This window comes from Campylobacter concisus, assembly GCF_002913225.1.
Taxonomy (GTDB): Bacteria; Campylobacterota; Campylobacteria; order Campylobacterales; family Campylobacteraceae; genus Campylobacter_A; species Campylobacter_A concisus_J.
The window spans coordinates 57,672-100,254 of record NZ_PPAW01000013.1 but is presented as its reverse complement, the minus strand read 5'-3'; the positions used below and the strand labels follow the sequence as shown (position 1 = coordinate 100,254).

46 protein-coding genes and 4 pseudogenes (1 of these 50 running past the window's edge) are annotated in these 42,583 nt (G+C 40.8%); 22 read left to right on the top strand and 28 right to left on the bottom strand.

The window, feature by feature from the left end:
• Nucleotides 1–16 precede the first annotated feature (16 nt).
• The 3 genes and pseudogenes from CYP26_RS10415 to CYP26_RS02365 form a co-directional block, all read right to left on the bottom strand.
• Nucleotides 17–151: pseudogene (locus CYP26_RS10415) on the bottom strand (hypothetical protein); the annotation flags it as partial.
• Nucleotides 141–944 (bottom strand): DNA-methyltransferase, encoded by an 804-nt coding sequence (locus tag CYP26_RS02370; protein ID WP_258031372.1) that lies wholly within the window; start codon nucleotides 942–944, stop codon nucleotides 141–143. The gene CYP26_RS02370 and the pseudogene CYP26_RS10415, both read right to left, overlap by 11 nt.
• Nucleotides 937–1,272: pseudogene (locus CYP26_RS02365) on the bottom strand (DpnII family type II restriction endonuclease); the annotation flags it as partial. The pseudogene CYP26_RS02365 and the gene CYP26_RS02370, both read right to left, overlap by 8 nt.
• 39 nt (nucleotides 1,273–1,311) lie before the next feature.
• On the opposite strand from CYP26_RS02365, the gene CYP26_RS02360 reads away from it, so the two are divergent.
• On the top strand, nucleotides 1,312–1,608 hold the full coding sequence (locus CYP26_RS02360) for a type II restriction endonuclease (RefSeq protein ID WP_258031374.1): 297 nt from the start codon (nucleotides 1,312–1,314) through the stop codon (nucleotides 1,606–1,608).
• Here the strand turns inward: CYP26_RS02360 and CYP26_RS02355 are convergent.
• From CYP26_RS02355 to CYP26_RS02285, 15 genes are all read right to left on the bottom strand, one after another.
• Nucleotides 1,564–1,755 (bottom strand): DpnII family type II restriction endonuclease, encoded by a 192-nt coding sequence (locus CYP26_RS02355; protein WP_103630227.1) that lies wholly within the window; start codon nucleotides 1,753–1,755, stop codon nucleotides 1,564–1,566. The genes CYP26_RS02360 and CYP26_RS02355 overlap by 45 nt on opposite strands.
• Nucleotides 1,752–1,949: a DpnD/PcfM family protein gene (locus CYP26_RS02350; protein ID WP_103630226.1), complete on the bottom strand. Its 198-nt coding sequence runs from the start codon at nucleotides 1,947–1,949 to the stop codon at nucleotides 1,752–1,754. Before CYP26_RS02350 ends, CYP26_RS02355 begins: the two co-directional genes overlap by 4 nt.
• A complete protein-coding gene (locus CYP26_RS02345) occupies nucleotides 1,949–2,662 on the bottom strand; it encodes a hypothetical protein (RefSeq protein ID WP_103630225.1) in 714 nt (237 codons plus the stop codon). Before CYP26_RS02345 ends, CYP26_RS02350 begins: the two co-directional genes overlap by 1 nt.
• Nucleotides 2,659–5,919, bottom strand: a complete 3,261-nt coding sequence (carB, locus tag CYP26_RS02340) for a carbamoyl-phosphate synthase large subunit (protein WP_103630224.1) — start codon at nucleotides 5,917–5,919, stop codon at nucleotides 2,659–2,661. Before carB ends, CYP26_RS02345 begins: the two co-directional genes overlap by 4 nt.
• Nucleotides 5,919–6,674, bottom strand: coding sequence for a rod shape-determining protein MreC (mreC, locus tag CYP26_RS02335; RefSeq protein ID WP_035142556.1), 756 nt, complete (start codon nucleotides 6,672–6,674; stop codon nucleotides 5,919–5,921). Before mreC ends, carB begins: the two co-directional genes overlap by 1 nt.
• Nucleotides 6,664–7,701 (bottom strand): rod shape-determining protein, encoded by a 1,038-nt coding sequence (locus CYP26_RS02330; RefSeq protein WP_103571742.1) that lies wholly within the window; start codon nucleotides 7,699–7,701, stop codon nucleotides 6,664–6,666. The genes mreC and CYP26_RS02330 overlap by 11 nt, the downstream gene beginning before the upstream one ends.
• A 9-nt stretch (nucleotides 7,702–7,710) precedes the next feature.
• Nucleotides 7,711–8,943, bottom strand: coding sequence for an ATP-dependent Clp protease ATP-binding subunit ClpX (clpX, locus tag CYP26_RS02325; RefSeq protein WP_021088133.1), 1,233 nt, complete (start codon nucleotides 8,941–8,943; stop codon nucleotides 7,711–7,713).
• A complete protein-coding gene (lpxA, locus tag CYP26_RS02320; protein WP_103630223.1) occupies nucleotides 8,943–9,731 on the bottom strand; it encodes an acyl-ACP--UDP-N-acetylglucosamine O-acyltransferase in 789 nt (262 codons plus the stop codon). Before lpxA ends, clpX begins: the two co-directional genes overlap by 1 nt.
• A 24-nt stretch (nucleotides 9,732–9,755) precedes the next feature.
• Nucleotides 9,756–10,202 (bottom strand): 3-hydroxyacyl-ACP dehydratase FabZ, encoded by a 447-nt coding sequence (gene fabZ, locus CYP26_RS02315; protein ID WP_004317884.1) that lies wholly within the window; start codon nucleotides 10,200–10,202, stop codon nucleotides 9,756–9,758.
• A gap of 110 nt (nucleotides 10,203–10,312) precedes the next feature.
• Nucleotides 10,313–11,389: an epoxyqueuosine reductase QueH gene (locus CYP26_RS02310; protein ID WP_103630222.1), complete on the bottom strand. Its 1,077-nt coding sequence runs from the start codon at nucleotides 11,387–11,389 to the stop codon at nucleotides 10,313–10,315.
• Between the two features lie 26 nt (nucleotides 11,390–11,415).
• Nucleotides 11,416–12,165, bottom strand: a complete 750-nt coding sequence (locus CYP26_RS02305) for an ATP-binding cassette domain-containing protein (protein ID WP_103630221.1) — start codon at nucleotides 12,163–12,165, stop codon at nucleotides 11,416–11,418.
• Complete coding sequence (locus tag CYP26_RS02300; RefSeq protein WP_103630220.1) at nucleotides 12,162–12,842, bottom strand: ATP-binding cassette domain-containing protein; 681 nt, start codon at nucleotides 12,840–12,842, stop codon at nucleotides 12,162–12,164. Before CYP26_RS02300 ends, CYP26_RS02305 begins: the two co-directional genes overlap by 4 nt.
• Complete coding sequence (locus CYP26_RS02295) at nucleotides 12,839–13,639, bottom strand: ABC transporter permease (RefSeq protein WP_103630219.1); 801 nt, start codon at nucleotides 13,637–13,639, stop codon at nucleotides 12,839–12,841. Before CYP26_RS02295 ends, CYP26_RS02300 begins: the two co-directional genes overlap by 4 nt.
• Entirely contained in the window at nucleotides 13,636–14,574 is a 939-nt protein-coding gene (locus tag CYP26_RS02290; protein WP_103630218.1) for an ABC transporter permease, read from the bottom strand. Before CYP26_RS02290 ends, CYP26_RS02295 begins: the two co-directional genes overlap by 4 nt.
• 12 nt (nucleotides 14,575–14,586) lie before the next feature.
• Complete coding sequence (locus tag CYP26_RS02285; RefSeq protein ID WP_103630217.1) at nucleotides 14,587–16,119, bottom strand: ABC transporter substrate-binding protein; 1,533 nt, start codon at nucleotides 16,117–16,119, stop codon at nucleotides 14,587–14,589.
• A gap of 175 nt (nucleotides 16,120–16,294) precedes the next feature.
• Here CYP26_RS02285 and CYP26_RS02280 point away from each other — a divergent pair, with 175 nt between their 5' ends.
• Entirely contained in the window at nucleotides 16,295–19,615 is a 3,321-nt protein-coding gene (locus CYP26_RS02280; protein WP_103630233.1) for a DUF748 domain-containing protein, read from the top strand.
• On the opposite strand, the gene CYP26_RS02275 is transcribed toward CYP26_RS02280, so the two are convergent.
• Nucleotides 19,612–20,016, bottom strand: a complete 405-nt coding sequence (locus CYP26_RS02275) for a hypothetical protein (RefSeq protein WP_103630216.1) — start codon at nucleotides 20,014–20,016, stop codon at nucleotides 19,612–19,614. The two genes, CYP26_RS02280 and CYP26_RS02275, sit on opposite strands and share 4 nt — an antisense overlap.
• Nucleotides 20,017–20,129: 113 nt before the next feature.
• Here CYP26_RS02275 and CYP26_RS02270 point away from each other — a divergent pair, with 113 nt between their 5' ends.
• The 8 genes from CYP26_RS02270 to CYP26_RS02235 all read left to right on the top strand — a co-directional run bounded on the left by CYP26_RS02270 (nucleotide 20,130) and on the right by CYP26_RS02235 (nucleotide 25,430).
• On the top strand, nucleotides 20,130–20,333 hold the full coding sequence (locus tag CYP26_RS02270) for a tautomerase family protein (protein ID WP_103565840.1): 204 nt from the start codon (nucleotides 20,130–20,132) through the stop codon (nucleotides 20,331–20,333).
• A complete protein-coding gene (bcp, locus tag CYP26_RS02265) occupies nucleotides 20,330–20,827 on the top strand; it encodes a thioredoxin-dependent thiol peroxidase (RefSeq protein ID WP_103630215.1) in 498 nt (165 codons plus the stop codon). Before CYP26_RS02270 ends, bcp begins: the two co-directional genes overlap by 4 nt.
• A 9-nt stretch (nucleotides 20,828–20,836) precedes the next feature.
• On the top strand, nucleotides 20,837–21,478 hold the full coding sequence (locus CYP26_RS02260; protein WP_103630214.1) for a thiol:disulfide interchange protein DsbA/DsbL: 642 nt from the start codon (nucleotides 20,837–20,839) through the stop codon (nucleotides 21,476–21,478).
• Nucleotides 21,479–21,578: 100 nt separating this feature from the next.
• Entirely contained in the window at nucleotides 21,579–22,493 is a 915-nt protein-coding gene (locus CYP26_RS02255) for a branched-chain amino acid transaminase (protein ID WP_002939975.1), read from the top strand.
• Nucleotides 22,494–22,509: 16 nt separating this feature from the next.
• Nucleotides 22,510–23,622 carry a prohibitin family protein gene (locus CYP26_RS02250; protein WP_021088100.1) on the top strand — a complete coding sequence of 371 codons (1,113 nt, stop codon included), beginning with the start codon at nucleotides 22,510–22,512 and terminating at the stop codon, nucleotides 23,620–23,622.
• Between the two features lie 2 nt (nucleotides 23,623–23,624).
• The gene (gene hisIE, locus CYP26_RS02245; RefSeq protein ID WP_103630213.1) at nucleotides 23,625–24,359 is read left to right on the top strand and encodes a bifunctional phosphoribosyl-AMP cyclohydrolase/phosphoribosyl-ATP diphosphatase HisIE; all 735 of its coding nucleotides are present in this window, start codon (nucleotides 23,625–23,627) and stop codon (nucleotides 24,357–24,359) included.
• Entirely contained in the window at nucleotides 24,349–24,879 is a 531-nt protein-coding gene (locus tag CYP26_RS02240; RefSeq protein ID WP_103630212.1) for a DUF2393 family protein, read from the top strand. The genes hisIE and CYP26_RS02240 overlap by 11 nt, the downstream gene beginning before the upstream one ends.
• Nucleotides 24,879–25,430 carry a DUF2393 family protein gene (locus CYP26_RS02235; protein ID WP_103630211.1) on the top strand — a complete coding sequence of 184 codons (552 nt, stop codon included), beginning with the start codon at nucleotides 24,879–24,881 and terminating at the stop codon, nucleotides 25,428–25,430. Before CYP26_RS02240 ends, CYP26_RS02235 begins: the two co-directional genes overlap by 1 nt.
• 155 nt (nucleotides 25,431–25,585) lie before the next feature.
• Here CYP26_RS02235 and CYP26_RS02230 read toward each other — a convergent pair whose 3' ends face one another.
• The 3 genes and pseudogenes from CYP26_RS02230 to CYP26_RS02220 form a co-directional block, all read right to left on the bottom strand.
• Nucleotides 25,586–26,917: an acetyl-CoA carboxylase biotin carboxylase subunit gene (locus tag CYP26_RS02230; protein ID WP_004317853.1), complete on the bottom strand. Its 1,332-nt coding sequence runs from the start codon at nucleotides 26,915–26,917 to the stop codon at nucleotides 25,586–25,588.
• Nucleotides 26,917–27,369 carry an acetyl-CoA carboxylase biotin carboxyl carrier protein gene (accB, locus tag CYP26_RS02225; protein WP_087583527.1) on the bottom strand — a complete coding sequence of 151 codons (453 nt, stop codon included), beginning with the start codon at nucleotides 27,367–27,369 and terminating at the stop codon, nucleotides 26,917–26,919. The genes CYP26_RS02230 and accB overlap by 1 nt, the downstream gene beginning before the upstream one ends.
• An 85-nt stretch (nucleotides 27,370–27,454) precedes the next feature.
• Nucleotides 27,455–27,688: pseudogene (locus CYP26_RS02220) on the bottom strand (molybdate ABC transporter permease subunit); the annotation flags it as partial.
• A 100-nt stretch (nucleotides 27,689–27,788) separates the two neighbouring features.
• Here CYP26_RS02220 and CYP26_RS02215 point away from each other — a divergent pair.
• The 11 genes and pseudogenes from CYP26_RS02215 to CYP26_RS02165 form a co-directional block, all read left to right on the top strand.
• Nucleotides 27,789–28,877: a nicotinate phosphoribosyltransferase gene (locus tag CYP26_RS02215; RefSeq protein ID WP_103630210.1), complete on the top strand. Its 1,089-nt coding sequence runs from the start codon at nucleotides 27,789–27,791 to the stop codon at nucleotides 28,875–28,877.
• Between the two features lie 8 nt (nucleotides 28,878–28,885).
• On the top strand, nucleotides 28,886–29,383 hold the full coding sequence (locus CYP26_RS02210) for a chemotaxis protein (protein WP_103630209.1): 498 nt from the start codon (nucleotides 28,886–28,888) through the stop codon (nucleotides 29,381–29,383).
• Nucleotides 29,384–29,495: 112 nt separating this feature from the next.
• The gene (locus CYP26_RS02205; RefSeq protein ID WP_430747073.1) at nucleotides 29,496–30,311 is read left to right on the top strand and encodes a menaquinone biosynthesis family protein; all 816 of its coding nucleotides are present in this window, start codon (nucleotides 29,496–29,498) and stop codon (nucleotides 30,309–30,311) included.
• Nucleotides 30,308–30,577, top strand: coding sequence for a flagellar biosynthesis protein FliQ (gene fliQ, locus CYP26_RS02200; RefSeq protein WP_223154231.1), 270 nt, complete (start codon nucleotides 30,308–30,310; stop codon nucleotides 30,575–30,577). The genes CYP26_RS02205 and fliQ overlap by 4 nt, the downstream gene beginning before the upstream one ends.
• On the top strand, nucleotides 30,574–31,371 hold the full coding sequence (locus CYP26_RS02195) for a UDP-N-acetylmuramate dehydrogenase (protein ID WP_103630207.1): 798 nt from the start codon (nucleotides 30,574–30,576) through the stop codon (nucleotides 31,369–31,371). Before fliQ ends, CYP26_RS02195 begins: the two co-directional genes overlap by 4 nt.
• An 8-nt stretch (nucleotides 31,372–31,379) precedes the next feature.
• Nucleotides 31,380–31,868, top strand: coding sequence for an addiction module antitoxin (locus tag CYP26_RS02190; protein WP_103630206.1), 489 nt, complete (start codon nucleotides 31,380–31,382; stop codon nucleotides 31,866–31,868).
• 62 nt (nucleotides 31,869–31,930) lie between these two features.
• Nucleotides 31,931–33,028: a recombinase RecA gene (recA, locus tag CYP26_RS02185; protein ID WP_002940852.1), complete on the top strand. Its 1,098-nt coding sequence runs from the start codon at nucleotides 31,931–31,933 to the stop codon at nucleotides 33,026–33,028.
• Nucleotides 33,028–34,278, top strand: coding sequence for a phosphopyruvate hydratase (gene eno / locus CYP26_RS02180; protein WP_103630205.1), 1,251 nt, complete (start codon nucleotides 33,028–33,030; stop codon nucleotides 34,276–34,278). The genes recA and eno overlap by 1 nt, the downstream gene beginning before the upstream one ends.
• Before the next feature lie 104 nt (nucleotides 34,279–34,382).
• Nucleotides 34,383–34,565, top strand: a complete 183-nt coding sequence (locus tag CYP26_RS10595) for a hypothetical protein (protein WP_178140078.1) — start codon at nucleotides 34,383–34,385, stop codon at nucleotides 34,563–34,565.
• A 5-nt stretch (nucleotides 34,566–34,570) separates the two neighbouring features.
• Nucleotides 34,571–35,431 (top strand): AMIN domain-containing protein, encoded by an 861-nt coding sequence (locus tag CYP26_RS02170; protein ID WP_103630204.1) that lies wholly within the window; start codon nucleotides 34,571–34,573, stop codon nucleotides 35,429–35,431.
• A 51-nt stretch (nucleotides 35,432–35,482) separates the two neighbouring features.
• Nucleotides 35,483–35,611: pseudogene (locus CYP26_RS02165) on the top strand (integrase); the annotation flags it as partial.
• Nucleotides 35,612–35,957: 346 nt separating this feature from the next.
• Here CYP26_RS02165 and CYP26_RS02160 read toward each other — a convergent pair.
• The 4 genes from CYP26_RS02160 to CYP26_RS02145 form a co-directional block, all read right to left on the bottom strand.
• Nucleotides 35,958–37,088 carry a glycerate kinase family protein gene (locus CYP26_RS02160; RefSeq protein ID WP_103630203.1) on the bottom strand — a complete coding sequence of 377 codons (1,131 nt, stop codon included), beginning with the start codon at nucleotides 37,086–37,088 and terminating at the stop codon, nucleotides 35,958–35,960.
• Entirely contained in the window at nucleotides 37,085–38,479 is a 1,395-nt protein-coding gene (locus CYP26_RS02155; RefSeq protein ID WP_103630202.1) for a GntP family permease, read from the bottom strand. Before CYP26_RS02155 ends, CYP26_RS02160 begins: the two co-directional genes overlap by 4 nt.
• Before the next feature lie 165 nt (nucleotides 38,480–38,644).
• Entirely contained in the window at nucleotides 38,645–39,613 is a 969-nt protein-coding gene (locus tag CYP26_RS02150; RefSeq protein ID WP_103630201.1) for a phospholipase A, read from the bottom strand.
• On the bottom strand, nucleotides 39,606–40,169 hold the full coding sequence (locus CYP26_RS02145; protein WP_103630200.1) for a molybdenum cofactor guanylyltransferase: 564 nt from the start codon (nucleotides 40,167–40,169) through the stop codon (nucleotides 39,606–39,608). The genes CYP26_RS02150 and CYP26_RS02145 overlap by 8 nt, the downstream gene beginning before the upstream one ends.
• A 223-nt stretch (nucleotides 40,170–40,392) precedes the next feature.
• Between CYP26_RS02145 and CYP26_RS02140 the strand changes: the two genes are divergently transcribed.
• Complete coding sequence (locus CYP26_RS02140) at nucleotides 40,393–40,650, top strand: SemiSWEET family transporter (RefSeq protein WP_103630199.1); 258 nt, start codon at nucleotides 40,393–40,395, stop codon at nucleotides 40,648–40,650.
• A 405-nt stretch (nucleotides 40,651–41,055) separates the two neighbouring features.
• Here CYP26_RS02140 and leuC read toward each other — a convergent pair whose 3' ends face one another.
• A complete protein-coding gene (gene leuC, locus CYP26_RS02135; protein WP_103604161.1) occupies nucleotides 41,056–42,321 on the bottom strand; it encodes a 3-isopropylmalate dehydratase large subunit in 1,266 nt (421 codons plus the stop codon).
• 83 nt (nucleotides 42,322–42,404) lie between these two features.
• On the bottom strand, nucleotides 42,405–42,583 hold the 3' end of the coding sequence (locus CYP26_RS02130) for a TonB-dependent siderophore receptor (protein ID WP_103630198.1). 1,933 nt of this gene lie beyond the right edge of the window; only the last 179 of its 2,112 coding nucleotides appear in the window; its start codon lies off the right edge, out of view — the gene reads right to left on this strand; its stop codon occupies nucleotides 42,405–42,407.

Here is a 42,583-nt window from a genome sequence, read left to right as displayed (position 1 = left end):
ACTGCCACTAAATTTATTATTTCTCGCTTAGATACTCTTGCAAGCTTTTTACCTCAAGTGCTTTGCCAGTTTGAACTGTGCTTAACGACTTGGCAGCTGCAAGTGCTGCACGGATAGTTGTGAAGTATGGGATCTTAAATCTAACCAAATTTTAAGCTCTCAAGCATTTTTATATCACTAAATTTATCTCTAAATTTTATAAAATTTGCTTCTAACTCAGCCTTTCGCTTAAGCGCAATATCTATAAATTCCTGCTCTTTTTCAATACCAACAAAATCTCTATTTAGTAAATTTGCGGCTATACCAGTTGTTGCTGAGCCTGCAAATGGATCACAAATGACGCTATTTTCATTACTTGCCATCAAGATAAGCCTTATCAAAAGTGAAAGTGGCTTTTGTGTAGGATGCTTACCGCATGCTTTCTCCCAAGGAGCAATCGCAGCAAAACTCCACACATCTTTCATCTGTTTATCACAATTTAACCGCTTCATAAGCTCATAGTTGAAGATGTGCTTATGTTTCTCATCTTTTCTAGCCCAAATGATCTGCTCGGTGCTATGGGTTAGATACCTGCAGCTAAAATTTGGCGGAGGATTGGTCTTTTGCCACGTAATTATGTTTAAAATTTTATAATCAAGCTTTTGAAGTGCCCTACCGATAGAAAATATGTTGTGATATGTCCCACTTATCATTATGCTGCCATTGTCACTAAGTGATCGCTTAGCAAGTTTGAGCCATTTTAGGTTAAATTCATCGATCTCATCTATATTTGTGCCCTCATCCCACTTACCTTTATTTACGCTAACTATCTGCCCACTTTGGATGCTAAGCCCACCATTTGAAAGAAAATACGGTGGATCTGCAAAGATAAGGTCAAACTCGCCTTTAAATTTAGCTAGTTCATTAAAGCAGTCGCCATTTATGAGCTTAAAATCGTTACGCATTTTTAAGCTCATTCATAAAAAGGTGTAAATTTGCAAGGTTGTAAATTCTCACACTCTTATAGGCTTCTTGTAGCTTATTTCTGGCATCATGCCAACCCCAGCCATCAGTGATCCAGATAAATTTATACTTTGGCAAACACGATATCTTTTTGGCTATTTCGATATATGCTCTTGCTACTTCGTTTAATTTTGAGCCACCGCCACTATAAAAATTTGCTTCGATTAGATAAGTGATATTTTGTGTGCAAATCACAAAATCAAATATCTTCACATCACTACCTAAATTTAATGGAAAATTTGAGCTTGATACTTCAGCTTGAAAGCGGATATTTCCACACTTTTTAGAGAATATCGATGCTGTTTTGAGGTGCTAAATTTATTAATCGCTGTTAGAGAAAGTAGTAGAAAAGTTGTGAATTCAAGTGGCAATTTGCTTGAACTAAAGAGTTATTTTGATGAGCCAGAGAAAATTTACAACTTTTTTTTAGAGACTGGACTTGATGATATTTTCAAGGATAGAAAAATTAAAAATTTATGTGATTATGTGTTTGGTATAGAGGTTGGGCTTGACACAAACGCTAGAAAAAACCGCAGTGGAACAAATTTTGCGAATTTAATCTCAGAAAGGTTTCACTCTGAAAATATCCGTTTTCAAATCTTTTGAGCCAAGCAAGAAATTTAAAGCATTAAGTTTGATAGCGACCTCTGCAAGGTTTTTAGAACATTTTTTAAAATCACAAAAGTAGCCAAGCGTGGCATTTGTCTCTTTTAAACTTGCCATAAAATCATCAAAAGGAGTTATATTATTCATTTTTTACCTTGTTCTTCTGACTTATTTGTGGGAATGGTATTAAATTTCACCTCTGTAAAATCATCAGCTCCAAGCACGATCTCGCAATTTCTATAAGCCATTTTAGCGATCTTACACGCCTCATGCTGATCTTTTGCTTTAAGCTTTATCTTTTTACTTAAAATTTCAGTTATCTCAACTTCGAATTCGCCCATTAAATCCCCATTTTTATAAACGCTTGCTCGCTCTCTCTTTCAAGCTGCCTTGATATATCTTCATAACTAGCAAATTTCACCTTTTGAGCTATCTGTTTGTAGATACTAGCTCTTAAAACGCTTTCATACTCTCTTTGCCTCTTTTTGTCTGCGATTATAAACATCCTAGCATTAAAGTCTTGGAGTTCGTAAAATTTATTTAGTGAGTTTTTAAAGTCCGTGCTATGCTCGACTTCGTAAAATGAGTTTGGCAAATTTCTTTCATTAAACCATATTGCATCTATTGTTTTTGCTCTTTTAACGATGTCTTCGTAACTAAATTTATATATCTCGCTCAAGCTCGCAAGCTCACAAAGTTTTTTATCTGATTTATAAATTTTATTCTTATCTTGAGCTGGGATAAACGTTTGAAAATGCCTTAAATTTCCTATCTCAACAATAACACCTTGAAAATAAGAATGTGTAAATTTCTCATTTTGCTCGCTCTTGCTATCACCTGTTTTGGCTAAATTTTTATCTCTAAAATCACAAAGTCCCCAAAGTCCAGCTCTGATCTTATAGAATTCTTTATTAGTCTGCACTATCCGTCTTATACTAGCAAATGGAGTTCTGCTGCCCCAAGTGCTAACATCAGTTTTATAGTAAAGATCAAAAAGCGTTGCCATGCCACCAAGGCTAGCCAACGCTTCTACTACGCACTCTTTTTGGTTCATCTCTCGCTTAGATACTCTTGTAGGCTTTTTACTTCGAGTGCTTTGCCAGTTTGAACTGTGCTTAGCGACTTGGCAGCTGCGAGTGCTGCACGGATCGTTGTGAAGTAAGGGATCTTAAATCTAAGTACATTTTGGCGGATCTTTTTGCCGTCATCCACGCTTGATTTTGTATCGCTTGTATTTATAACAAGTGCTATGTCGCCATTTTTTAGTCTATCTTCGACGTTTGGTCTGCCCTCGCTTATTTTATAGACAAACTCAGCTTCCACGCCAGCTTCGCTTAAAATTCTATGCGTGCCACCAGTTGCGATGACACTAAAGCCAAGAGCTATGAGATCTCTTGCAAGGTCTGGCGCGTAAGTTTTATCAGCGTCAGCTAGCGTTAAAAATACCCTGCCCTTGCTTGGCAAAGTGTTGCTAGCAGCGATCTGGCTCTTTGCAAATGAGCTTGCAAAGTCGTGGCTGATACCCATGACCTCGCCCGTGCTCTTCATCTCAGGGCCAAGGATGAGATCGGCGCCGCTTAGCTTGTTAAATGGCAGCACGCACTCTTTTACGCAAACATGCGAGCTTATGCGAGGTTTTAAGATGTCGCCATCTTCGTAAACGACCTTGTAATCATCATAAAATTTAAGCGCCTCACGTAAATTTCCCTGCCACATAACTCTTGTCGCCACCTTTGCCATAGGCACGCCAGTAGCCTTGCTCACAAATGGCACGGTCCTGCTTGCGCGAGGATTTACCTCGATCATATAAAGCTCGTTTTCATAGATGGCAAACTGGATATTCATAAGGCCGACAACGCCTAAATTTAGCGCGATATCTCTGGTTTGCCTCTCCACTTTTTTTATCATTTCTGCGCTTAAACTCATCGGTGGCAATATGCAAGCTGAGTCGCCAGAGTGAATTCCAGCCTCCTCGATGTGCTCCATTATAGCACCTATATAAACCTCTTTGCCGTCACATATCGCATCCACATCGAGCTCTTTTGCATCTTGTAAAAATTTATCAAGTAGCACTGGTGAGTGGTTACTAACCTTTACCGCCTCGCTCATATACTCTTTTAGCTCGCTCTCGTTATGTACCCTTCTCATCGCCCTGCCGCCTAAGACGTAGCTTGGGCGAACAAGCACTGGATAGCCGATAGTGGCGGCCTTTTGTAAGGCTTCTTCTAGGCTAGTGGCGGTGTCATTTTTAGGCTGAAGGACGCCTATTTTATTTATAAATTCGCTAAATTTCTTTCTATCCTCGGCCACGTCGATCACTCTTGCAGTTGTTCCGATGATCTTTGCGCCGATCACACTTAGGCGCTTTGCAAATTTAAGCGGAGTTTGGCCGCCAAAATGCACGATCACGCCGTCTGGCTTTTCACGCTCGATGACGGCTCTCACGTGCTCAAAATCTATCGGCTCAAAGTATAAAATATCGCTCGTGTCGTAGTCGGTTGAGACGGTTTCTGGGTTGCAGTTATACATTATCGTCTTTACGCCAAGGTCTCTTAGGGCATAGCTTGCATGCACGCAACAGTAGTCAAACTCTATGCCCTGGCCGATCCTGTTTGGACCGCCGCCTATTATCATCACCTTTTTGGCCTCTTTTGCTAGCTCTTTTTTAGGAAATTTGGTGATATTTGTAGATGAGTAGAGATACGGCGTTAGTGCCTTAAACTCACCCGCACAAGTATCGACCTCGTTGTATTCAAGCTCGATGCCAAGCTTCTGCCTAGCAAAATAGATATCATTTTGGCTAAGCTCAAGATCGTCTTTTTCATTTATAAGCACGGCTATCATCTTATCTGAAAAACCCATGCTTTTGGCCTCTCGCAGTAGCTCCTCGTTATTTAAGATATCCATGTCGATCTTATCTTCAAATTTAACTATCTCATAAATTTGCTCTAAAAACCAAGGATCAATCTTGCTAAACTCATGCACCTCAGCCACGCTAAAGCCATCTCTAAAGGCTTGTGCTAGATATAAAATTCTTCTCTCATTTGCATTCCTGATGCCGTAAATCAAAGCGCTTTTCTCTAAACTAAGGCTATTAAATCCGCAAAGATCACGCTCTAAACTACAAAGCGCCTTTTGGATACTCTCTTTAAAGGTCCTACCAATCGCCATGACCTCGCCAACTGACTTCATCGCAGTGCCTAGATATGGGTTTGATCCTGGAAATTTCTCAAATGTAAAGCGTGGGATCTTTGTCACGATGTAGTCTATCACCGGCTCAAAGCTAGCAGGCGTGCCTGTGATGTCGTTTTTGATCTCATCTAGGCTAAAACCAACCGCAAGCAGTGTCGCAACCTTTGCGATCGGATAGCCAGTAGCCTTACTTGCTAGCGCTGAGCTTCGGCTAACTCGTGGGTTCATCTCGATAACGATCATGCGGCCAGTTTTTGGGTCTATGGCAAACTGCACGTTGCTGCCGCCCGTATCGACGCCGATCTCACGAAGTATGGCAAAGCTAGCATCACGCATAGTCTGATACTCTTTATCTGTGAGTGTAAGTGCTGGTGCGACTGTGATGCTATCGCCTGTATGAACGCCCATTGGGTCGAAATTTTCGATCGAGCAGACGATGATACAGTTGTCGTTGCGATCACGAATAACCTCCATCTCGTACTCTTTCCAGCCAAGCAAGCTCTCTTCTATCAAAATTTCATGTATCGGGCTTGCGTCAAGGCCTGTGTTGGCTAACTCTTTAAACTCGTCCATATTATAAGCCACGCCGCTTCCTGCGCCACCAAGTGTGTAGCTAGCTCTTATGATGAGCGGAAATCCTATCTCATTTGCCGCATTTAGCGCGTCGTCCATGTTATAGGCATATCTACTCTCAGGCAAGTCCATGCCGATCTTTTGCATAGTCGCTTTAAAAATTTGTCTATCTTCGCCCTTTTTTATCGCTTCTGGGTTTGCACCAAGAAATTTAACATCCTTTAAAAGGGCGCTTTCAAAGACCTCCATAGCGGCATTTAGCGCCACTTGTCCGCCCATCGTTGGCAAAATGGCGTCAATATTTTCTTTTTCAATGATCTTTAAAATGCTATCTTTTGTGATAGGCTCTATATACGTTGCGTCGGCGAAATTTGGGTCAGTCATGATGGTGGCTGGGTTTGAGTTTATAAGCACTACACGGTATCCAAGCTCTTTTAGTGTCTTGGCTGCTTGCGTGCCTGAGTAGTCAAATTCGCAGGCTTGACCGATGACGATAGGGCCTGAGCCGATTAGCAAAATGGTATTTATATCTGTTCTTTTTGGCATCATTTTTCCTTTGTTACAACGTATAGGTAGTTTGGTATGTTTAGCTTTGCATAGGGCTCAACTATCACGCTTTGATAGGAGCTCTCTTTTAAAATTTTACTCACGCGCCCTACTGGCACCCCACTAAAAAATATCCCGTCAAGCCCGCTCGTAAAGACCTCGTCGCCCTCTTTTGGGCTGAGCCATTGTGGGATAAATTTCACCATTATTTGACCTTGATTTCCATGCGCGACGCCTGGAATTTTCTCGTTTCCTATATAGACTGCAAATATACTTTTTGGGTCATTTTGCAAGTATGCTAGCGGCTTGCCATCTTTTGCGATGACGATGCCAGCGCTGCTTCCTTGATAGATGAGCCCGTAAATTTTATTTGGGTCGTATCCCTCAAACTCGCTTATCCAAATTTTATTATAATCCCCGATATGCACGTAACTAAGCCCTTTTACTAGCTTTACAGCTGGGGCGTAGGCAGTTGAGTTTTTATCTTTTAAAATTTGATTTAGCTCGTTTGCAAAAGTAGATAGAAGCGTGGCTGAACGCTCTAGCTCTTTGTTTTGCGCTCTTAGTTTTTCTATCTCGCTAGCCTGCCTAAAATATTCATTTATATAATCTTTCACGCTTTTAGCAAAATTGTCGTATGAATTTATAGCGTAGTTGCTAAATTTGATAGAGATGTTGCTTAAAATTTCGCCCTTAAACATCGAGGCGCCAGCAAGCAACGCTATAAAAACAAAAAGAACAATCTTACTCTTCATTTGTTAGCTGTTGTAAAAGTCCGATCTCTTGAAGTGCCTTGCCTGTGCCCCTAGCAACAGCAAGAAGCGGTTCGTCAGCTACAAATACTGGAAGCTTAACGATATCAGATAAGAACTTATCGAGCCCTCTAATGAGCGCTCCACCGCCAGTTAGCACGATACCAGTCTCGACGATATCGCCAGCAAGATCAGGCGGCATCATCTCAAGCACGGTTTTAAGCGCATCTGCGATCTCTTTTAGCGGCTCTCTCATAGCCTCTCTCACATCCTCACTTGTTAGCTCAACCCTGCTTAAAAGACCGCTCACTTGGTCGCGTCCTTTTACCACTACGCTTAGCTCTTTTTCAAGCTGCACAGCAGAGCCCACAGCGATCTTTATCTCCTCGCCTGTTCTCTCGCCTATTAGCAAGTTGTATTTTTCTTTTATGTAATTAACAATGCTACTATCTATCTTATCACCAGCGGTGCGGATAGATTTTGATATTACCAGACCGCCAAGTGAGACGACGCCGATCTCAGTCGTACCACCGCCGATATCAACTACAAGGTTTCCTTGTGGCTCACGAACTGGTAAATTTGCACCAATAGCCGCTGCCATAGGCTCTTCTATCAAAAATACCTCTCTAGCTCCAGCACTTAATGCGCTCTCTCTAACAGCCTTTCTTTCAACCTGAGTAAGTCCGTAAGGAACTGAGATGATAATCCTTGGACGCAAAAAACTTTTTCTCTTATGTGTCTTTTCTATAAAGTAGCGTATCATCCTCTCTGTCATGTCAAAGTCCGCGATAACACCATCTCTCATCGGTCTTATCGCCTCAATATCGCCAGGAGTTTTTCCTACCATCTCTTTTGCAGCATGGCCGACTGCTAGAATTTTTTGTTTTCCATATTTTTCACGTCTTACCGCAACAACTGATGGTTCATTTATGATTATTCCCTTATCTTTTACCAAAACCAAAGTGTTTGCCGTACCTAAATCTATACCCATATCACTTGAGAAAAAACCTATAACCTGATCTAAAAACATCTATTTCCTTTACGCTGTTAATTTATTGTGCTTTACCAAAATCGGCTTTGCCTTATCTTTTACCGTCTCTTTTGAGATCACGATATCGTAGTCTTTTAGCTCTGGTAGATCATACATTATATCTGTCATGAGCTCTTCCATTATGCTTCTAAGCCCTCTTGCTCCAGTCTTTCGCTCGATAGCAAGGCTTGCTATCTCTTCAAGCGCTTCATCATCAAATTTAAGCGTAGCGCCGTCGATCGCACAGAGTTTTTGATATTGTTTTAATATCGCATTTTTTGGCTCGGTCAAAATTTTAACCATATCCTCTTTTGTTATCTCATTTAAAGTAGCCACTACGTGAAGTCTGCCAATTAACTCTGGGATGAGGCCGTATTTTACAAGATCATCTGGCTCAAGCAGGCTTAGTAAATTTTCTTTTTCGTTTTTGCCACGTTTTTCTTGGTTAAAGCCAAGTACGTTTTTACCAACTCTGCGCTCGATGATATCAAGAAGTCCGTCAAATGCACCACCGCAAACAAATAAGATATTTGTCGTATCTATCTGGATGAAGTCTTGGTTTGGATGCTTTCTACCGCCTTTTGGTGGGATATTTACAACACTTCCTTCGATGATCTTTAAAAGCGCTTGCTGCACGCCCTCGCCTGAGACGTCCCTTGTGATGCTTCTATTTTCGCTCATTCTAGCGATCTTATCGATCTCATCGACAAATACAATGCCCTGTTCCGCCTTTTTCACGTCGCCATTTGCAGCTTGCAAGAGCCTTGTAAGGATGTTTTCAACGTCCTCGCCGACATAACCAGCCTCAGTTAAGCTTGTCGCATCGCAAATCGCAATAGGCACATCAAGAAATCTCGCCAAAGTCTGAGCCATCAACGTTTTGCCGCTTCCAGTTGGACCAACAAGCAAGATGTTTGACTTTGAAATTTCGGTGTCGTCTTTGATGTCGCTTTGTTTAAAAATTCTCTTATAGTGGTTATATACGCCGACGCTAAAGACCTTTTTAGCCCTATCTTGACCGATCACGTAGTTATCAAGTACCGCTTTTAGCTCCTTTGGTGTGAGCTTTTGATACTCTATCGCCTCATCGTTTTTACTCTCTTCTACACTCGTATCACCATGTATCATATCGTATGCTGCTGCTATACAGTACTCGCATATATAGGCGTTTCCTTCGATATCTGCTAATAATCTTCTCTCAGCAGACTCAGCCTCGCCACAAAAATTACACTTTCTAGCCATTAATCTCTTCCTTTTGCAAGCGGAATTCCTCTTGTCGTTTCTAATATAAATTTACACATTTTTTTAACATTTTCGTCACTGGTTTTTGCGATCAGCTCATTTGCTTGATCTTTTAGGCTAACGCCTTGATTAAACAAAAATTTATAAGCTCGCACGAGCTCTTCAACCTGCTCTTTGTCAAATCTACGTCTAATGCCGACTAAATTTAAGCTTCTTATATAAGCCCTGTTGCCCTCAGCTAGGCAAAATGGCACTACATCTTGACTGAGCGCGCTTGCCCCTGCGACCATGCAGCTTTCCCCAACTCTAACAAACTGATGAATAGGCGTAAGACCGCCCACAACAGCGTAGTCACCAAGCTCGACGTGGCCTGCTAGAGTTGCGTTATTTGCCAAAATGACGTTGTTACCTATAATGCAGTCGTGTGCGATGTGAGAATATGCCATGATAAAGGCATTATCGCCGATCCTTGTTATACCATCGCCCTTGTGCGTGCCTGAGTTTATCGTGCAAAACTCACGTATAGTTGCGTGCTCGCCGATGATGACGCCAGTATCGACCTCGTCTTTATAGCTGATATCTTGTGGGATATCGCCCACGATCGCGTAGCTAAATACACGAGAGTTATCGCCGATCTTCGTCTTGCCAAGCACCCTTGCGCCTTGTTTTATCGTGACGTTGTTGCCAAGGACTGCATCTTTACTTACAAATGCGTAAGCCTCGATATTTGCGTCATCTCCAATGATCGCTCCATCTTCTATAACTGCTGTTTGGTGGATATTTTTCATTATTTCTCTTTTTTAAGCAAAAGCCTATTTATCGACTATCATCGCTTTTAGTTCAGCCTCGGCGCATAGCACATCATCGACGTATGCCTTGCCCTCAAGCACCCAGATATTGCCTTTGTGCTTTAGCACGTTTAATCTATACTCTAGCCTATCTCCAGGGCGGACTGGATGGCGAAATTTAGCCCCATCTATGCTCATAAAATAGACCACTTTGTTTTCAATACCAGCTTGGTGCTCGTCACTCATACTCTTAAACGCTAGAACGCCGCCAGCTTGCGCCATACCCTCGATGATCATCACGCCAGGATAGATCGGGTGACCTGGGAAGTGCCCCTGAAATATCGGCTCGCCAATGGTTACATTTTTATAAGCGACGATGTTTTTCGCAGGCTCTAGCTCGACAACTCTATCGATAAGCAAAAATGGAAATCTATGTGGGAGAATTTTTTGAATTTCTACGACGTCTATCACGTTTTAGCCTTAGTAATGTAAATTTTGGCAGATTGTAACAAATTTATACTAAGAAAAAAATTATTAGCCTCTTTTAAAATCTCTGAAATTTAGCCTTAATAGGTCTAAATTTAGCCCTCTAAAACCAAAATTTCTTCGCTGTCGTTGTAAAAAACAGCCTTTGCGTAAATTTCGTAGCTGCCCTTTTTGACCTCGTCTAAGATGATGATAGGATTTTGCGAAAACTCCCCACTTATATCACGGCGAAATTTCATCTCAGCACCAAGCTCAAGCGGCCTTTTACAAAGCTCATCAACGCTTTTAAATTTGCTATTTGTAAATTTATTAAAGCGCTCTATGCTCATAAATATCGCGCCCTCTTTTAGCTCATCATCGATCTCGCAGTCACGCTCCACGTTAAGCTTTAAATTTTCTCTTTTAAAGCCAGAGTAGAGCACAAAGTAGCTTGGCACCACAACTGCTTCAAATTTAACACTAGCACGCAAAAGCCTGTAGTTTAAAAACCTTCTTCTAAAAAGGTGAAATTTCTCTCCTCTCGCCTCGCACTCGCGCACCTTTTTATAAAGCTCAAGCCTTGCCTCGATACTGCCATAAAGCGCCCTTGCATGTAGCTCGCTCATCAGCTCACTTTGGGGTAAATTTTGCGAGTCGCGCTGCTTTTTTAGCGCAAAAACACAGCCGCAGTAGTTTTGGTGATAGAGCTTGTCTTTTTTAGCGAGGATAAACTGCTCACTTGTGCCACCATTTTTTCTATAATCAACCGCAACCGCCTCTAAATTTGAGCAAGCCACCGCCTCGTCAAGCGCCTTTTTAAGCTGAGTAAAGTCCTTTTTTGGGCTCATCAAAAGTGTCGTCGTGATCTTACTAAGTCCAAGCTCTATCGCCTTTTTAGCAGAGTCTGCCATGCGAAAATCAAAGCAGTACTCGCACCTTTTGCCCTTTTCTGGCTCATCTTCAAGACCTTTTGTGCCACCAAGCCACGCTTCGTAGTCGTACTGGCCGCATATTAGCTTGATGCCTAGCTTCTCGCAGCTTCGCTTCACGTCCTCAAAACGCAGTAAAAACTCACTATATGGATGTATGTTTGGATCGTAAAAGTAGCCTACTATTCGTTCATTTGGGTAATCTTTTCGTAGGCGCTGTAAAAAGTAGTGGCTATCGACCGAGCAGCAGATATGAACTAGCAAATTTGACCTTTTTTGCTTGCATTATATCAAAGTTTGCCCTCATAAAATTTAGCCGCGTCAAGGTATTTTTTAAGGACATTTTGGCTTGCAAGATCATCAAATTTACCAAAAGCCACTTGCTTGCCAGATTCGATTATTAGCACCTTTTGCGCTATCTTCATAGCACTTAGGATATCATGCGTGATGAAAATAATGCTGATATTTTTATCCAAGCTTAAAAGCAAATTTATGATCTTTTGCTTCGTTTCATTGTCAAGTCCGCTTGTTATCTCGTCGCAGATTAGGATTTTTGGTTTTGAAAGAAGCGCGAGCAATATCCCGACCCTTGTCGCCTCGCCGCCACTTAGCTGAGATGGATATTTGCCTAAAATTTCATCTTTTAAATTTAAATTTCCCATTAGCTCTTTGAGCTCATTTTCGCTAAAGCTAAGCTTAAGATACGACCTCACGTGAGCGATGGCTGTTTTTACTTTTAGCGCTGGATTTAGGGCTTGTTTTTGATTTTGCAAGATATATCTGATATCTTTTTTGAGCTCATTTTTGTCCGTGATCTCCTCATCGTTTATATAAATTTTGCCCCCACTTTTTGGCTCGCTAAATGATATGAGCTTTGCAAGCGTGCTTTTTCCACTGCCGCTTTGACCCAAAATGGCTAAATTTTCGCCATCGTCAAGCTCGAAATTTATCCCCTCTAAAAGGTGCAGCACTTTAGCTCTAGCGTTAAAATGCTCCTTAAAACTTAAACTTTTTGAGACGTTTTTGAGCCTTATTTTCACGCATTTTCCTTTAAATTTAGCCGCTCATCTCTCATCTGCCAAATTTCATCACTAAGATAGTTTGTCAGCGCCTCATCGTGCGAGATAAAGATGACGCTCATCTTGCCCTTTAAGCTCTCTAAGATGCCCGCCACGTGGCTACCACTAATGCTATCAAGCCCGCTTGTTATCTCATCGCAGACTAAAATTTTTGGCTTCAAACAAAGCGCCAGAGCGATCTGCACACGGCTCGCCTCGCCGCCACTTAGCTCGTATGAGTATTTGTGCCAGATGAGATTTGCATTATCTAGCCCAAACTCCCTAAAATAGGCAAATGCAAGCTCTTTATTCGCCCTTTTATCGCCATCAAGATAGGCGTTAAAGTGGTCGCCCACATTTAAGAGCGGATGAAGGCTGGCAATAGAGTTTTGAAAAACGAGCGCAGCAACCTTTCTTCGGTGTTCTTTTAGCTCATTTTGACTAAGTTTTAAGATATCTTTTTTATAAATGCTAAATTTATCCGCACTCACTCTAAAATGATCATCAAAAAGCCTTATTAGGCTCTTTGCAAAGAGCGATTTGCCGCTGCCACTAGCACCTGTGATACCTATAAATTTACCCTCACTCATATCAAAATCAAGCTCGCTCAAAAGCTGCCTATCTTTATAAAAAACGTTTAAATTTCTAATCTCTATCATATTTTTATATTGCCATTTTTTGAATTTGACGTGATGATCGAGGTTGCAAGGATGAGCAAAAAGAGCGTCACACCAGGGAAAAGCACCATCCACCAAGAGCCGAGAAAAAGCGCTTCTTTGCTCTCGTTTAGCATGATGCCAAGGCTTATCTTGTTTGCGTCACTTCCCACGCCAAAAAAACCAAGCGTGGCCTCCATGACGACCGCGTTTATAGCATTTATGCCAAAGATACTAACTATTAGATGCTTTAAATTTGGCAAAATTTCAAAGCATATAAGGCTAAATTTACTAGCGCCATTTATCACGGCTTGCTCGGCGTAGTCGCACTTTTTATTAAGCCTTAAATTTTGCATAAAAACTTTTGCACCCTGCATAAACGAGCAAATGGCGATGATAAAAGAGGTTATAAGCAGATCACCGCTACTAAATGAGCTAAAAAGCATGATAAAAACGATGTTTGGTATGCTCAAAAAGGCATCAAGTCCCTTATCAAAAAGGCTCTCGCAAACTCCGCTCTTGCTCGTGCCAAAATATGCGTAGATGAGCGAGAAAAGCGTCGTTAAAAAGCCAGCTAGCAGCAAAATAAGAAGCGAGTTTTTAAGCGCGTAGGCAACTCTTATGAGATTGTCCCTGCCTAGGATGTCAGTGCCAAAGATGTGCTCGCCGTTTGGAGCTAAATTTACCGCCATAAAGTCAGTGAAATTTGGCTCAAATTTAGAAAAAAACGGCGTCACAAAGGCAAATAAAATAAGTGCCAAAAAAGTAACGCAAGCTAGAAAAAATATGACTTTTCTCATAAATTTCTCTTATCTGCTAATATGGCAAAAACTTTAGCCAGTAAATTTGCAAAAACGACAAAAACAGCCGTTAGCAAAATGGTCGCAAGTGCAACTGGATAGTCTTTGGCGATGACTGCATCAAGGCTAAGCTTGCCTATGCCTGGAAATGAAAAAATGCTCTCAATCACGTATGAGCCAGCAAAAACACCAGCCACAAGAGTGGCGAAATAATAGACTATATCGGTGCTTGCGTGCTTTATGGCAAAGAGATAAATTTTGCCGCGCCCCAAACCTCTAGCGTGAGCCGTCTGGATAAAGTCGGCGTTTAGGCTTTGATTTAGCCTATCTCTTACAAATTTCACGTTTGCGCCAAGGTGTGGCAAGATGATAGCAAGCGTTGGCAAGATGATAAATTTAGCCCCAACGCCGCTAGAGCCTAGCTCGTTTGCGCCAGAGCTTGGTAGCACGTTTAGATAGACGCTAAAGATAGCTATTAGCACGAGTGCGATGTAAAAATGAGGGAGTGATGCCAGTAAAAAGGAGCTAAGATTTATAAAGATATCGGCAAATTTATTTTTATAAATGGCGCTTAAAAGCCCCAAGAAAAATGACAAAAAAACTATCAGAAAAAACGAAGCAAAAAATAAGATAAGTGAGTTTAAAAGTCTCTCTTTAATGAGTAAAAAAACGCTTGCTCCGCTTACAAAGCTAGTGCCAAAGTCCCCTATGACAAAGTGAGCTAGCCATCTAAAATACTGCACAAAAAAGCCATCTTTTAGCCCCAAATTTTCTAAAATTTGCTCTTTTACAGCCACACTCACCGCCTCACTTCGCAAAAACATCGCATCAGTGACATTTCCTGGCAAAAAATATATGAGCAAAAATAGAAAAAGCGAGATAAAAAACAGCAACCCAAGGCTTGAGATCGCTGTTTTTAAAATGGCTCTAAACAAAGTTTTTATCCACTATTTTACTTGCCACTCTCTTATGTTCCATAAAAATCCAGCCCCGTGATGTCCCAAAATTTGCGTCTTGATGCCTGAAATTTTGTTGTTAAAAACGAGCGGATAGTCAAGATAGGCTATAAAAATGTAAGGTGGGTTTTCATGAAGCGCTTTTAGAAATTCTTTATAGTATTTTTTTCTAAGCTCCACGTCTTTTGTATATCTCGCGTTTTTTAGGGCAAGATCGACGTTTGCGTCCTTGTAGTGGCTAAAATTCCAGCCATTTTCATTTACGCTCACATCGGCAAATCCGCCAAAAATTCTATATGTGTGAAAGTCTGGATCAAACGGGCTTCCCCAGCCGATAACAAAGCTATCTACCTTGCTTATGCTAAAGGCTGTTCTTGGCTTTGCGTAGGCTTTGGCTCTCACGCCAAATTTCTCAAACTCGCTGCTTAAAATTTTGGCTAGATTGACCCTTAAAACATCGTTATTAAAGGCGTAGATGTCAAAGCCAAGCTCTTTGCCGTCCTTTTCAAAAAAACCAGCCTTGTTTTTCTTAAAGCCGCTCTTTTCAAGTAGCTCCCTAGCCTTTTGCGGATCGTAGCTGAATTTAAACTCGCCGTCGTTTGCAAAGCTTTTTTCTATCGGATTGTTCGCTACGCTTGCATATCCGTGAAATAAGTTTTTAACGATCTCATCTTTATTAACCGCGTAGTTTAGGGCTATTCTTACATTTTTATCTTGAAAAATCGGATCTTCAAAGTTAAACATCAAAGCCCTATAGTCCGCACTTTTAAACTTAAGCAAGCTTAATTTCTTATCATTTTTTATGAAATTTACACCAGTTGGAGAGATGAGCGCAACGTCGATCTCACCGCTTTTAAGACCCACAAGTCTTAAATTTTCATCGCCAACTATTTTAAAAAATACCTTTTTTATCTTTGGCTCGCCTTTATAGAATTTATCATTTGCCGCAAATTCCAAGCTCTCATCTTTTTTCCATTTTACAAGCTTGTATGCGCCAGTGCCGATAGGTGCGTCATTAAATTTATCAGTTGCGATATCTTTGCCCTTTAAAATATGCTCAGGCAAAACGCCAAAGCTAAGCGCGTCAAGAAACGGCGGAAAAGGCTCACTAAGCGTGATCTTGACTTTATAATCACCCAAAATTTCAACGCTTTTTACCACCTCGTAGTTTGAGATAGCAGGTGCGTTTAGCTTCTTATCTTGAGCCGCTTCGATGGTAAATTTAACGTCCTTTGCGCTAAATTTGACCCCGTCATGCCAAAAAGCATCATCTCTTAGCTCAAAAATGTACTCCAGCCCGTCATCACTCACCTGCCAAGACTTGGCAAGCTCTGGCACTACATGGCTATTTTCATCGTGGCTCGTAAGACCAGAAAAAACCAGCGAAAGCGTAGGATCGTGGTCCTCGTCATAAAGTGGGTTTATGCGAGGTGTTTGCTCCTCGATAGCGACTACAACAGCATTTTCATTTGCATAAGCAAAGGCAGAAAACAACAAAAACAATAAAGCCAAAAATCTCTTCATCACTCGCTCCTTTGTTTAAAAAATATTTGACGAATGGTAATACGAAATGCATAAAAGTATTATTAAGATAAATGTAAATTCAATGTATAGAAAATTTGAAATTTCTAACTATCTTTTAACCTTTTTTAAAGTAAAATCAAGGCTCATTTTAGCTGACAAAAAGGTAAATTTCACAATGGATAAAAAGAAAAAAATAGCCCTAATTTCAGGCATAAGTTTAGTTTCGCTCCTGCTTATTTACACACTTCTTGGCTTTTTTGGTCTGCCTTACGCTATCAAAAATATCGCGCCAAAATACCTAAAAGACTACAACGCAACGCTTTTTGTTGGTGATGCTAAATTTAACCCATTTACCTTCGAGCTAAACGCTACAAATGCCGAGCTAAACACCACTTCTCCGCTTTTTAGCACGAAGCAGATCGACCTTAAGCTAAAGCCATTTTCTATCTTTAAAAAGCTCATAGAAGTTGATATTTTTAGACTTGATGAGCCAAGCGTGAAGATCACAAGGGCAAAAGATGCGAGCTTTAACTTTAGTAACTTCATAGGCGAGGATAACGCTAGCAGCGAGGATAACAGCACTAGCTCGATAAATTTCGCGCTAAATAGCGCCAAGATCATCAAAGGCTCATTTTCATATAGTGATCAAAATTTAACAAAACCATTTAGTGTAAGCTTTGATGATATAAACTACGAGCTTAGCTCACTAAACACCGAAAAAAACAGCGCTGGCAACCATACTTTTGACTCAAACTCAAGCCTCGCACATAAGATCGATCTAAAAGGCGACATCAAGCTAAATCCTCTAAAAATAGACGGCAGCGTCACTGTGAAGGACTTTAGCATAAAGCCAGTTGCGATAAGCTTTATCAATAGCAGCACGCTAAAGATCAAAAATGCAGCTATAAATTTAGGCATAAACTATGATATAAAGGCCGATGAAAACGCTACAAAGATAAATTTAAAAGATAGCTTTTTAAATGTAAAGGGGCTAAATTTAAACGAGGGCGAAAATGAATTAAGACTTGGCGAGCTTCAGCTTCCAAAATTTGATCTTGTTAGCAAGATAGCTGATAAAACAGAGGCTTCGCTAAATTTAAGCGCTATAAATTTAAATGACATCTCTTTTAAAAGTACCATCGCCGCGAGCGTAAAATCACTAAATTTAAGTGATATCTCGCTTCTTGCAAATTTAAATGAAAAAAGCGAGTTAAACGCCACAGCCAAGCTAAAAAGCGTAGGCGCAAACGCTCTTAAAGTAGATGAAGCAAATAGAAATTTAGCAAATTTAAAAGATATAAACGCTTCAAATTTAAATCTAAATTTAGCAAACAACAAAACCGCTCTAACGCTTGAAAAAATAGCACTAAATGGCATCAACGCGCCACTTAGCAAAAGCGCAAATGCAAATGTAGCAAGTGCTGGCGTGACAAATACAAATTTTACAATGGATGGCAACAAAAGCCTTGCGAGCCTTGATGAGCTAAATGTAAAAAACATAGAGCTTAAAGCAAAAAATAAAGATATAGCAAGCATCGCTGATGTGGCGATAAAGAGCATAAGCTTTGATCTTTTAAAAATGGCTTTAAATATCGCTAGCGTCGATGTTAATAAGCCTAAATTTACTTCAGAACTAAACGACAATGGGCTAAGCGCTGTAAATGAGCTAGGATTTGGCGAGCAGAGCGCAAAAGCTACAAAGGCGGCAAAACACACTAAAAAAGTAGAGAAAAAAGCTGAAAATAAAAGTGCTTCAAAAAGCAAAGAAAATGAGTTTAAATTTGATATAAAAAATATAAGCGTAAATAACGCAGATATCGCTTTAACGCACCTTTTTGAGGGTGAGAAGATCGCTCATAAATTTGATAATCTTTTTGTAAAAGTGGCAAATTTAAGTAGCGATTTTAGCAAGCCATTTGATGCAAAAGTGGCGATGAAAAGCTCACAAAAGCTAAATTTGGATGTTGATTCGAAGATAAAGATCGAGCCACTTGATGTAAGCGCAAAAATCAAGCTAAATGATACAAATTTGCCAAAATATTTTGCCTATGCAAAGCCCTTTTTAGAAGCATCTCTAGCTAGCGGTCAGATAAGCGCAGATGCCCAGCTTCACTACGCAAAAGATATCAAAGCAGATGCAAAAGTTAGCATCAAAGATATAAGGCTAAATAGCAAAAAATCTGAAAAACTAATCGCCTTTAAAAGCCTTGATCTTGAAAAAATTTCATTTGCCAAAAATGACCTTGCCATAAGCGGAGTGAGCTTAAATTCGCCATTTATCAAGGCTCATCTAAGCAAAGAGCGTAAATTTAACCTATCTCAGATCGTAAAAGAGGACAAAAATAAGGCTAAAACCGAGGCAAAACCTGAGAGCAAAAAGGCAGCTAGCAAAAAAGATGACGAGCTAAAATTTAGCGTGAAAAACTTCTCTTTAAAAAATGGCGAGGTTGATTTCTCGGACGCATCGCTATTTATGCCATTTGCCACAACGATCTCAAAGCTAAATGGCAAGCTCACTGACATCGATAAAAAGCGCCCAAGCTCAGGCGAGTTTCAAGGTGTGGTTGGTAAAAATGGCTTTGCGCAGATCACCGCAAAACTCTTTCCATTTGAGCTAAAGCAAAATACCGACATAAAGCTTGACTTTAAAGATATCGATCTAACTGATATAACGCCATATAGCGGGCAGTTTGTGGGCTATAAGATCAAAAAAGGCAAGCTAAATTTAAACCTAAACTATAGCGTCGCCGACTCAAAACTAAATGGCTCAAATTTCATAAATTTTGACTCGCTTACACTTGGAGAAAAGGTTGAGTCAAAAGACGCTGTAAATTTACCACTTTCGCTTGCTATCTCGATACTTAGCGATCAAAATAATCAAATAAACATCGATCTGCCAGTTGAGGGAAATTTAGACGATCCTGACTTTAAATATGGCGGCGTCATCTGGGCTGCAGTAAAAAAGCTCTTTGCTGACATCACGCTAGCTCCATTTAGATTTTTAGGCAACGCCCTAGGACTTGGCAGCAAAGATCTTAGCTCTATTGATTTTCTTGCGGGAAGTAGCGAGCTTATAAGCTCAGAAGCGCCTAAGATAGCTGATTTTATAAAGCTAACTGGCTCAAAACCTAAGATGAAACTTAGCATAACGCCAACATACTCAAAACTCGATGAAAGCTTTTATAAAAACAAAAAACTAGATCAAAAGATCAATCAAATCATCGCTTCAAGCGGCAAAGACTACATCGCGGTTTTAAATGAGCTTGTGCCAAATTTAAAAGATAGAAACGAAAAAGCCTTAAGAGAAGAGGCGCTAAAGGGCATCGAGGTCGATAAAGCAAAACTAATAGAGCTTGCAAATGAGCGTGCAAATGCAGTAAAAGAGGCGCTTATAAAAGCTGGGCTTGAGGCTGGCCGCATAAATATAAACGATGCAACAAGCTCAGAGCCTAAGCAAAACACCTACACAAGCGTACTAATGGGAGTGGTGAACTAAATTTCATTTATTTCGCTGCTTCTTGCATTATAGACAAACCAGCTAAGAAGCATAAGCATCATAAATGCCCCAAAAATAAGACTTGCGTAAAAGTATAAATTAAAATCAGCTCCCAGCAAATTTGCGTTGTGAAGGGCGATCATAACGCCAGCTAAAGCGATTAAGTAGCCAATTAGTTTGATGATGAAAATTTTAGGATTTACAAGGATCAGCAAAAGGCCACAAAGTATGATGCCAAGGGCTATTTGTAAATTTGAAAAGTCAGCTTGAGCGTTTGAAGTAAGCGTTAAAAAACCAGCTAAAAGCGCCATTAGTATTATCAAAACTGCATAAACCGCCCTGCTTCGTCCAAAGCCATACATAAAGCAAACAAAGCCCTTATTTTGCCTGTTATAATCCATTTTCGCTCCTTTTGGAAGTTTGCTTATTTTAATGCCAAATTCTTAAATAACGGCTTTAATCTGAAATTTCACTCATTTTGGCTAATATTTTGCATCTTAAAAAAGGAGCAAAAATGCCTTATGTTAATATCAAAATAGCAGGCCCAGAGCCTACAAAAGAGCAAAAAGATCAAGTTTTTAAAGAGGTGACCGAGACGCTTGTAAGAGTGCTTGGCAAGAAAAAAGAGGCGGTTATGATCTTTATCGAAACTCACGACGCTGGCAATATCGGCGTAGCAGGCGAGAGTGTAGAGGATAAAAGAAAGGGGATAAAATGAGCGAATTTAGCAAAGCTGACATTGAGAGAAAGATAACGATTGAAGTTGGCGATAAAGCGCCAGAGTTTGAAGCACTAAATCAAGACGGCGTAAAGGTCGCATTAAAGGACTTTATAGGCAAAAACGTGGTGCTTTACTTCTACCCAAAGGACAACACTCCAGGCTGCACGACTGAGGCTTGCGAATTTAGCGCAAACTACGATCAGTTTATCAAAAATGACACCGTCATCATCGGCGTTAGCCCAGATAGCGTGAAGTCGCATGCGGGCTTTATCGCAAAGCAAAATTTAAAGCACATCCTCTTAAGCGATGAGGATAAAGAAATTTCAAAGCTTTATGGCGTTTGGCAGGTCAAGAAAAACTACGGCAAAGAGTATCTTGGCATCGTTAGAAGCACATTTGTGATCGGCAAAGACGGCAAGATAGTTAAAATTTACAAAAGCGTAAAAGCCAAAGACCACGCCGCAAAAGTGCTAGCTGATCTAGCAAAATAAGGAGCAAAGATGAAGCTTATAAAAATGCTAATTTTAAGTGCGTTTTTTGCGCTAAATTTATCAGCACTGACTGAAGGTGTGGAGTATCAAACTCTAGCAAAACCACTTAACGTGCCTAAAAACTCAGTCGTCAAGGTCTTTAGCTACGACTGCCCTCACTGCTATAAATTTGACCGAACGATCACAAGAAAGCTGATGTCAAAGCTTGACGGGGTTAAATTTATCCCATATCACCTAAGCACCAAAGGCAAGCTTGGCGAGACTACAAGTAAAATTTTCGCCGCTCTTATATCGATAGATGAGGCAAATGGGACTGATCTGCTAAGCGATGAGTCTAAATTTAAGCAAGCTAAATTTGCGATCTACAAAGCAAGACACGATGAAAAAGATGACTTTAATGACGGCAAAGATAAGCAAAGATTTATAGATCTAGCGCTAAATGCAGCTCACGTGAGCAAAGACGAATACGAAAAAGCGCTAAGCTCAGATCGTGCAAAAGAGCTTTTAAACGAGTGGTTTGCCTCTTATGATGTAGCAAGTATCAGCGGTGTGCCAGCCTTTGTGGTAAGCGGCAAGTATCTGATAAATTTAAACGCAGCATCATCGATCGATGAGATGGCAAAGACGATAAAAGAGCTTTTAAATAAGTAACTTTAGCCTAAAATTTACGGACATTTTGGGCTTAGAAATGTAAATTTAAAGCAATTTTAGATAAACTCGGATCAAATTTCTAAAAAAGAAAGGTTTAATTATGAACGCTTCAGAATTCATCTGGATGGATGGAAAACTAGTAAAATGGGACGATGCGAAAGTACACGTTCTAACTCACTCTTTGCACTACGCTAATGCCGTATTTGAGGGCACAAGAGCTTATAAAACAAAAAAAGGTCTAGCTATTTTTAGACTCAAAGACCACACAAAAAGACTTTTAAGATCAGCAAAAATGACTGTTTTAAACGTGCCTTACACTGAAGAAGAGCTTGAAAAAGCGCAGATCGAGCTACTTCGCGCAAATAAATATAACAGCAACGTCTATATCCGCCCTCTTATCTTTTTAGGATACGGCGTAATGGGCGTAGCGCACACAAAAGCACCGGTTCAAACTGCTATCGCTTCATGGGAGTGGGGTGCATATCTTGGCGATGAAGGCCTAGAAAAAGGCATCAGAGTTAAAATTTCAAGCTTTGCTAAACTAGCTCCTGCTGCTCAAATGAACAGAGCAAAAGCTAGCTCAAACTACCTAAGCTCTCAAATGGCAAACTACGAAGCAAAAGAGGCTGGATACGACGAGGCGCTACTTCTTGATAGCGAGGGCTTTGTAGCTGAGGGTCCAGGCGAGTGCTTCTTCATCGTTGAAAATGGCGCATTGATCACTCCACCAAATGACAACAGCCTACTTAGCATCACTCAAGATACAGTCATAAGACTTGCTCACGATCTTGACATCGAAGTAAGAAGAGAGCGCATTACAAGAGATCAGGCCTACACAGCTGACGAGGCATTTTTCACTGGCACTGCAGCTGAAGTAACGCCGATAAATAGCATAGACAACCGCATCATCGGCAACGGCGCTAGAGGCGAAGTGACAAAGAGACTACAAAAAGCTTATTTTGACGTAGTTTATGGTCTAAACAAAAAATACGAATCATTTTTAACATATATTTAAGATTTAAAGGAACGAAATGCCCGCTGATTTAAATGATTATTTCAACAAAAAAAAGCCAGGTAATGACAACAGGGGCTCAGGTCAAAATAATGACAAAGAGCCACCTTTTAAAAAGGATTTTAAAATGCCAAATATACCAAGTGGCTTTGGCAAATTTGGTGCGCTAGCTTACATTATAATCGCCATTATCGCGATCCTTGCTATCACTCAGCCATTTAAAGTGATACACTCAGGCGAGGTCGGCATCAAAGCCACAGCGGGTAAATATGAGCCAAATCCTTTGCAACCAGGATTTCACTTCTTTTTGCCATTTATCCAAAACATCATCGTAGTTGATACCAGAGTTAGGATCATCAACTACACTTCAGGCGAGGACATGGGCGAGAGCTTGCAAAAGTCTTATCAGGGAGCTGGAATTTTACGCAAAAATTCGATCTCGGTTTTGGACGCTAGAAATTTACCAGTTAGCATCGATATCACCGTGCAGTACCGCCTAAATCCAGAAAATGCACCACAAACTATCGCATCTTGGGGTCTTAGCTGGGAGAGCAAGATCGTTGATCCTGTCGTGCGTGACGTGGTTCGCAGCATCGCTGGTAAATACACAGCCGAAGAGCTACCAACTAAGAGAAATGACCTAGCAAGGCAGATAGATGAGGGCATAAGAAAAGACATCGACTCACAGCCAAACAAGCCAGTCGAGCTTCTAACAGTGCAGCTTCGTGAGATCATCTTGCCTTCAAAGGTAAAAGAGCAGATCGAGCGTGTCCAGATCGCTAAACAAGAGGCCGAGAGGACAAAATACGAGGTCGAGCGTGCAAATCAAGAGGCACTAAAACAAGCTGCCCTTGCAGAAGGTACTGCAAAAGCTGCTATCATCGAAGCAAAGGGTAAGGCTGATGCTATCAAGATAGAGGCTGATGCGACTGCGTATGCGAACAAAGAGATCGCAAAAAGTGTCGATCAAAATTTATTAAATTTAAAGCAGATCGAGACGCAAAATAGATTTAACGACGCTCTTAAAGAGAACAAAGATGCCAAAATTTTCTTAACACCTGGCGGAGCTGTGCCAAATATCTGGCTAGATGCAAAAGATAGGGCAAAAGCTAGCTCGGTTAGCGAAAGGTAAAAATGAATAGCGTAGCAAAAAGTATAGACTGGCAAAAGGTTAGTGGATTGCTCCCTGTGGTGGTTTGCGATCACGCTACAAACGAGGTTTTGATGCTTGCTTATATGAACGAAGAAGCGCTAAGCTTAACTCTATCTAGCCGCTACGCTCACTACTTTTCACGCACTAAAAATAGAATTTGGAAAAAAGGCGAAGAGAGTGGCAACACGCAAGAGATTAAGGCTGCATCTTTAGACTGCGACAACGACACCTTGCTTTTAAAAGTCGTTCAAAACGGAGGCGCTGCTTGTCACACTGGGGCAAGGTCTTGCTTTTTTAACGAGATAAATTTAGAAAATTTAGAAATTTCAAATGAAAAAAGCGAGGTTAAAAAGCCAAGTTACGGCGTCATTAACGAGCTTTATCACGTTATAGAAGATAGAAAGCTAAATGCAGATCCGCAAACATCATACGTGGCAAGTCTTTTTAAAAAGGGTGAAAATCAAATTCTAAAAAAAGTTGGCGAAGAGGCTACAGAGCTTGTCATGGCGGCAAAAGAGCTTAGTTTTGCCAAGCAGATAAAACAAGATGAGCAAAAAGCAAAAAATGACCTCATCTATGAAGCAGCCGATCTTTGCTTTCACGCACTTGTGGCACTTTCAGCCCACAACATACATCCAGATGCCGTCAAAAACGAGCTTGCAAGACGTTTTGGCATGAGCGGCATCGAAGAAAAAAGATCGCGAGATGTTAAATAGCATCAAGCACAACATACTTTTCATACTTCAAAACGCCAAACTTATCGACTTTCTAGCCTATGGTTGGGTGTTTTTAGCATTTATATTTATCGTGCTTTTAGGAATTTTTGTTGCGATAAAATCATGGTGGCAGATAGGATTTTTATTTATCCTAGCTGGTTTTTTGGGACTTTTTGCAGGCAACTACTACGCAAACAAATATATAAATGAAAACCTAAGACCTGTTAGCATAAGCAAAATAAACACAAAGCAGCTTCAATATGTCGATGCGCTAATGGTTGATTTTAACATCACAAATAATTCAAACTACACATTAAACATTTGCAAAATCGAGCTTGGCTTCTACCTTGGTTCAACGCAAAGCACGAGAAATTTTCTAAATTCACTAAACCCTTTTGCTAAAAAACGTATCATTTTAAATGAAGCGCTTTTGCCAAAGCAGAGCAAGCAGATAAGAGAATTTGTCAATGACTTTGCCTTCATTGACTACAATATCACCAAAAAAGCGGAGTGTTTTTGATGAGCTCAAACTACTTTACCATCGTTCATATCATCGTGCTTTTTGCGATCGCACTACTTTCTATTTTGTTTCTTGTGCTCTCGCTTAGAGCTGAGCGAAAGCTATTTTTATCGCTACTTTTTACAAACATTTTGGTCTCAACCACGCTTGCCATTTTTTTGATGCTAGTTCTTGATAAATACACCAAAAAAGGCATAGTCGAGGGCGTAAAGAGCGAGCGAGTGTTAAGAAATGAAAGCATCGTCTTTCGAGGTCAAGTAAGAAATGTCGGCAAATTTACCATTAGCAAATGCACTCTTACAATTAAGCTTATTAATCAGCCACTAAATAAAAACGATCTTGGTGGCGAAGCGCTATTTAAACCAAGTGGGATTTCATTTTTCTCATGGATTTTTGGAGGCGATGAGGACGAGAGACCAAACACTGTGGCATATAAATTTGACGTAGCTCAAAATTTACCAAAGCAAAAAGCGGTGCCATTTACCGTGACTATGCCCTATCCGCCATATTTTAAAAATGGTATGAATATCACAAAACTTAGTTGCTACTAATAAATTTAGATAAATTTTTAGTATTTATTACATTTTATAGTTACAAACTAGCTAAATTTCTCTTAAATTTAAAAAGTTTAATACCTAAAAATTTAGCTTATATAAAACAAGAAATTTTAAACCAAAGCCAAAAGGCAATGGTTTAAAATTTAGTTTTAATGTCTTGAAAGATAGTTTGTATCGTAGTTGTTGCTTAAAAAATCTTTGTTTTCCATCATGGCGATGTGAAAATCTTTTGTTGTTTTGATGCCACTTATTATGAGCTGATCAAGAGCAACTTTCATCTTGTGGATCGCTCTATTTCTATCAGTGTCCCAAACTACGAGCTTACCGATCATGCTATCGTAATACGGCGGTATAGAGTAGTCTTGGTAGATGTGGCTATCCATTCTCACGTTGCGACCGCCTGGGCAGACATATTTTGTGATCTTGCCAGGGCACGGAGTGAAGGTGTTTGGATCCTCAGCCGTGATCCTGCACTCGATCGCATGGCCTTTTAGCTCGATGCTCTTTTGTGACGGTAGCTTTTCACCCTCAGCCACTTTTATCATAAGCTCGATGATATCAAGTCCGCTTACCATTTCGCTCACTGTGTGCTCGACCTGAAGCCTTGTATTCATCTCGATGAAGTAAAAGTCTAAATTTTTATCAACCAAAAATTCAAACGTACCTGCTCCCTCGTAGCCGATCGCTTTTGCCGCTTTTATGGCAGTTTCATGTAGCCTCTCTCTTGTTTTTTCATCAAGTAAGATAGCTGGGCTCTCTTCGATTAGCTTTTGGTGGCGACGCTGCATAGAGCAGTCACGCTCGCCTATGTGAAGCACGTTGCCGTGGCTATCGCCGATGATTTGAACCTCGATGTGGCGTGGATTTAGGATATATTTTTCCATATACATCGTGCCATCGCCAAATGCACTCATCGCCTCGCTCTCAGCAGACCAAAACGCTTTTTCTAAATCAGCCTCTTTTTCAACTACGCGCATACCACGTCCGCCACCACCTGCCGCAGCTTTTAGTATGACAGGGTAGCCTATCTTTTTAGCTAGCTCTTTTGCTGCTTTTGTGTCAGCCACAGCGCCGTCTGAGCCAGGGATGACTGGCACGCCAGCTCTTTGCATGACCTGTTTTGCCTTACTCTTATCGCTCATCAAAGCCATCGCAGCAACGCTTGGTCCAATGAATTTAATCTTGTGGTGTGAGCAAATTTCAACAAAATTTTGATTTTCACTTAAAAAGCCATAACCTGGGAAGATGGCATCTGCTTCGCTGATCTCAGCTGCGCTTATGATAGCTGGGATGTTTAGGTAGCTGTCACTTGAGCGCTCTTTACCGATGCAAATAGCCACATCAGCGTATTTTACGTAAAGTGCGTCTTTGTCAGCGGTTGAATAAACGACAACGGCTTCTTTACCCATCTCCTTTATCGTTCGCAAAGCACGAAGAGCGATCTCGCCGCGGTTTGCGATTAAAATTCTTTTTAATTCCATTAATTTTTCTCCACGCCAAATAACGGCAATCCAAACTCAACTGGCTGTCCGTCAGAGACTAGCATCTCAGTGATCTGGCAGTCAAATTCAGCCTCGATCTCGTTCATGATCTTCATAGCTTCGATGATGCCAACTACATCGCCTTTTCTCACTCTTTGGCCTACTTTTACAAATGGTGCAGCGCCTGGGCTTGGAGCAGCGTAGAAAGTACCTACCATAGGAGATTTTATGCTATCTTTTGGCGAATTTGCAGCTGGTTTTACCTCTGAGCTAACGACAACATTTACAGGTGTTGGCGCTGGAGCTGCTGCTTGTGCTACTGGCTTCGCAGGCGCGCAATAATCAGCAAATTTCTCTACCTCGACCTCAAAATCACCACTTTTTATCTTGATATGATTCATCTCCATACCATTAAAAAATTCGATAAGCTCTTTTATATCTTCTTTTTTCATAGAAAATTCTCCTAAATTTTTATATAAGCCCTTAATTGTAGCGAAATTTAAATAAATTTAATTTTTAGCTGGCATAAATTTTGTGCTAAATCCTACTTTTTTCTAGCAAATTTATAATGAAAAATAAGACGAAACTAAGCACAACTAAAACAAGACTTAAAGCGAGTGCCTGATCGTTTCTGCCGTCATATACTGCATTGTAGATAGATAGTGAGATGGTGTCTGTTTTGCCTATGATATTGCCGCCTAAAATGAGCGTTATACCAACTTCGCCAAACCCTCGCGAGAGCGCTAGGATAAAGGCTGCTGCCACGCTTTTTTGAGGCATAAAGATTGCTTTTTGCATAAATTCACTAGCCCTCTTGCCTGCGCCAAATTTTGCCAAAATGGTATAATCTCGCAAAAACAAAAGGACAGACATGAACGAACTTGAGCTAAAGATGCAAGGCAAGATAGAGAGGCTAACAGATAAGACTTTTAAGCTAGATCCAAGGATCGGCGAAGGCTACTTTACGGCGAAATACTTTCTAAAAGTAAATGAGATAATTAAGCAAAACCTGCCAGATCAGCACGTTACGATGCAGTTTTTCCAAAGGCGTGATGATATCGTGCTTTGCGGTATCGACGAGGTTTTAACTATCATCAATAAATTTGCCAAAAACCCAAGCGAGCTTGAAATTTACGCGCTTGATGATGGCGATATCATAAATGCAAACGAGCCAGTTTTAAAGATAAGCGGCAAGTATGAAAATTTCGGCTTTTTAGAAAACGTGATCGACGCGACACTCACTAGAAGAAGCTGCGTGGCGACAAACTCCAGAGACGTGATAAAAGCGGCAAATGGCAAGGACGTCTTTAGCATGGCTGATAGACAAGACGACATCTGCACGCAGCCAGGCGACGGCTATGCATCATTTATCGGTGGCATCAAAAAGGTCGCCACAGACGCTCAGGGCGAGCTTACAGGGCTAAAAGGTGGTGGCACCATGCCTCACGCGCTCATTCAAATGTGTGGCGGAGACGTGGTGAAGGCTTGCCAAATTTATGCTAAAACCTTTGAAAATGAGCAGATCACGGCTTTGGTTGATTACAACAACGATGTGATCACGGACGCGCTAAAGGCTGCAAATGCCCTAAAAGAGAGGCTTGGCGCAGTTAGGGTGGATACTAGTAAAAATTTGATAGATAGGTATTTTGAAGGCAAAGATACGAGCAAATTTGATCCACACGGCGTTTGCAAGGAGCTTATATTTGCCCTAAGAGAGGCGCTTGATAAAGCTGGCTTTAAGCACGTTAAAATAGTCGTTAGCTCAGGATTTAATCCGCAAAAAATGAGCGAATTTGAGAAATTTAACACCCCAGTTGATATTTATGGCGTGGGAAGCTATCTTGTTAAAAATGACATTTGTGGCTTTACAGGCGATCTAGTCGAGCTAAACGGCAAAAGTGAAGCTAAATTTGGCAGAAAAAATTTCGCTTCAGATAGGCTAAAAAGAGTGAAATTTTAGGAGAAAAGATGAAATTTATAAAAATTTTAACGTTTCTAGCACTTTTGCTGACTGCTTGCACCGCCGCAAACTACGCTAACGCTTTTGAAAAGGTTGGCATACTTGAAGACGGAGTTTATCGCTTTAACCAAAATGGTATCGGAGTCAAAAAAGACCTACTTGTAAAGGTGATCTCAGTGCAAAATGCAGATAGCTCACGTAAAAAGATCATCTCCATGCTAAATGTCCCTAAAAAATCTAAAATCACGGACTTTAAAACAAGCGACGTTGGCGTGATTGTCTGGCCATTTTACGAGTTTGAGGGCAAATTTATAACGACAATAATCGTTGAAAATATAAAAAAAGAAGATAGCGATCAAAAACTGCTTAAGATGCTAGAACTCAAACATCCGTTTTACTCAACGCTCCAAGCGCGAAGAAAAGGGGCTAAAGACGCCATATACGTGAAATACGTGCTAAATTTCAAAGAGGCAAAGCTGGTAAAATCGTTTCAAAACCACCCTTAAAACTTTATTTTAAATAAATTTCATTAAAATGGCGTAATCAAAAAAAGGATCATCTTTGCATAATCTAAAAACCATAAACGTCGCTCACTCGCCGGACGCTGACGATATTTTCATGTATGCCGCGGTCAAATTTGGCTGGGTTAGCAGTAAAAATTTAGCCTTTACATCAAAGGCGCTTGATATAGAAACGCTAAATGAAGAGGCGTTAAAAGGCACTTATGAGGCAACGGCGATCAGCTTTGCGCTCTATCCAAAAATTTGCGATGAATTTGCACTTTTACGCTGCGCGGTGAGCTTTGGCAATGGATACGGCCCAAAGCTTATCAAGCTAAAAGATAAGCAGCTAAAGCGAAATTTCAAGGTCGCGCTATCTGGCAAAAACACAACAAACGCCCTGCTCTTTCGCATAGCCTACCCAGAGGCAAGGATCGTTTATAAAAATTTTCTTGAGATCGAAAATGCCGTGCTTAGCGGCGAGGTCGATGCTGGCGTGCTCATACATGAAAGTATCTTAAATTTCTCTGACAAGCTCTGCGTCGAGCGTGAAATTTGGGACATTTGGAGCGAGCTAAACGGCGAAAATTTACCGCTTCCACTTGGTGGTATGGCGCTTAGACGAAGCCTACCCATAACCGACGCGATCGAGTGCGAGAGAGTGCTTAGCGAAGCCGTTAGGATCGCAACTTCACACAAGCCATTTTTATCTCACATGCTAATGGAGCGAAACCTCATCAGAGTTGGCAAAGAAGAGCTTAAAACATATCTAAATTTATACGCAAATGACGAGTCTATAAGCATGAACGAAACGCAGCTAAAAGCGCTAAACAAGCTCTATCAAATAGGCTATGACAAAGGCTTTTTTGAAAAGCCGATCGACGTAAACGACTACCTAATCCCAACTGAATACAACGAAGTAAGGTTTAGCTGATGCAAAGTACGCTTGTCTCACTTGGAGTTGAAACCTTTAAGATCGCCCTTTATATCAGCCTTCCGATGCTGCTAAGCGGACTAATAGCTGGTCTTATCATCTCCATTTTTCAAGCGACCACGCAGATAAACGAAACCACGCTAAGCTTCGTGCCAAAAATTTTGCTAGTCGTCGTTGTCATCATATTTTTGATGCCTTGGATGATCTCGATGATGGTTGAATTTACCACTCGCATGCTTGATTTTATACCGGAATTTATCCAGTGACGAGGCTTGTTGATTTTTCTAAATTTACCTCAGTTAGGATAGGCGGCGTGCATGAAATTTTCGAGGTTGATAGCCTTGAAGATCTAAGCTCGCCTCACTTTTTAGGCGCTGTGATGATAGGCGGGGGCAACAACCTTCTTATCTCGCCAAATCCCCCAAAAATGGCAATGCTTGGCAAGAGCTTTGACTATATAAATTTAGAAATTTGTGATGAAAAAATTTACCTTGAGATAGGTGCTGCGACAAAATCAGGTAAAATTTATAACTTCTGCAAACAAAATAACATCGCGAACCTTGAGTTTTTAAAAAATATCCCTGGCACGCTTGGCGGACTTATAAAAATGAACGCTGGACTGCTTAAATTTAGCATAAGCGACAACCTCACGCATGTGCGTCTGGCTCGTGGCTGGGTGCGCAAAGATGAGATAAGCTTTAGCTACCGCCACAGCGGCATAGATGAGGCCATTTTGGGGGCTAAATTTAAGCTTTCTAGTGGCTTTGACGCGAGCATATCTGAAGCTATAAGCGCAAAAAGGGCAAATCAACCAAAAGGCGCTAGCTTTGGCAGCTGCTTTGTAAATCCTGAAGGGCACTTTGCAGGGGCGTTGCTGGAGGCAGTTGGACTAAAGGGATACGTGATCGGCGGAGCGAAATTTAGCGAAGAGCACGCAAATTTTTTAATAAATTTTAACCACGCAAGCTTTGAGAACGCCACTAGCCTTATAAATTTGGCTAGAGCTAGAGTTTTAGAGAAATTTGGCGTAGAGCTTAAGACTGAAGTTTGCATTTTATAAGGATAGTGATGAGTGAGTTTTTAGCAGAAGTTTTAACGCTTTCTATTTTGTTTATTATGATTGGTTTTTATGCCATTTATAGGGCTAAAAAGGCGCAAAGTGAGCATGAGAAAAATATGGCCGATCATGATAAAAACCTGCTAAATTTTGCTCAAATTTTAGGTGTGCAAAACTACATCGACCTAGTTAAATTTGATGAAATTTTAGCCCAGGCCTTAAAAGAAAAACTAATTTTTAAATTTAATAAATCTACCTCACAAGAGGAATTTATCTCTTTTATAAAAGATGAAAATTTCAAAACCAAACCCCAAATTTCGCAAAACAGTATCAACGAAGCTTTTTTAAACCTTTGCGCCAGCTCGCTTGTAGAGCCATTTAAGCTTGCGATACTGAAAAACGAAGATCAAATTTATGGATTTTTGTTTGAAAAAGAGCAGCTTTTTGCTCTTATTGATAGCGCTGCACTGCTTGGCGAAAATATTATAATTTGCGAGTAAATCAAGTAAAATTCATCTCTTTTTAGATAAAATCAAGCAAAATTTCAACTATAAGGTAAAAAATGGCAAAAGAAAAAGATAGTGACAAAAAGATAGCTATCCCAGAGAGCGAAGCGGACAAGAAAAAGGCGCTTGAGCTTGCGCTAAAGCAGATCGATAAAGCTTTTGGCAAAGGCACGCTTTTAAGACTTGGCGACAAAGAGGTTGAGGCTATCGAGTCGATACCGACTGGCTCGCTAGGGCTTGATCTGGCTCTTGGCATAGGCGGCGTTCCAAAAGGCAGGATCATCGAGATCTACGGACCCGAGAGCTCTGGTAAGACTACGCTCACACTTCACATCATCGCTGAAGCGCAAAAAGCTGGCGGAATTTGTGCATTTGTCGATGCAGAGCACGCACTAGATGTAAAATACGCTTCAAATTTAGGCGTAAATACCGACAACCTCTACGTCTCTCAACCAGACTTTGGCGAGCAGGCACTTGAGATCGTTGAGACACTTGCAAGAAGCGGTGCGATCGATCTTATCGTAGTTGATAGTGTGGCAGCTCTTACTCCAAAGAGCGAGATAGACGGCGATATGGGCGATCAACACGTTGGCTTGCAAGCAAGACTAATGAGCCAGGCACTTAGAAAGCTAACTGGAATTTTAAGCAAAATGAAGACAACTGTTATCTTCATCAACCAAATTCGTATGAAGATCGGTATGATGGGATATGGCACGCCAGAGACCACGACTGGCGGTAATGCGCTTAAATTTTACTCATCTGTAAGGATCGATGTCAGAAAGATAGCCACACTTAAACAAAATGACGAGCCTATCGGCAACCGCACAAAAGCAAAAGTCGTTAAAAACAAGGTCGCGCCTCCATTTAAAGTGGCTGAATTTGACATCATGTTTGGCGAGGGTGTGAGCAAAGAGGGCGAGATCATCGACTATGGCGTAAAGCTCGATATCATCGACAAATCAGGCGCGTGGTTTAGCTACAAGGCTGAAAAACTAGGTCAAGGCAGAGAAAACGCCAAAGCCTACCTAAAAGAGCACCCAGAAATTTCTGATGAGATAGTAGCGGCGATAAAAGGCTCAATGGGGATTGATCACCTAATAAGCAGCGGCGCAAAAGACGAAGACGACGACACAAACGAAGCAGGAGACGAATAATGGTATTTATTGAAGATGTAGAAGCTCACGAGGTTTTAGACAGCAGAGGCAACCCAACAGTTCGTGCGACAGTTAGACTAAGCGACGGAACCGAAGCAAGCGCGATCGTACCAAGCGGCGCAAGCACTGGCAAGCGCGAGGCGCTCGAGCTTCGCGACAAAGACGAGAGATATGCTGGCAAAGGCGTTTTAAAGGCTGTTTCAAACGTAAATGAAAAGATCGCTGAGGCGATAATCGGCCTTGATGCTTACAATCAAAAGGCAGTCGATGCTGAGATGCTTGAGCTTGATGGCACGCACAACTACTCAAATTTAGGCGCAAACGCAGTCCTTGGCGTATCTATGGCGGTAGCTCGCGCAGCTGCAAAGAGCCTAAATATCCCGCTCTACCGCTACCTTGGCGGTGCAAACGCTAGCATCTTGCCAGTGCCGATGTTTAACATAATAAATGGCGGCGCGCACGCAAACAACAGCGTTGATTTTCAAGAATTTATGATCATGCCATTTGGCTTTAGCACATTTAGCGAGGCACTAAGAGCTGCGACTGAAATTTATCACAAGCTAAAATCTATCCTAAACGCAGCTGGACACAGCACTGCTGTCGGTGACGAGGGCGGCTTTGCTCCAAATTTAAAAGACAACGAAGAGCCACTAAAGCTTATCTCTCAGGCTGTAAAAGAGGCTGGATATGAGCTAGGCAGCCAGATAAAACTTGCCCTTGACGTTGCTTCAAGCGAGCTTTATAAAGACGGCAAATACGAGCTTGAGGGCAAGAAATTTAGCAGCGACGAGCTCATTAGCTACTACGAAAAACTTTGCGAAAAATATCCGATATTCTCTATCGAAGATGGTCTTAGCGAGGACGACTGGAGCGGCTGGGCTGAGCTTACAAAAAGGCTTGGCAGCAAGGTGCAGTTAGTTGGCGACGATCTATTTGTCACAAATGAGAAAATTTTACGCGAAGGCATCGAGAAAAAGATCGCAAACGCGATCCTAATCAAGCCAAATCAAATAGGCTCAGTCACGCAAACTATGCAAACTGTCCGCCTTGCTCAAAGAAACGGCTACCGCTGCATCATGAGCCACAGAAGCGGCGAGAGCGAAGATGCGTTTATCGCTGACTTTGCGGTCGCACTAAACACTGGCGAGATAAAGACGGGTGCTACTTCAAGAAGCGAGCGCAACGCGAAATACAACCGCTTGCTCGAGATCGAGCTTGAGGCGGGTGAGTTTTTAGGGGATAATATTTGAGCGAAATTTTAGATGAATATGGCAAAGAAGATGGCATATTTCATAAAATCATAAAATTTGTTCGGCCGACATTACGCTACGTCATAGCCACCATTTGCGTGGCTATGTTTGCCTTTTACGTGGGCAACATGATGTTTGGCAAACGCTCACTTGACGTGATGCTAAGCCTTCAGAGCAAAAAAGAGAGGCTTAGCGAAGACGTGGAAATTTTAAAAAAGATGAATGCACGTCTGCAAAAAGACTATTTTGAACTACAAGGCCTTGAGCCAGACTCTAATAAAAAGTAGGAACGATGAAGAAAATTTGGTTAGTTTTATCTATCTTGACTGCGAGCTTATGCGCCAGAGAAAACCCATTTATGCCTATTAGCGAGCTAAACACAAGTGTTATGACGACAAACGTCGTAGAAAAATATGACAGCTTCAACTCGCTCTCGTTTAAATTCCCAAGCGATGCGATGCTACTACTTGATGTTACCATAAGATACAGAGCAAATGACGGCAGCATAAAAGAAAAAAGACTAACTGATATAAACAAAACTATCGACTGGAACGATGAATTTGCCATAAGCAAGATGAAAAATCCAGAACCAGTCGCAGCTAAAAAACTAGACGTTTCTGTCACGATGGCGGAGGTGCCAGCTCAAAAGGTTAGCACGCCAGTGATAATAGAAAAAAATGAGACTAAAATTTCAAACAAAGATAGAAATAAAACCTCAGACGTGCCAACTCCAAACGTCGTAGTGATCGACCTTGGCACAAAAAAAGTAAAAGAGCCAGCTAAGCCCGAGCAAAAGGTAGTAGAAGTAAAAATTGAGCCTGCTACAAAGCCTGTTCAGGAGATAAAAAGCAGCGAAAAAGAAGTTAAATTTTTAGGGTTTATCAGCTTTTTAGCGCATGAAAAAGAGCTAAATATCATCGCAAAAGCTAAAAATTTAAAACATTTTGCTTACGAGAAAAACAAGATCGTGCTTGACTTTGCAAAACCTCCAAGAAGCTTTAAAACTAGAAATTTAAAGCTTGAAAACGAAACTTTTAAAAACGTCATAATCGGCTGGCATGACAAGTATTTCAGAGTGGTTTTAGAGCTTGATAAGATGCATAAATATAAGCTTGAAGCCGCCGAAAATGGATATGTGCTTAAGCTTTTATAGTTTTTATATTTAAATTTAAGCCTGCTATTTTTAATTTCTCTTGGTTGTAACCAAAAAAGCTTAACACTAGTGAAAGAAGCTTTTAGGCATGCTAGCCTAAACACCTCACGAATTTACACGCACTTTAATAGTGACAAGCTAAAACTTGCAGCAAAAGTGGCTGAGGATCTAGCGAACTAGAGCGCTCAATAATAGAGCAAACTAGCAATATTAAATTTAACCAATACAAAATTTAAAACATCAAATTTAACTATGAAACTCTATAAATATGTGAGAATTTTTAGCTTGCAAGCAGCCCAAAGCTTGCCATGCATCTAAATTTACACCGCAAGACAAAAGCTCTCACGAAAATAAAATTTGGCAAGCAAATTTTACTCTGCTCGCCAAATTAGCCATTTACTTTTAAGAGTTTTTATTTTTGCAAAATGTATTAAATTTTGAGAATTTTTGTAGCACTTTGTGAGTAAAATTTGAAGTTAAATTTTGGGAGAAAAAGATAGAAATTTAGCTTCTATCTTTTTTAAATTTATGCTTTGTGATTTAGCATATAAAGGCGGATGACTTGCTCGGCGGTCATCTTTAAATTTCTAATGGCATTATCTTTTCGCATAGCTTCTTCAAGGCTCATTGGCTCATTTAGTATGCAAAAATACGCATCGATGCCGTGCTTATGGCAGTCTTTGGCGCACCTTTGCACGCTTCCAGCAAGCGCGATGACTGGCTTGCGGTGCCTTTTAGCTAGCTTTGCCACGCCTGTTGGGGTCTTGCCCATGGTGCTTTGAAAGTCCATACGGCCCTCACCAGTGATTACTAGATCAGCCTTTTTGATCTCATCTTCAAGTGCTATTGTCTGCGTGATGATCTCGATGCCAGGCCTAAGCTTTGCGCCCAAAAATGCCACAAAAGCAAAGCCAAGTCCGCCAGCTGCTCCAGCGCCCTTTTGCGTGTGAAATTTAGTGCCATTTTTCTCTTTTACAAGCCCCGCAAAGTGCTTTAGTCCATCATCAAGCTGCTTTACCATGCGGCCATTTGCGCCCTTTTGTGGTGCATAGACGTAGGCTGCTCCCTTTTGTCCGTAAAGTGGATTATCCACATCACAGGCGATTAAAAATTCACACTCTTTTAGCTCTTTTATAGCCTCTTCATCTGAAAAGTCGCAAATTTGAGCTAGATCTTCACCTTTACCCTCAAGCAAAGAGCCATTTTTATCATAAAATTTAAAGCCAAGAGCACTTAGCATGCCTGTGCCAGCATCATTTGTCGCACTTCCGCCAATGCCTATGATAAATTTCCTAGCACCCTTGCTAATGGCATCTTTTATCATCTGACCAAAGCCAAATGTGCTAGTTTTCATAGGATTTCTCTCATCAGGATTTATAAGAGTAAGCCCAGAAGCGCTTGACATCTCAAGTATGGCAAGGTCATCTTTTAGAGCGTATCTAGCTAAAATTTCAGTGCCAAGTGGGTTTTTGACGATGGTATCTATAAATTTAGCATCAAGTGCGTCAGCCATAGCCTCCACGCTGCCCTCACCGCCGTCAGCTACTGGCTTTACGACGACGTCGCAAAAATCTTCAAGCGACTCTTTTATAGCAAGGCCCGCCTCAAGCGAGCTTAGCGAGCCTTTTAATGAATCTATCGCAACCAAAATTCTCATAAAAGCACCAAAGATAGTATATAAACGCTGATCATGCCAACAACGCCCATAATAAATGTCATAGCTGTTTGTGTGCGATATCCTTGATCTGCGGTCATTTTACTAAAGTTTGTTACGACCCAGAAGTAGCTGTCGTTTGCGTGAGATACACACATCGCACCAGATGCTATCGCCATGACACAAAGTGCGGCTGAAATTTCGCTCGTAAAGCCAAGCGTGTGCATGAGCGAGTTGTCAGCGCTAAATGCACCCATGATAGAGGCTGTCGTGATGATAGCCACAGTCGAGCTTCCTTGAGCGGTTTTTAGCACGGCTGAGATGATGAATGGGAAGAAAATTCCTATCGCTTTTATAGTTGAGGCATTTTCTTTTATGAAATTTACAAAGCCAGCCTCAGTGATGACGTTGCCTAAAACGCCGCCAGCTGCAGTGATAAAGAGTATAGGACCAGCGATCTTTAATGATTCGTTTGTTATATGGTCAAATTCTCTCATCTTTTTAGTTTCAGCTAGTAAAAATACACAAAAGATCACGCCGATCGCAAGGGCGATGATAGGGTTACCTAAGAATAAAAATATCTTTGGCAAGAGCGCAGCTTTATCAAGCATGCCTTGTTTTGCTAAAACATCAACCACAGAGCCAACCGCCATGAAAATGATAGGCATGATGATAGGAGCAAGGCTCAAAAATCCGCTAGGTAATTTGCCAAATTTATTTAAAAGCTCCTCGTAGCTAGCTGTTATCGTAGCGTCAGCCTCTTTGTCGCTGATAGTTACGCTTTTAGCGATGCTTTTTGAAAAGAAATAGACAGCTACCAAAACAGGCACCGAAACTACTGTACCCATGATGATGACAAGAAGTAAATTTCCGCCAAGGCCAAGTGTGCCAGCAGCAGCTATCGGGCCAGGAGTTGGCGGGATGAAGACGTGAGAAGCGTATAGACCGCCACTAAGTGCTACTGACATAGCAACTGGGCTTGCTGAAATTTTCTTATAAAGTGCCTCGCGGATAGAGTTTAATACGACAAAACCGCTATCGCAAAATACCGGTATGCCAACAACCCAGCCCATTATAAGCATGGCAAGCTCAGGGCGTCTTTGTCCGACTAGCTTTACGACCATGTCAGCTAGCTTTAGCGCAGCTCCCGTTTTTTCAAGCACTGTACCGATGATCGTTCCAAAGATGATGACGATGCCGATGCTCTTAAATGTGCCGCTAAAACCAACGCCTATCATCGCTGGGATCTTGGATAGATCGATACCTGCGACTATTGCTAGCACCAAAGATATACTCATAAGTGCCAAAAATGGATGCACCTTGAACTTTGAGATCATAAGGATCATAAGGATGATTGCTATAACAAAACAGACAATCAAAGCTATACCGCTCATGAAAACTCCTTTATTGTGAGATTTTGCTAGTGATTTTAGCAAAATTTGCTTATATTTTTTCTAATATTTTTAAGTTTTTCTATTAGTTAAATTTTTTTCATTATTTATGTAAATTTTAGGTTATCTGCCCAAATTTAGCCACTTTATAAGATTAAATTTTTAAGGCTATTTTAAAATAACAAAGCCAAGACCAACCTTGTCAGTGTGCCTATCATAATCAATCAAGCTCTCGCCATATCCTGTAAAATACTGCAAATAGCCATAAACGCCGCTTGAAAATATCGGAAACATATATGAAATTTCAGCTGCACCTTTATTTGTTTTATCAAAATGTAAGTTATTTCTTAGCATTAGGCTAAAAATTTGATCATTTAGCTTGTAGCTAAGCCTTACGTCGCCGTGTCCGATATACTTTAAAATGTCCTTATTATCGCCCTTGTCGCCAACGACTATCCAAGCTCTTGGCGAGACGCTAAAGTTGCCATAGACAAAGTCGCTTTGCACGTAGGCTCTGTTCCAGCTCCTTGATTTGCTGCCATCTCGTCCGTTTGACTCATGTAAAAGGCCAAATTTTAGATTTTGGATGCCGATTTTCTCTAGATATTTTGGTGAGGCAAAATTTAAGAAAATTTCTGGCTGATAGTTTGTCTCGCGAAACGGCGATGACTTTTTAGTGATCTGCCACCAAGAAGTCTGCGTGTAGGCTGCTACTAGGCTCTCTCTAAGACCAAAAACGTCGTAAAATAGCGGCTTTGCAAGGCTTATTTGAAACTTCGTCTCAACGCTCTTTCGCCCATCATCTGGGATAGTTTTAGCGTAAGTTACTGGCAAAAGGTAGTTAAATTTATAAAGTTCTATGCCAAGTGCATTTTGCAGATGATACTCAGCCTTGTTTTCTTGTGTGATCTTAGCCTGCTTTACCTTTGCTTCTGGCGTCGCTGGCTCGGAATTTAGACTAGCCTTGGAGGCTAAGCCTTGCGTGTTTATAGAGTTTTCGGCAATGCTTTTATAAATTTGCATAGCACCTTTTATATCGCCACTTTGCTCAAGCTCTTGCGCCCTTTTAAAATCATCCGTCCTGCTAGCCATCAAAAATGTAAAACTAAGGCTTAAAAGTAGTATAAATTTACTCATTTTTCATCTTTTCGTTTGCTATTTTGTATTCTTCCGGGAAATTTACGTTAAAAAACTGCTCTTTATCATCAAAATTTACTATCTTGCACTTGCAGCTTTTTCGTAAAAGTCCGATTTTGTGCTCATTTTTTTGGTAAAGCTCATGCGCAAACGTGGCTAAGCTTGGGCTAAAAAAGCCACAAAGCGAGTGGATATGCTCATCATCGCCAGCTACGACCATGTCAAATTCATCTTTAAATTTAGCCAGCTCTTCTAAGCTTTTTAGATCAAAAAATGGCATATCAGCTGGGATGATAAAGACGCTATGATCAAAGCTTTTAAGCACAGAGTAAAGCGCTAGCATCGGCGAAAAATCCTCACTGCTCTCATCTTTTATGAGCTTTAGCGGTGGGTTAAATTTCTCAAATTTAGAGCTTACAAAAACCTCATCAAAGACTTTGCTAAATTTAGAGGCTTGATAGTGTGTGAGCGTTTCAAAGCCACCAAATGGCAGCAAGGTCTTATCTTGACCCATGCGCGAGCTCTTGCCCCCTGCTAAAATGACGCAAGTTTGCATTTTTATCCTTTTAAATTTTAAAAATTACAAAAGTATAACCAAATTTTCTAACTCATCTTGTTTTAAATTTATTATCACTTGATAAAAGCTTCGCCCTTAAATTTGCAAAAAAAGCGCTTTTGCCAAAACAGTGGGCTTCTCTCTGGCAGGTAAAATTAATTTTTTTACCTCACTAATCGTAAAGCTAAAAATAATATAATGGCTTACTTTTAAAGGAGATCACATGAGTGAAAGAAATTTACAAATTTTAGGTTGGATAGGCACGTGCCTATCGGTTGTTATGTATATTTCATACATCCCACAAATAATGGGTAACCTCGATGGCCATAAAACGCCTTTTATTCAGCCACTAGCTGCTGCGATAAACTGCACGATATGGACAAGTTACGGCTTGCTAAAAGCTAAAAAAGACTATCCACTTTCTGCTGCAAACTTACCAGGTATAATCTTTGGACTTTTGGCAACTATAACAGCGTTTTAATGCGCTAGCTTCAAACCTTTTATGCTAAAAAATAACCGATAAATTTACAAAAATATCAGGATTTATCGGCTAAATTTAATTTATACAAAATGCTTTTGAATTTCTTTGATTTTTACAGATAAAACCAGGTATTACAACGAAAATTTCACAAGAAAAACATTTCACCAAATTTGTCAAAAATATAAGGCAAAGTATCGTGAGATGGGTTTAAAATTTTTCGAAAACAAATTTCATCCCAAGGTTAAAGATTAAATTTTGCCAATTAGCTAGCTCTTTTTTAAAAATTTAGCGGCAAGATTTTAAGATAGGTTTGAATGAGTTAGAAATTTTCACACAAGATAAAACATATGGTTTATCGAAGTGTGAAAATTTCTAACTCATTCAAAGATACTTAAAAGCTAACGCCTATAAGTCTCTTGGATCGGCGATTTTACCTGCTATCGCTGAGGCCGCCACAACAGCCGAGTTAGCCAGATAAATTTCACTCGTTCTATCGCCCATACGGCCTACGAAATTTCTATTTGTCGTTGAGATACAGCGCTCATTTGCGCCTAAAATGCCCATATATCCGCCAAGACAAGCACCACATGTTGGGTTGCTCACAACTGCTCCAGCTTCGATGAAAATATCGATAAGCCCCTCTTTTTCAGCAGCTCTTGCGATCTTTTGCGTCGCTGGGGTGATGATGAGCCTTGTTTTTCGGGCTACTTTTTTGCCTTTTAGAATTTGCGCTGCTATGCGAAGGTCGCTTAGACGGCCATTTGTGCATGAGCCGATAAATGCCTGATCGATAGCTAGATCGTCGCGAACAGCCTGCCTTACGCTCTTGCCGTTGCTTGGCAAAAATGGATATGCGATGACTGGATCAAGGTTTGTGACATCTATCTCTAAAATTTTGTCGTATTTTGCGCCCTCGTCTGAGTAGAAAAATTTTGGTTTATCGCGTAAATTTTTATCTTTTAAAAACTCTTTTGTGATCTCATCAACCGCGATGATACCGCTCTTTGCGCCAGCTTCGATCGCCATGTTACACATTGAAAATCTATCATCCATACTAAGGCCCTCTATCACCTCACCGCTAAACTCAAGCGCTTTGTAAAGTGCGCCATCAACGCCTATTTGGCGGATGATCTCAAGGATGAGGTCCTTGCCATAAACGTGCTTATCAAGCTTGCCTTTAAAGACGACTTTGATACTCTCAGGCACTTTAAACCAGTTTTTGCCAGTGATCATCGCATAAGCTAGGTCAGTGCTGCCCATGCCGGTGCTAAATGCTCCAAGAGCGCCGTGCGTACAGGTATGGCTGTCTGCGCCGATGATGACGTCGCCTGGGATGACTAGCCCTTTTTCAGGCAAAAGCGCGTGCTCGATACCCATATCTTTTTCGTCAAAATAGTTTTTAAGATCGTGTTTGTAGGCAAATTCACGTGAAATTTTGGCTTGATTTGCGCTTAGGATGTCCTTTGTCGGGATGTAGTGGTCCATCACGATGGCAAAGCCATCTGGGTTGGCTAGCTTTTTAGCGCCACTTCGCTCAAACTGCTTGATCGAAATAGGTGTCGTGATGTCGTTGCCTATGATCATATCGATCTTGCTCTCGATGATCTCTCCTGCGCTTACCTCTTTGCCAACGTGATCTGAAAATATTTTTTCTGTAATGGTTTGTTTCATAAATTTCCTTTAAATTTTGAGGCGATTTTAACAAAAATAGCTAAATTTAAAGAAAATTCACCAAGCCAAAAGGCTTAGTGAAGTTAAAATTTAACCGATGCCGTGAGCATAAACTGCCTGCCATATCCTGGCACGATGGCTAGGATATTTTTGCCCTCTGAGTTGTAAGAAGTGTAGTAAATTTTATCAGTCAAATTTTTCACATTAAGCTGAAAATTTGTCTCATAGCCTGAAATTTTAGTTGTGTAGCTTGCAAATGCGT

Coding starts and splice junctions, on each gene's coding strand:
- CYP26_RS02370 (WP_258031372.1), bottom strand. CDS start 944: ATGCGTAACGATTTTAAGCTCATAAATGGCGACTGCTTTAATGAACTA.
- CYP26_RS02355 (WP_103630227.1), bottom strand. CDS start 1,755: ATGAATAATATAACTCCTTTTGATGATTTTATGGCAAGTTTAAAAGAG.
- CYP26_RS02350 (WP_103630226.1), bottom strand. CDS start 1,949: ATGGGCGAATTCGAAGTTGAGATAACTGAAATTTTAAGTAAAAAGATA.
- CYP26_RS02345 (WP_103630225.1), bottom strand. CDS start 2,662: ATGAACCAAAAAGAGTGCGTAGTAGAAGCGTTGGCTAGCCTTGGTGGC.
- carB (WP_103630224.1), bottom strand. CDS start 5,919: ATGCCAAAAAGAACAGATATAAATACCATTTTGCTAATCGGCTCAGGC.
- mreC (WP_035142556.1), bottom strand. CDS start 6,674: ATGAAGAGTAAGATTGTTCTTTTTGTTTTTATAGCGTTGCTTGCTGGC.
- CYP26_RS02330 (WP_103571742.1), bottom strand. CDS start 7,701: ATGTTTTTAGATCAGGTTATAGGTTTTTTCTCAAGTGATATGGGTATA.
- clpX (WP_021088133.1), bottom strand. CDS start 8,943: ATGGCTAGAAAGTGTAATTTTTGTGGCGAGGCTGAGTCTGCTGAGAGA.
- lpxA (WP_103630223.1), bottom strand. CDS start 9,731: ATGAAAAATATCCACCAAACAGCAGTTATAGAAGATGGAGCGATCATT.
- CYP26_RS02300 (WP_103630220.1), bottom strand. CDS start 12,842: ATGATAGAGATTAGAAATTTAAACGTTTTTTATAAAGATAGGCAGCTT.
- CYP26_RS02295 (WP_103630219.1), bottom strand. CDS start 13,639: ATGAGAAAAGTCATATTTTTTCTAGCTTGCGTTACTTTTTTGGCACTT.
- CYP26_RS02285 (WP_103630217.1), bottom strand. CDS start 16,119: ATGAAGAGATTTTTGGCTTTATTGTTTTTGTTGTTTTCTGCCTTTGCT.
- CYP26_RS02280 (WP_103630233.1), top strand. CDS start 16,295: ATGGATAAAAAGAAAAAAATAGCCCTAATTTCAGGCATAAGTTTAGTT.
- CYP26_RS02275 (WP_103630216.1), bottom strand. CDS start 20,016: ATGGATTATAACAGGCAAAATAAGGGCTTTGTTTGCTTTATGTATGGC.
- CYP26_RS02270 (WP_103565840.1), top strand. CDS start 20,130: ATGCCTTATGTTAATATCAAAATAGCAGGCCCAGAGCCTACAAAAGAG.
- bcp (WP_103630215.1), top strand. CDS start 20,330: ATGAGCGAATTTAGCAAAGCTGACATTGAGAGAAAGATAACGATTGAA.
- CYP26_RS02260 (WP_103630214.1), top strand. CDS start 20,837: ATGAAGCTTATAAAAATGCTAATTTTAAGTGCGTTTTTTGCGCTAAAT.
- CYP26_RS02255 (WP_002939975.1), top strand. CDS start 21,579: ATGAACGCTTCAGAATTCATCTGGATGGATGGAAAACTAGTAAAATGG.
- CYP26_RS02250 (WP_021088100.1), top strand. CDS start 22,510: ATGCCCGCTGATTTAAATGATTATTTCAACAAAAAAAAGCCAGGTAAT.
- hisIE (WP_103630213.1), top strand. CDS start 23,625: ATGAATAGCGTAGCAAAAAGTATAGACTGGCAAAAGGTTAGTGGATTG.
- CYP26_RS02240 (WP_103630212.1), top strand. CDS start 24,349: ATGTTAAATAGCATCAAGCACAACATACTTTTCATACTTCAAAACGCC.
- CYP26_RS02235 (WP_103630211.1), top strand. CDS start 24,879: ATGAGCTCAAACTACTTTACCATCGTTCATATCATCGTGCTTTTTGCG.
- CYP26_RS02230 (WP_004317853.1), bottom strand. CDS start 26,917: ATGGAATTAAAAAGAATTTTAATCGCAAACCGCGGCGAGATCGCTCTT.
- accB (WP_087583527.1), bottom strand. CDS start 27,369: ATGAAAAAAGAAGATATAAAAGAGCTTATCGAATTTTTTAATGGTATG.
- CYP26_RS02215 (WP_103630210.1), top strand. CDS start 27,789: ATGAACGAACTTGAGCTAAAGATGCAAGGCAAGATAGAGAGGCTAACA.
- CYP26_RS02210 (WP_103630209.1), top strand. CDS start 28,886: ATGAAATTTATAAAAATTTTAACGTTTCTAGCACTTTTGCTGACTGCT.
- CYP26_RS02205 (WP_430747073.1), top strand. CDS start 29,496: ATGTATGCCGCGGTCAAATTTGGCTGGGTTAGCAGTAAAAATTTAGCC.
- CYP26_RS02190 (WP_103630206.1), top strand. CDS start 31,380: ATGAGTGAGTTTTTAGCAGAAGTTTTAACGCTTTCTATTTTGTTTATT.
- recA (WP_002940852.1), top strand. CDS start 31,931: ATGGCAAAAGAAAAAGATAGTGACAAAAAGATAGCTATCCCAGAGAGC.
- eno (WP_103630205.1), top strand. CDS start 33,028: ATGGTATTTATTGAAGATGTAGAAGCTCACGAGGTTTTAGACAGCAGA.
- CYP26_RS10595 (WP_178140078.1), top strand. CDS start 34,383: ATGTTTGCCTTTTACGTGGGCAACATGATGTTTGGCAAACGCTCACTT.
- CYP26_RS02170 (WP_103630204.1), top strand. CDS start 34,571: ATGAAGAAAATTTGGTTAGTTTTATCTATCTTGACTGCGAGCTTATGC.
- CYP26_RS02160 (WP_103630203.1), bottom strand. CDS start 37,088: ATGAGAATTTTGGTTGCGATAGATTCATTAAAAGGCTCGCTAAGCTCG.
- CYP26_RS02155 (WP_103630202.1), bottom strand. CDS start 38,479: ATGAGCGGTATAGCTTTGATTGTCTGTTTTGTTATAGCAATCATCCTT.
- CYP26_RS02150 (WP_103630201.1), bottom strand. CDS start 39,613: ATGAGTAAATTTATACTACTTTTAAGCCTTAGTTTTACATTTTTGATG.
- CYP26_RS02145 (WP_103630200.1), bottom strand. CDS start 40,169: ATGCAAACTTGCGTCATTTTAGCAGGGGGCAAGAGCTCGCGCATGGGT.
- CYP26_RS02140 (WP_103630199.1), top strand. CDS start 40,393: ATGAGTGAAAGAAATTTACAAATTTTAGGTTGGATAGGCACGTGCCTA.
- leuC (WP_103604161.1), bottom strand. CDS start 42,321: ATGAAACAAACCATTACAGAAAAAATATTTTCAGATCACGTTGGCAAA.